The 54999-nt window shown below is 61.8% G+C and carries 55 protein-coding genes, 4 tRNA genes, 1 other RNA gene and 1 riboswitch (1 of these 61 only partly in view); of the genes, 25 read left to right on the top strand and 35 right to left on the bottom strand.

What is annotated here, in order from left to right; translation table 11 throughout:
• Window positions 1–138: 138 nt before the first annotated feature.
• The 4 genes from rpmA to ACFRJ9_RS05135 all read right to left on the bottom strand — a co-directional run bounded on the left by rpmA (window position 139) and on the right by ACFRJ9_RS05135 (window position 6063).
• Window positions 139–402, bottom strand: coding sequence for a 50S ribosomal protein L27 (gene rpmA, locus ACFRJ9_RS05120; protein ID WP_003803426.1), 264 nt, complete (start codon window positions 400–402; stop codon window positions 139–141).
• A 59-nt stretch (window positions 403–461) separates the two neighbouring features.
• Window positions 462–770, bottom strand: coding sequence for a 50S ribosomal protein L21 (gene rplU / locus ACFRJ9_RS05125; protein ID WP_377665246.1), 309 nt, complete (start codon window positions 768–770; stop codon window positions 462–464).
• A 377-nt stretch (window positions 771–1147) separates the two neighbouring features.
• On the bottom strand, window positions 1148–2677 hold the full coding sequence (gene thiD / locus ACFRJ9_RS05130) for a bifunctional hydroxymethylpyrimidine kinase/phosphomethylpyrimidine kinase (RefSeq protein ID WP_377665102.1): 1530 nt from the start codon (window positions 2675–2677) through the stop codon (window positions 1148–1150).
• Window positions 2660–2758, bottom strand: a riboswitch (TPP riboswitch). Its footprint overlaps the gene before it by 18 nt.
• Before the next feature lie 188 nt (window positions 2759–2946).
• Window positions 2947–6063 (bottom strand): Rne/Rng family ribonuclease, encoded by a 3117-nt coding sequence (locus tag ACFRJ9_RS05135; RefSeq protein ID WP_377665103.1) that lies wholly within the window; start codon window positions 6061–6063, stop codon window positions 2947–2949.
• A gap of 474 nt (window positions 6064–6537) precedes the next feature.
• Between ACFRJ9_RS05135 and ACFRJ9_RS05140 the strand changes: the two genes are divergently transcribed.
• Window positions 6538–7209: a vitamin K epoxide reductase family protein gene (locus ACFRJ9_RS05140; protein ID WP_377665105.1), complete on the top strand. Its 672-nt coding sequence runs from the start codon at window positions 6538–6540 to the stop codon at window positions 7207–7209.
• 75 nt (window positions 7210–7284) lie between these two features.
• Here ACFRJ9_RS05140 and ndk read toward each other — a convergent pair whose 3' ends face one another.
• From ndk to ileS, 4 genes are read right to left on the bottom strand one after another with little or no spacing between them, the layout of a single operon-like run.
• Complete coding sequence (gene ndk / locus ACFRJ9_RS05145) at window positions 7285–7704, bottom strand: nucleoside-diphosphate kinase (protein ID WP_377665106.1); 420 nt, start codon at window positions 7702–7704, stop codon at window positions 7285–7287.
• A gap of 41 nt (window positions 7705–7745) precedes the next feature.
• Complete coding sequence (locus ACFRJ9_RS05150) at window positions 7746–8198, bottom strand: DUF4233 domain-containing protein (RefSeq protein ID WP_377665108.1); 453 nt, start codon at window positions 8196–8198, stop codon at window positions 7746–7748.
• A gap of 2 nt (window positions 8199–8200) precedes the next feature.
• Entirely contained in the window at window positions 8201–9562 is a 1362-nt protein-coding gene (locus ACFRJ9_RS05155; protein WP_377665110.1) for a bifunctional folylpolyglutamate synthase/dihydrofolate synthase, read from the bottom strand.
• A 3-nt stretch (window positions 9563–9565) separates the two neighbouring features.
• Window positions 9566–12853, bottom strand: a complete 3288-nt coding sequence (ileS, locus tag ACFRJ9_RS05160; RefSeq protein WP_377665111.1) for an isoleucine--tRNA ligase — start codon at window positions 12851–12853, stop codon at window positions 9566–9568.
• A 328-nt stretch (window positions 12854–13181) separates the two neighbouring features.
• Between ileS and ACFRJ9_RS05165 the strand changes: the two genes are divergently transcribed.
• Window positions 13182–14237: an endonuclease/exonuclease/phosphatase family protein gene (locus tag ACFRJ9_RS05165; protein WP_377665112.1), complete on the top strand. Its 1056-nt coding sequence runs from the start codon at window positions 13182–13184 to the stop codon at window positions 14235–14237.
• Here ACFRJ9_RS05165 and ACFRJ9_RS05170 read toward each other — a convergent pair.
• Window positions 14234–15013, bottom strand: a complete 780-nt coding sequence (locus tag ACFRJ9_RS05170) for an SDR family oxidoreductase (protein ID WP_377665113.1) — start codon at window positions 15011–15013, stop codon at window positions 14234–14236. The two genes, ACFRJ9_RS05165 and ACFRJ9_RS05170, sit on opposite strands and share 4 nt — an antisense overlap.
• Before the next feature lie 73 nt (window positions 15014–15086).
• Here ACFRJ9_RS05170 and valS point away from each other — a divergent pair, with 73 nt between their 5' ends.
• Both valS and ACFRJ9_RS05180 read left to right on the top strand, forming a co-directional pair.
• Window positions 15087–17708, top strand: a complete 2622-nt coding sequence (valS, locus tag ACFRJ9_RS05175; protein WP_377665114.1) for a valine--tRNA ligase — start codon at window positions 15087–15089, stop codon at window positions 17706–17708.
• A 341-nt stretch (window positions 17709–18049) separates the two neighbouring features.
• On the top strand, window positions 18050–18925 hold the full coding sequence (locus ACFRJ9_RS05180) for a DNA-formamidopyrimidine glycosylase family protein (RefSeq protein WP_377665115.1): 876 nt from the start codon (window positions 18050–18052) through the stop codon (window positions 18923–18925).
• Between the two features lie 17 nt (window positions 18926–18942).
• Here the strand turns inward: ACFRJ9_RS05180 and ACFRJ9_RS05185 are convergent, their stop codons facing one another.
• From ACFRJ9_RS05185 to ACFRJ9_RS05210, 6 genes are all read right to left on the bottom strand, one after another.
• Window positions 18943–19605, bottom strand: coding sequence for a DsbA family protein (locus ACFRJ9_RS05185; RefSeq protein ID WP_377665116.1), 663 nt, complete (start codon window positions 19603–19605; stop codon window positions 18943–18945).
• Between the two features lie 47 nt (window positions 19606–19652).
• Window positions 19653–20942 carry an ATP-dependent Clp protease ATP-binding subunit ClpX gene (gene clpX / locus ACFRJ9_RS05190; protein WP_377665118.1) on the bottom strand — a complete coding sequence of 430 codons (1290 nt, stop codon included), beginning with the start codon at window positions 20940–20942 and terminating at the stop codon, window positions 19653–19655.
• A gap of 182 nt (window positions 20943–21124) precedes the next feature.
• Window positions 21125–21784, bottom strand: a complete 660-nt coding sequence (locus ACFRJ9_RS05195; RefSeq protein ID WP_018777832.1) for an ATP-dependent Clp protease proteolytic subunit — start codon at window positions 21782–21784, stop codon at window positions 21125–21127.
• A 39-nt stretch (window positions 21785–21823) separates the two neighbouring features.
• Window positions 21824–22435 carry an ATP-dependent Clp protease proteolytic subunit gene (locus ACFRJ9_RS05200; RefSeq protein ID WP_377665248.1) on the bottom strand — a complete coding sequence of 204 codons (612 nt, stop codon included), beginning with the start codon at window positions 22433–22435 and terminating at the stop codon, window positions 21824–21826.
• 209 nt (window positions 22436–22644) lie between these two features.
• Entirely contained in the window at window positions 22645–24018 is a 1374-nt protein-coding gene (gene tig / locus ACFRJ9_RS05205; protein WP_377665120.1) for a trigger factor, read from the bottom strand.
• Between the two features lie 69 nt (window positions 24019–24087).
• Window positions 24088–24162, bottom strand: a tRNA-Pro gene (locus ACFRJ9_RS05210).
• A 126-nt stretch (window positions 24163–24288) separates the two neighbouring features.
• On the opposite strand from ACFRJ9_RS05210, the gene ACFRJ9_RS05215 reads away from it, so the two are divergent.
• Window positions 24289–24359, top strand: a tRNA-Gly gene (locus tag ACFRJ9_RS05215).
• Between the two features lie 71 nt (window positions 24360–24430).
• On the opposite strand, the gene ACFRJ9_RS05220 is transcribed toward ACFRJ9_RS05215, so the two are convergent.
• The 3 genes from ACFRJ9_RS05220 to ACFRJ9_RS05230 all read right to left on the bottom strand — a co-directional run bounded on the left by ACFRJ9_RS05220 (window position 24431) and on the right by ACFRJ9_RS05230 (window position 26884).
• Window positions 24431–25318, bottom strand: coding sequence for an Fpg/Nei family DNA glycosylase (locus ACFRJ9_RS05220; RefSeq protein ID WP_377665122.1), 888 nt, complete (start codon window positions 25316–25318; stop codon window positions 24431–24433).
• A complete protein-coding gene (locus tag ACFRJ9_RS05225) occupies window positions 25318–25800 on the bottom strand; it encodes a ribose-5-phosphate isomerase (RefSeq protein ID WP_374955190.1) in 483 nt (160 codons plus the stop codon). The genes ACFRJ9_RS05220 and ACFRJ9_RS05225 overlap by 1 nt, the downstream gene beginning before the upstream one ends.
• 79 nt (window positions 25801–25879) lie before the next feature.
• Window positions 25880–26884: a hypothetical protein gene (locus tag ACFRJ9_RS05230; protein ID WP_377665124.1), complete on the bottom strand. Its 1005-nt coding sequence runs from the start codon at window positions 26882–26884 to the stop codon at window positions 25880–25882.
• 131 nt (window positions 26885–27015) lie between these two features.
• Here ACFRJ9_RS05230 and pepN point away from each other — a divergent pair, with 131 nt between their 5' ends.
• On the top strand, window positions 27016–29583 hold the full coding sequence (gene pepN / locus ACFRJ9_RS05235; RefSeq protein WP_377665126.1) for an aminopeptidase N: 2568 nt from the start codon (window positions 27016–27018) through the stop codon (window positions 29581–29583).
• A gap of 53 nt (window positions 29584–29636) precedes the next feature.
• Complete coding sequence (locus ACFRJ9_RS05240; protein WP_377665128.1) at window positions 29637–30116, top strand: OsmC family protein; 480 nt, start codon at window positions 29637–29639, stop codon at window positions 30114–30116.
• On the opposite strand, the gene ACFRJ9_RS05245 is transcribed toward ACFRJ9_RS05240, so the two are convergent.
• Window positions 30113–31114, bottom strand: coding sequence for an epimerase (locus ACFRJ9_RS05245; RefSeq protein ID WP_377665130.1), 1002 nt, complete (start codon window positions 31112–31114; stop codon window positions 30113–30115). The two genes, ACFRJ9_RS05240 and ACFRJ9_RS05245, sit on opposite strands and share 4 nt — an antisense overlap.
• Window positions 31115–31201: 87 nt before the next feature.
• Between ACFRJ9_RS05245 and ACFRJ9_RS05250 the strand changes: the two genes are divergently transcribed.
• Complete coding sequence (locus ACFRJ9_RS05250; RefSeq protein ID WP_377665132.1) at window positions 31202–31900, top strand: mechanosensitive ion channel family protein; 699 nt, start codon at window positions 31202–31204, stop codon at window positions 31898–31900.
• The gene (locus ACFRJ9_RS05255; protein WP_377665134.1) at window positions 31893–32375 is read left to right on the top strand and encodes a globin; all 483 of its coding nucleotides are present in this window, start codon (window positions 31893–31895) and stop codon (window positions 32373–32375) included. Before ACFRJ9_RS05250 ends, ACFRJ9_RS05255 begins: the two co-directional genes overlap by 8 nt.
• Window positions 32376–32378: 3 nt before the next feature.
• Here ACFRJ9_RS05255 and ACFRJ9_RS05260 read toward each other — a convergent pair whose 3' ends face one another.
• On the bottom strand, window positions 32379–33050 hold the full coding sequence (locus tag ACFRJ9_RS05260; protein ID WP_377665136.1) for a hypothetical protein: 672 nt from the start codon (window positions 33048–33050) through the stop codon (window positions 32379–32381).
• A gap of 63 nt (window positions 33051–33113) precedes the next feature.
• Between ACFRJ9_RS05260 and ACFRJ9_RS05265 the strand changes: the two genes are divergently transcribed.
• Window positions 33114–34019 carry an acyl-CoA thioesterase gene (locus ACFRJ9_RS05265; RefSeq protein WP_377665138.1) on the top strand — a complete coding sequence of 302 codons (906 nt, stop codon included), beginning with the start codon at window positions 33114–33116 and terminating at the stop codon, window positions 34017–34019.
• A gap of 76 nt (window positions 34020–34095) precedes the next feature.
• Here ACFRJ9_RS05265 and ettA read toward each other — a convergent pair whose 3' ends face one another.
• Window positions 34096–35778 carry an energy-dependent translational throttle protein EttA gene (gene ettA / locus ACFRJ9_RS05270; RefSeq protein WP_377665140.1) on the bottom strand — a complete coding sequence of 561 codons (1683 nt, stop codon included), beginning with the start codon at window positions 35776–35778 and terminating at the stop codon, window positions 34096–34098.
• Window positions 35779–35834: 56 nt separating this feature from the next.
• On the bottom strand, window positions 35835–36227 hold the full coding sequence (locus ACFRJ9_RS05275) for a DUF6993 domain-containing protein (RefSeq protein ID WP_377665250.1): 393 nt from the start codon (window positions 36225–36227) through the stop codon (window positions 35835–35837).
• A gap of 193 nt (window positions 36228–36420) precedes the next feature.
• Between ACFRJ9_RS05275 and ACFRJ9_RS05280 the strand changes: the two genes are divergently transcribed.
• From ACFRJ9_RS05280 to ACFRJ9_RS05295, 4 genes are read left to right on the top strand one after another with little or no spacing between them, the layout of a single operon-like run.
• Window positions 36421–36858 carry an SRPBCC domain-containing protein gene (locus ACFRJ9_RS05280; protein ID WP_377665142.1) on the top strand — a complete coding sequence of 146 codons (438 nt, stop codon included), beginning with the start codon at window positions 36421–36423 and terminating at the stop codon, window positions 36856–36858.
• A gap of 42 nt (window positions 36859–36900) precedes the next feature.
• Window positions 36901–37023, top strand: coding sequence for a hypothetical protein (locus ACFRJ9_RS05285; protein WP_377665144.1), 123 nt, complete (start codon window positions 36901–36903; stop codon window positions 37021–37023).
• Window positions 37024–37033: 10 nt separating this feature from the next.
• Complete coding sequence (locus tag ACFRJ9_RS05290; RefSeq protein ID WP_377665146.1) at window positions 37034–37192, top strand: hypothetical protein; 159 nt, start codon at window positions 37034–37036, stop codon at window positions 37190–37192.
• Between the two features lie 35 nt (window positions 37193–37227).
• Window positions 37228–37398: a hypothetical protein gene (locus ACFRJ9_RS05295; RefSeq protein WP_377665148.1), complete on the top strand. Its 171-nt coding sequence runs from the start codon at window positions 37228–37230 to the stop codon at window positions 37396–37398.
• A gap of 48 nt (window positions 37399–37446) precedes the next feature.
• On the opposite strand, the gene ACFRJ9_RS05300 is transcribed toward ACFRJ9_RS05295, so the two are convergent.
• From ACFRJ9_RS05300 to ACFRJ9_RS05310, 3 genes are all read right to left on the bottom strand, one after another.
• The gene (locus tag ACFRJ9_RS05300; protein ID WP_377665150.1) at window positions 37447–38631 is read right to left on the bottom strand and encodes a hypothetical protein; all 1185 of its coding nucleotides are present in this window, start codon (window positions 38629–38631) and stop codon (window positions 37447–37449) included.
• Window positions 38628–38825 (bottom strand): hypothetical protein, encoded by a 198-nt coding sequence (locus ACFRJ9_RS05305; protein WP_377665152.1) that lies wholly within the window; start codon window positions 38823–38825, stop codon window positions 38628–38630. The genes ACFRJ9_RS05300 and ACFRJ9_RS05305 overlap by 4 nt, the downstream gene beginning before the upstream one ends.
• A 65-nt stretch (window positions 38826–38890) precedes the next feature.
• Window positions 38891–39646 (bottom strand): hypothetical protein, encoded by a 756-nt coding sequence (locus ACFRJ9_RS05310; protein WP_377665154.1) that lies wholly within the window; start codon window positions 39644–39646, stop codon window positions 38891–38893.
• A gap of 77 nt (window positions 39647–39723) precedes the next feature.
• On the opposite strand from ACFRJ9_RS05310, the gene ACFRJ9_RS05315 reads away from it, so the two are divergent.
• Window positions 39724–40095, top strand: a complete 372-nt coding sequence (locus tag ACFRJ9_RS05315) for a hypothetical protein (RefSeq protein ID WP_377665156.1) — start codon at window positions 39724–39726, stop codon at window positions 40093–40095.
• 79 nt (window positions 40096–40174) lie between these two features.
• Here ACFRJ9_RS05315 and ACFRJ9_RS05320 read toward each other — a convergent pair.
• Window positions 40175–40247: transfer RNA gene (locus ACFRJ9_RS05320), tRNA-Arg, on the bottom strand.
• A 222-nt stretch (window positions 40248–40469) separates the two neighbouring features.
• Here ACFRJ9_RS05320 and ACFRJ9_RS05325 point away from each other — a divergent pair.
• A complete protein-coding gene (locus ACFRJ9_RS05325; protein WP_377665158.1) occupies window positions 40470–41027 on the top strand; it encodes a single-stranded DNA-binding protein in 558 nt (185 codons plus the stop codon).
• A gap of 81 nt (window positions 41028–41108) precedes the next feature.
• Window positions 41109–41735, top strand: a complete 627-nt coding sequence (locus tag ACFRJ9_RS05330) for a GNAT family N-acetyltransferase (protein WP_377665160.1) — start codon at window positions 41109–41111, stop codon at window positions 41733–41735.
• 13 nt (window positions 41736–41748) lie between these two features.
• Here ACFRJ9_RS05330 and map read toward each other — a convergent pair whose 3' ends face one another.
• Window positions 41749–42516 carry a type I methionyl aminopeptidase gene (gene map, locus ACFRJ9_RS05335; RefSeq protein WP_377665162.1) on the bottom strand — a complete coding sequence of 256 codons (768 nt, stop codon included), beginning with the start codon at window positions 42514–42516 and terminating at the stop codon, window positions 41749–41751.
• A gap of 160 nt (window positions 42517–42676) precedes the next feature.
• On the opposite strand from map, the gene ACFRJ9_RS05340 reads away from it, so the two are divergent.
• Complete coding sequence (locus ACFRJ9_RS05340) at window positions 42677–43354, top strand: DNA alkylation repair protein (protein WP_377665164.1); 678 nt, start codon at window positions 42677–42679, stop codon at window positions 43352–43354.
• A gap of 15 nt (window positions 43355–43369) precedes the next feature.
• Here the strand turns inward: ACFRJ9_RS05340 and mptB are convergent, their stop codons facing one another.
• Window positions 43370–44926, bottom strand: coding sequence for a polyprenol phosphomannose-dependent alpha 1,6 mannosyltransferase MptB (mptB, locus tag ACFRJ9_RS05345; protein ID WP_377665166.1), 1557 nt, complete (start codon window positions 44924–44926; stop codon window positions 43370–43372).
• 147 nt (window positions 44927–45073) lie between these two features.
• Here mptB and orn point away from each other — a divergent pair, with 147 nt between their 5' ends.
• From orn to ACFRJ9_RS05365, 4 genes are all read left to right on the top strand, one after another.
• Window positions 45074–45709 (top strand): oligoribonuclease, encoded by a 636-nt coding sequence (gene orn, locus ACFRJ9_RS05350; protein WP_377665168.1) that lies wholly within the window; start codon window positions 45074–45076, stop codon window positions 45707–45709.
• Window positions 45710–45841: 132 nt separating this feature from the next.
• Window positions 45842–45917 (top strand) — tRNA-His (locus ACFRJ9_RS05355).
• A gap of 131 nt (window positions 45918–46048) precedes the next feature.
• On the top strand, window positions 46049–46621 hold the full coding sequence (gene def, locus ACFRJ9_RS05360; protein ID WP_377665170.1) for a peptide deformylase: 573 nt from the start codon (window positions 46049–46051) through the stop codon (window positions 46619–46621).
• 4 nt (window positions 46622–46625) lie between these two features.
• Entirely contained in the window at window positions 46626–47465 is an 840-nt protein-coding gene (locus ACFRJ9_RS05365) for an acyltransferase domain-containing protein (protein ID WP_377665172.1), read from the top strand.
• Here the strand turns inward: ACFRJ9_RS05365 and ACFRJ9_RS05370 are convergent.
• From ACFRJ9_RS05370 to rnpB, 5 genes are all read right to left on the bottom strand, one after another.
• Window positions 47450–48250 (bottom strand): HNH endonuclease family protein, encoded by an 801-nt coding sequence (locus ACFRJ9_RS05370; protein ID WP_377665174.1) that lies wholly within the window; start codon window positions 48248–48250, stop codon window positions 47450–47452. The genes ACFRJ9_RS05365 and ACFRJ9_RS05370 overlap by 16 nt on opposite strands.
• 118 nt (window positions 48251–48368) lie before the next feature.
• Window positions 48369–48578 carry a hypothetical protein gene (locus ACFRJ9_RS05375; RefSeq protein WP_377665176.1) on the bottom strand — a complete coding sequence of 70 codons (210 nt, stop codon included), beginning with the start codon at window positions 48576–48578 and terminating at the stop codon, window positions 48369–48371.
• Between the two features lie 73 nt (window positions 48579–48651).
• Window positions 48652–50139, bottom strand: coding sequence for a glyceraldehyde-3-phosphate dehydrogenase (locus tag ACFRJ9_RS05380; RefSeq protein WP_377665178.1), 1488 nt, complete (start codon window positions 50137–50139; stop codon window positions 48652–48654).
• A gap of 409 nt (window positions 50140–50548) precedes the next feature.
• On the bottom strand, window positions 50549–50752 hold the full coding sequence (locus ACFRJ9_RS05385; RefSeq protein ID WP_377665180.1) for a hypothetical protein: 204 nt from the start codon (window positions 50750–50752) through the stop codon (window positions 50549–50551).
• A 140-nt stretch (window positions 50753–50892) separates the two neighbouring features.
• Window positions 50893–51284: RNase P RNA component class A (gene rnpB, locus ACFRJ9_RS05390), an RNA gene on the bottom strand.
• Between the two features lie 57 nt (window positions 51285–51341).
• On the opposite strand from rnpB, the gene ACFRJ9_RS05395 reads away from it, so the two are divergent.
• Complete coding sequence (locus ACFRJ9_RS05395; RefSeq protein ID WP_377665182.1) at window positions 51342–52106, top strand: YaaA family protein; 765 nt, start codon at window positions 51342–51344, stop codon at window positions 52104–52106.
• A gap of 1 nt (window position 52107) precedes the next feature.
• On the opposite strand, the gene ACFRJ9_RS05400 is transcribed toward ACFRJ9_RS05395, so the two are convergent.
• Complete coding sequence (locus ACFRJ9_RS05400) at window positions 52108–52845, bottom strand: zinc ribbon domain-containing protein (RefSeq protein ID WP_377665184.1); 738 nt, start codon at window positions 52843–52845, stop codon at window positions 52108–52110.
• A gap of 89 nt (window positions 52846–52934) precedes the next feature.
• Window positions 52935–53846 carry a Nif3-like dinuclear metal center hexameric protein gene (locus ACFRJ9_RS05405; protein ID WP_377665186.1) on the bottom strand — a complete coding sequence of 304 codons (912 nt, stop codon included), beginning with the start codon at window positions 53844–53846 and terminating at the stop codon, window positions 52935–52937.
• Window positions 53847–53970: 124 nt separating this feature from the next.
• On the opposite strand from ACFRJ9_RS05405, the gene msrA reads away from it, so the two are divergent.
• Both msrA and cysK read left to right on the top strand, forming a co-directional pair.
• Complete coding sequence (msrA, locus tag ACFRJ9_RS05410) at window positions 53971–54495, top strand: peptide-methionine (S)-S-oxide reductase MsrA (RefSeq protein WP_377665188.1); 525 nt, start codon at window positions 53971–53973, stop codon at window positions 54493–54495.
• Window positions 54496–54561: 66 nt separating this feature from the next.
• Window positions 54562–54999 carry the 5' portion of a cysteine synthase A gene (gene cysK, locus ACFRJ9_RS05415; protein WP_377665190.1) on the top strand. The gene runs 498 nt beyond the window's last position, so 438 of the gene's 936 nt are visible here — the first part of the coding sequence; its start codon is at window positions 54562–54564; its stop codon lies off the right edge, out of view.

Consider the following 54999-nt stretch of genomic DNA (forward strand, 5'->3'; position numbering starts at 1 on the left):
TTTTTAAATACATTTTTTTTTTAACCCCGCGGTTTAAAAAAACCCCCCCCCCCCCGGCCCGCCCTTTTTTTTTTTTGTGGTTAAAAAACCGGGGGGGGGGGGGCGTTTGGCCCCCCTCCACCGGTTCAGAACTTGTTGTTACTCTGCAGCTGCAGCAGCAACGATGTTCACTACGCGACGGCCGCGGCGAGTACCAAACTCAACCGCACCTGCCTGCAGAGCGAACAGGGTGTCGTCGCCACCGCGACCGACGCCTGCACCGGGGTGGAAGTGGGTTCCACGCTGGCGAACGATGATTTCGCCTGCGGAGACTACCTGACCACCGAAGCGCTTGACGCCCAGGTACTGTGCGTTGGAGTCACGACCGTTGCGAGTGGAGCTCGCGCCTTTTTTGTGTGCCATTTGAAATGCCTGCCTCTAAATTTCTGGGGAAACTGAAAACCTGAACAGAGTAACGAAAGTTACTTGATGCTCGTGATCTTGATCTTGGTCAGTTCCTGACGGTGACCCTGGCGCTTCTTGTAGCCGGTCTTGTTCTTGAACTTCTGGATGACGATCTTGGGACCACGGAGGTCTTCAAGGATCTCAGCCGTGACCGTAACCTTGGCCAGGTCTGCAGCTGCGGACGTGACCTTGTCGCCGTCAACCAGGAGCAAGGCGGGCAGCTCAAGCTTGCTGCCGGCTCCACCGGGGACGCGGTTCAGGGTTACGTAGTCTCCAACGGAAACTTTTTCTTGGCGGCCGCCTGCGCGGACAATCGCGTACACCACTTGGGTACTCACTTCTCTCGACGTTTATTACTAAATTTGCGTGCGGAACCTTGAACCGGAATCAGGCTTGGTTCGCGCTGTGCCTCAACGCCGTGGACTTCAATTCGAAGCCCGCGAGTCATCCCATGAACAATTCCAAGGGGCATAACCCAAGTGTTGGCGTAAGCACCGAAGATCAAGATTACGCTAGTTTGACCTTCAGCTGCAAATGAGGCCGGGTCCGGAGGCTACCACGTGACGTTCATCACCACTTGTAACGGACTCTCCCGGCACCGTGCCCATACAGCCTACATGGTTCCAGCCCGAATGACGCGATCGAGCCCGCGACGCGCCGTCGTGTCCCTGCAAGGAACGTGGGACTGACCGCATGTGCCTGGTCAGGCGAACAATCGCGGGGCGTCAAAGAACGCTGTTTCGTATCGGCAGGACTGCGCAAAGGCGTCCACCATGGCAGCCTGCTCGCGGGAAGAAGCAGCAACTGCGGCCGCATCCGTGAAGTCGACCGCCTTCCTGGTAGCCGCAGCAAAGTCTTCGTCAGCATAGGTCTTCAGCCAGTCAGCGTATGCGTGGTCCGATGGTGCGCCTGCATTCACGTACTGGGCGTGGAGCTGTTGCCCGACCTCCGCGTACAACCAGTAGCAGGGCAGGATCGCGGCAAGCACCACCGCATAGCTCCCGGACGCGGACGACGCCAGCAGGTGATCCACATAGGATCTGGTCACCGGCCCGGTGACCGGTGACGCCTGACGGGTGCTCAGCCAGTTCCGGTGCAGTTCCGATTCCACTTCAAGGCACTGTTGCGAGGCCTTGGCCCAGAACAACTGTTCCTCTTCCGTGGGGGCCAACGCTCCGGCGCGGGCCAAGACCCTGGAGTACCCGTTGAGGTAGATGGCGTCCTGGGCGAGGTAGTAGTTGAATTCGGATTCCGGGAGCTGTCCGGATTGCAGCCCTTGGATGAAGCTGAGGCCGTAGATGGCGTCGAGCTCCGGCACGGCTTCTTTCCACAGCGTCGCCGCAAATTCACCTGCCCGGGGCCCGCCGCGAAGGTGGTGGAAGTGATCAACGGGACCGCTTCCCTGTCCTACCTCAAGGGCGTCGGAGGCTGTCAGCGCCTGAATCAACCATGGCTTTACTTCCCGCAAGGAAGCTTCCCAGTCACCCTTGCGGGCCTGCACTGTTGCCAGCGCGGACGACAGGGAACAGCCCGTGCCGTGGCTGTTCATGGTCTCAACGCGCGGGCCGGCCACCTCGACCACGTCCTGGCGCAACAGCCCGCTGGTGTTGACCAGCGCGTCAGGGCACTCGGATCCGGCCAGGTGGCCGCCCTTCACCAGGACGGTATTTCCGCATTCAGCGACCAGCCGCTTGCCTTGGTCCAGAGCAGATGCCCAATCAGGCGCCTCAGGTTCTCCCAGCAGCATGGCAAGCTCGGGAAGGTTGGGAGTAACCAGGTCCGCCAACGGCAGGAGGGCACGCAAGGCTGTCTCTGCCGATTCACGCAAGAGACGGTCACCGCTGGTGGCTACCATCACCGGATCAAGGACCACGACGGCGGGGCGCACATCCTCGAGCCAGCTGCGGACCTCGTTGATGACGGCTGCGTCGCCGAGCATCCCGATCTTGACGGCATCTATGGTGATGTCGCCGCTGATGGCGTCCAACTGTTGGCGGAGAAACTCCACTGGAGGCACGTGCACCGCACGGACGCCCAGGGTGTTTTGCGCCGTGAGGGCCGTAATGGCAGCCATTCCGTATCCACCATGGGCAGCGATGCTCTTCAGATCCGCTTGGATTCCAGCGCCGCCCGAAGGATCGGACCCGGCGATGCTCAGCACCCTCGGGGTTGTCCGGCCGGAAGACGGCAACCGGTAGACGGGAGAATATGACAATACAGTCACTGGGGACATCCCTTCGCCGGTGCTAACCGGACAGGTTCAACGGGTCTGGATCTCAGCCTGGCCCAATGCCTGGCACCCCGTGTCAAATACCTAGCCTAGCCGGGAAGCACCGCCGCCCGGGAACTGCGCCGCCGAGCAGCGTGGATGTGACCGCACTGGTTCCTGCGGTGTCGGCAAGGAACCGGCAAGGAATCCGGATGGACCTGCGGGACAACAAAGGGCCCTGCAGCGTCCGTTGGAAACGGAGTTTGCAGGGCCCTTCTCATGGCTTTGAACCTCTAGAGTTCGGAAGCAGGCACTCCGACACCCAGGATGATGGGCTCATCCGCGGGCGCCTTCTTGGCTGGTTCCACGGGAGCCTTGGCCTCATGGGCCGTCCCACCCGCGGCTGGCGCCGATACTTCGTGGTGTTCCACGCTGGTCTCATTAGCTGCGCCCTGGGCCCGGCTGGCGCTGCGGTTCCGGCGGCCACGACGACCCCGTGCAGGAGCAGCGGCTTCGGGATCTTCGTCAACCGTTGCGGCTGCAACGGCCTCCGGCGCAGATCCCGCGCTGGCTGGCTGTTCCTCGAGCACCGGAGCTGCTCCCAGGTGGGAGAACGCTTCGGCCAGAAGGTCAAGGCTCATGGCGGGCTTGGTCGCCTGCGGTTCCTCATGGTGTTCAACGAACGGCAACGCCACCTCTTCCCCGCCAAACCTGAGGACAGGAGCAGACCTGGCTTCGCGGGCGGCTGCGTCCTCAGCGTCTTTGGCTGTGACATCTCCGGAAACCTGCTCACCGGCAGGCTGGTGCTGTCCCGCTGCCTGTGCGAGCTCCTCAGCACGGTGGACTTCGTCATCGTGCAGGTGCGCAGCGTGCGCGGCTGCGGCAATGGTAGCCAGCGCTGCCCTGGTTGCATCAGCCTTCGCCTGACGCACCGGATCCACGGTCTCAGGGGCCGTAGACGGTGCTGCCGGTGCCGACGCCGGGGTGTGAACCGGCGCGGGTGCTTCTGCTACGGCTTGCCCCCCGCCCTTGCCGCGACGGCGCTTGCGTTCCGTCCGGGCAGCCGGAGGCTGGGATTCGGTGTGGGGCCGGTGCTGCTCGGCGGCTACCACGTTGGCCCGCCGATGCTCCACGGGTTCATCGTGCGTCACGATGCCACGGCCGGCACAGTGCTCGCACTGCTCGCCGAAGACCTCAAGGAGGCCCGTTCCCATGCGCTTACGGGTCATCTGGACAAGGCCGAGTGACGTCACTTCGGCGACTTGGTGCTTGGTGCGGTCGCGGCCAAGGCACTCGACCATGCGGCGAAGGACCAGGTCACGGTTGGACTCGAGCACCATGTCGATGAAGTCGATGACGATGATGCCGCCGATGTCGCGCAGGCGAAGCTGGCGAACCACTTCTTCGGCCGCTTCAAGGTTGTTCTTGGTGACGGTTTCTTCAAGGTTTCCGCCGCTGCCGGTGAACTTGCCGGTGTTGACGTCCACCACTGTCATTGCTTCGGTACGGTCGATGACCAACGAACCACCCGAGGGCAGGAAGACCTTGCGGTCCAGTGCCTTGTGGATCTGTTCGTCGATGCGCCAGGCAGCAAAGATGTCCTGGTCCTTGGTCCACTTCTCGAGGCGGCCCACAAGGTCCGGGGCAACGTAGGTCACGTAGGCCTCGATCGTGTCCCAGGCGTCGTCGCCGGAGACGATCAACTTGGAGAAGTCCTCGTTGAAGACGTCGCGGACCACCTTGATGGTGAGGTCAGGTTCGCCGTAGAGCAGTTCCGGAGCCAAGACCTTCGTCGAGGAAGCCTGTCCTTCGATGCCTTCCCACTGGGCGCGCAGGCGGTTGATGTCATGCGTCAGCTCTTCTTCAGACGCGCCCTCGGCCGCCGTGCGGACAATGACGCCCGCGTTCTCCGGCAAGCGGTCTTTCAGGATGCGCTTGAGGCGGTTGCGCTCGACGTCGGGAAGCTTGCGCGAGATGCCGGTCATGGATCCACCGGGTACGTAGACCAAGTAACGGCCGGGCAGGGAGATCTGGCTGGTCAGGCGGGCGCCCTTGTGGCCCACGGGGTCCTTGGTGACCTGCACCAGAACGGAATCGCCGGATTTCAGGGCGTTCTCGATCCGGCGCGGCTGGCCTTCGAGGTTGACTGCGTCCCAGTTCACTTCACCGGCGTACAGCACGGCGTTGCGGCCACGTCCGATGTCAACGAAGGCAGCTTCCATGGACGGCAGCACATTCTGGACCTTGCCCAGGTAGACGTTGCCGATCAGGGAGTCCTGCTGGGTCTTGGACACGAAGTGCTCGGCAAGGACGCCGTCTTCCAGGACACCGATCTGGATTCTGTCGTCGCGCTGGCGGACGATCATCTGGCGGTCCACGGACTCGCGGCGTGCCAGGAACTCGGCTTCAGTGATCACCTGGCGGCGACGACCGGTCTCGCGGGACTCGCGGCGGCGCTGCTTCTTGGCTTCAAGCCTGGTGGAGCCCTTGACGCTCGCCACTCGGTTGGACGGCGCTGTTTCGGTCATCGGACGCGGCGCGCGAACACGGGTTACCGTGTTGGGCGGGTCGTCATCGGTGCCGCCGGTCAGTTCAAGGTCCTGGTCGCCACGACGACGACGACGCCGACGCCGGGACGTGACGCCCTCTTCCAGGGCCTCTGTTGCCGGGGCTTCTTCGTCTTCGGACTCAGCACCGTCCTCGGCATCGTTCTCTTCGCGCTCGGTTCCCCGACGGCCACGGCGGCCACGGCTGCGGCGCCGCCGGCGACTACCGGCGTCGTCCAGTTCATCGTCCGTAGTAGATTCAGTGGCCCCTTCGGGCTCCTCTTCCTTCTCTTCAACAGCGCCAACCCGCGGGACCGGGGTGAGGTCCGGTGCCTGGAAGATGATGGAAGTGATGGAGACAGGCTCCAGGAACAGGGACGCGGAAGCGCTCGAGGCAGCTTCTTCTGCCGCTGGTTCTTCGGATTCGGGTTCGTCAACCGGAGTTTCCGTGACCGGCTCCGCAGGCTCAGGCTGGGAGTCTGCCACCGGCGTCGAGGTTTCTTCAACTGCGGGCGCCTCTGCGACCTCAGCCTTGGGCTTGGCGGCACGACGACGGCGGACCGGCTTTTCCGGGGCAGGCTCGAGGACGGCCTCGGGCTGGCTTTCCGCTACGGCTTCTTCGCCCAGTCCGGGGAGGGGCTCAGCCGGCTCGGCCTTTTTACGTGAACGGGTGCGCCGCACCGGCGCCGCAGTGGCTTCCGGGGTTTCTTCGGCGGCGACGGATTCCGATGATCCGGCATCCGGAACTGCGGCTTCAGTTGCCTTCGGCGCGGCCTTGCGCCTGGTCCGGGTTGCTTTCTTGGGCGCTTCCGCAGGTTCCGCGGCAGCATCGTCATTAACGGCTACAACTTGGTCATTATCCATGTGTGGCAACACTCCTGCCCCAGCGACGCCGCCACATTCGGCGCCCAGTGGGGCAAATATTTGTCAAAACCCTCGGGCGTTGACAGAAGTCGGTAGTATGCCTTCCGGTTCGCACCATCATTGGGGTGCGGCAGCCCTGGAAGGCCGGCGACTTTGCTCTGGAAACCCGTTGTTCTGCTGCCACAACCAGGTGCCGTCCATTGCCATGGCGGGCCTTCCGAGGATCAGGTGATCCGGGCATGCCCTGCTCATGGGTGGCGGTCTTGGGAACAAGTCACCGGACCGGATTCCGAATGTGGATCGGCTTCCGGCCATGTTCATTGTCTCACACCCCTGCGGATTCCCACGGCAGGTCGCTGTGTCGTTCAGCCGGGAGGCATTGCTGGAGGCAGCGTCCAGCCTGCGGCGTTAGAATCCTCCCAAGAGCCGTCCCCGGCCTGTCCGGGCCACTTGTCGAAAAGGACTAAATCCGCGATGCCGAGCACCGCCAAGGGAAACCTGGCCCATCAAGCCTCCACCCCCGTGGAGGACAAGTCCTCCCAGCCCGGATCATTGCCAAAGGCGGTCCGGGACAAGCCGTTTGCGTGGCTCCTGCTGATCACTGGAGTGATCGGCTGGCTGGCCTCGGGCGCACTGGTCCTGGAGAAGCTGGAAGTCCTCAAGGACCCCAACCATGTGACCGTGTGCGATGTGAATCCGTGGGTCTCCTGCGGCGCCGTGATGCAGACACCCCAGAGCTCCGTTTTCGGCTTCCCCAACATGTTCATCGGCATCGTCGCCTTTGCCGTGATCATTACCACCGCCATGGGCCTTTTGGCAGGGGCCAAGTTCTCAAGGGTTTACTGGCTGGGGCTACAGGCCGGAGTAACCCTTGGGTTCGCTTTCGTGGTCTGGCTGTGGTCCCAGGCCTTGTACGTCATCAACGTGCTGTGCCCTTTCTGCATGGTGGTGTGGGCGGTCATGATCCCCATGTTTGTCTGGGTGACCATCCGGAATATTTCCCACGGGGTTATCAAGGCACCGCCGGCGCTGGCCAAGGTGCTGGGTGATTCCGGCTGGATCATCGTGGCGTTGTTGTACGTGGCTGTCATCGCAACCATCTTCTTCGCCTTCATCCACGTCTTCGCCGGGACGTCCGGCTACTAGAAGCTCGCGAGATGACAGAAAAGGCCAATGTTCTTGATGAACATTGGCCTTAACTGTTATCTCGGTGAGGCGTAACTAGCCCGCGAACCAGATCTTGATCTCGCGCTCGGCCGAATCAACGGAGTCGGAGCCGTGAACCAGGTTCTGCTGGACAGCCAGGCCCCAGTCGCGGCCGAAGTCACCGCGGATAGTGCCCGGCGCCGCCGTCGTCGGATCGGTGGTTCCAGCCAGCGAGCGGAAGCCCTCGATCACGCGGTGGCCTTCGAAGACCGCAGCGATGACCGGTCCGCTCAGCATGAACTCAACCAGGGGCTCGTAGAACGGCTTGCCCACGTGTTCCTCGTAGTGCTGCTCCAGCAGCTCACGGGTCGCGTTGACCTTCTTCAGCTCAGCCAGCGTGTAGCCCTTGGCTTCGATCCGGGCAAGGATGCTGCCGCTCAGGTTGCGGGCGACGCCGTCGGGCTTGACCAGGACGAGGGTCCGTTCAATGCTCACAGTTGCTCCAATGTGGTTGGTTGGTGGTTTTCCCAGCCAGTTTACGGGGTTTGAGGGCCGGCTTCGTCACCGTGGGCAGCGTTCCATTCCGCCTGCTCACGGTCGCGTTGGGCCACCTCCCGGTCGATCCTCATGCCGGTACGGATCCCGTACCACCAGCAGATCGCAAACAGGACGCCCACCACGAACATCATCGGCTCTGCCAAACCAGTAAGGATCAGCACCACTTGAAGGCCCCAACCCACTGCCATGCCCCAGGGCTTCGACAGCACTGCGCACGCCAGGACCAACACCACGCTCAAAGCAATGCCGACACCCAAAATGATTCCGGGGGCCACTTCGCCGCGCTTCAGGCCGAAGACCACCAATGTGGCAAAAAACGCCACAAATGCTTCGAGGAGGAGCACGGTGGAAGCGAACATCACCTTGGTGGAGCGGCGCTTCTTGGGCATGCCCGGCCGCCATTCACGCTGCGCCTTGGTAAGTTTTGCCATGCTCAAGCACTTGCCTTTCCGAGCAGGATCCGCGCCTCGGCCACCACGGTGATGGAGCCGGTGACCAGCACGCCTCCCGCGAGGTCGTCGTTGGACTCCGAACGCTCAACGGCCCATTCAAGGGCGTCGTCCAGCTTCTCAGCAATGTGGACGTTCTCTTCGCCAAAGCCGAGGTCGACGGCGAGTTCGGCCAGTTCAGCCGCCGGAACCGCTCGCGCGGAGCTGGATTGGGTGAAACAGATTTCTTCGGCAAGGCCGCCGAGCTTCTCCTTGAGCGTCTTCAGGATTTCCTCCGCATCCTTCTCCCTGAGGACCCCGACCACTACAACGAGCTTGCTGAAGCTGAAGGCCTCGTGGATCGCCTCGGCCGACACCCTGATCCCGTCCGGGTTATGGGCTGCGTCCACGATCACCGTGGGAGCTGTGCGCACTACTTCCAAACGGCCCGGAGAGGTGACGTTGCCGAATGCCTCCTTGAGGACCTCGGCGTCGAGTTCCTTCTCTCCCCCGCCGAAGAATGCCTCAAGGGCGGCAACGGCGACAGCGGCGTTCTCTGCCTGGTGGGCACCGTGCAGGGGTAGCAGGAGGTCTTCGTAGCGTCCGGCGAGACCTTGGATGGTCAGTACCTGTCCACCAACGGCCACGCTGCGGGACTCCACTCCAAATTCGACGCCTTCGAATCGGAACGGCACGTCCACTTCGCGGGCTTTCTCCAACAGGACCTGCGCTGCGTCCACCGGCTGAGCGGCACTCACCAGGAAACCGCCGGGTTTGATGATGCCGGCTTTCTCATAGGCGATGTCCTCGGTGGTGTCACCCAGCAAATCGGTGTGATCCAAGGAAATGGGCGTGACCACCGAGACTTGTCCGTCTCCAACATTGGTGGCGTCAGTAATGCCACCAAGGCCAACCTCCACCACCGCAACGTCCACGGGCTGGTCGGCAAAGATGGCGAAACCGAGGATCGTGACGCACTCGAAGTACGTGAGGCGGGGCTGGTTGTCGGCGACAAGTTCGTTGTCCACGATTTCCAGGTAAGGACGGATTTCGTCCCAGATCCGCACGAACGTCTCATCCGGTACGGGCTCACCGTCGATGCTGATGCGTTCGGTCACCTTGGACAGGTGCGGGCTGGTGTAGCGACCGGTGCTGAGCCCGTGGGCACGCAGCCCGGCCTCGATCATCCGGGCCGTTGAGGTTTTTCCGTTGGTTCCGGTGATGTGGATGATCGGGTACGCCTTGTTGGGCTCGCCCAACACATCCATGGCACGGAACAGCGGCGCAAGCCGGGGTTCCATCTTGTTCTCGGGTGCCCGGCCAAGGAGCTCGGCGTAGACGCTTTCTACAGAGAATTCGTCAGTCATGAATCAGGCCTCTACTTTTTCGACGGTGACCTGGGGTTCGCTGACACTTGCCACCAGGACTTCCAGTTCGAGGGTCAGGGTCTCGGTCTTGACGAGCTCCGCATTGGCACTGAGGGCGTCAATCACGTCCTGCTGCGCTTCGACCGACGTCCGGATGCGGTCGCTGACGTTGAGTCCAGCGTCCTTGCGTGCCTGCTGGATAGCACGGACCATGTCGCGCGCCAGGCCCTCAGCTGCGAGTTCCGGGGTCACTTCGGTGTTCAGGACCACGAAACCGCCGCCTGGAAGCACCGCAACCGCGGAACTTCCGCCGTCGCCCGTTTCTGCCACAACGGTTTCCAGCGTGTATTCCTGGGGCTCAAGCTCCAGACCGCCCGCGACGACCACACCAGCATCATTCACGGACCAGTCTCCGGACTTGGATCCCTTGATGGCTTGCTGCACGTTCTTGCCAAGGCGCGGGCCGGCTGCACGGGCGTTGACCACAAGCTTCTGCTCGATGCCGAATTCCTCCGGCGAGGCCGTGGCGGTATCCATCAGACGCACGGACCGCAGGTTCAGTTCATCAGCGACGACGGCGGCGAAGCCTTCCAGCGTGTCTGCACCGGGTGCAACCACAGTCAGTTCCTGCAGGGGCAACCGGACACGAAGGTTGGCAGCCTTGCGCAGGCTCGAGCCGGTGGAGCAGATCTGCTGGACGCGATCCATCGCTTCAACCAAGGCCGGGTTGGACGGGAACAGCGCGGCATCCGGCCAGTCAGCCAGGTGAACTGAACGGCCACCGGTGAGTCCACGCCAGATCTCTTCCGAGACCAGCGGCAGCAGCGACGCCGATACCCGGCACACCGCTTCGAGTGCCGTATAGAGGGCATCGAAGGCATCAACGTTCTCATCGAAGAAGCGCTGACGGCTGCGGCGGACATACCAGTTGGTGAGCATGTCCAGGTAGCTGCGCAGTTCATCACAAGCACCCGAGATGTCGTAAGTATCGAGGCTTTCGGTGACGTTGCGGACCAAGTCACCGGTGTTGGCCAGGAGGTACTGGTCCAGCGTGTCGGAATAGCCGTCATAGCGCAGCCGGGCGTCGTAACCCGCGCCACCATTGGCAGCGTTGGTGTACAGCGTGAAGAAGCTGTAGACGTTCCACAGCGGCAGGATGACCTGGCGGACGCCGTCGCGGATTCCTTGCTCGGTGACGATCAGGTTGCCGCCGCGGAGGATGGGGCTGGACATCAGGAACCACCGCATGGCGTCGGAACCGTCGCGGTCGAGGACCTCGGAGACGTCGGGGTAGTTCCGCAGGCTCTTGGACATCTTCTGTCCGTCGGAGCCCAGCACGATGCCATGGCTGATGACGTTGCGGAACGCCGGGCGGTCGAACAGCGCCGTGGAGAGGATGTGGAGCATGTAGAACCAACCACGGGTCTGGCCGATGTACTCCACGATGAAGTCCGCGGGGTTGTGGGTATCGAACCATTCCTGGTTTTGGAACGGGTAGTGCACCTGGCCGTACGGCATGGAACCGGAGTCGAACCAGACGTCCAACACGTCTTCGACCCGGCGCATGGTGGACTTGCCCGTGGGATCGTCCGGGTTCGGCCGGGTCAGGTCGTCGATGAACGGCCGGTGCAGGTCAACCTGGCCTTCGTTGTTCAGTGGCAGGCGACCGAAGTCAGCTTCCATCTCCGCCAGCGAGCCGTAGACGTCAGTGCGCGGGTACTCGGGATCATCCGACTGCCATACGGGGATCGGGGAACCCCAGTAGCGGTTACGGCTGATGGACCAGTCGCGGGCGTTGTCCAGCCATTTGCCGAACTGGCCGTCCTTGACGTTGCCAGGGATCCAGTTGATCTCCTGGTTCAACTCGGACATCCGGTCTTTGAACTTGGTGACCTGCACGTACCAGGAGGAAACGGCGCGGTAGATCAGCGGGTTCCGGCAGCGCCAGCAGTGCGGGTAGCTGTGCTCGTAGCTTGCCTGGCGGACAAGCCGGCCGTCGGCGCGGAGCACCTGGGTGATGGGCTTGTTGGCGTCGAAGACCTGCAGGCCAACGATGTCCGCCAGTGCGCCATGGGCAAACAGGGGCAGGAACTTGGCGCCCTCGTCCACGGAGAGGACCACCGGGATGCCTGCGTCTTCACAGACCTTCTGGTCATCCTCACCGTAGGCCGGAGCCTGGTGGACGATGCCCGTACCGTCGGTGGTGGTGACGTAGTCGGCTACCAGGAAACGCCAGGCGTTCTGCGTTCCGTACTTCTCAGCATCAGCGAAGTCGTTCCAGAGCGGTTCGTACTCGAGGCCAGCCAGCTCGGCGCCTGTGTGGGTGGACACAACAGCGGCAGCGGCGGCAGCGGCGTCGTCGTACCCCAGATCCTTGGCGTAAGCGCCCAGGAGGTCTGCCGCCAGCAGGAAGCTGCCGGTGACCGGCGCCTCAGCGGCAGCGGCCTTCACACCGTTCGGTCCGGCAGGCAGGACGGCATAGGAGATGTCAGGTCCGACGGCGAGCGCCAGGTTGGTGGGCAACGTCCAGGGCGTGGTGGTCCAGGCGAGCGCCTGGACGCCTTCGAGGCTCGTGGAGAGTTCGGTGTCCCCGGCCTTGATGGGGAACGTCACCGTGACCGTCTGGTCCTGGCGGTTCTTGTAGACGTCGTCGTCCATACGGAGTTCGTGGTTGGACAGAGGGGTCTCGTCCTTCCAGCAGTACGGGAGGACGCGGTAGCCGTTGTACGTCAGGCCCTTCTCGTGCAGCTGCTTGAAGGCCCAGAGGACCGACTCCATGTACTCGACGTTGAGCGTCTTGTAGTCGTTGTCGAAGTCCACCCAACGGGCCTGGCGCGTGACGTAGGCCTGCCATTCGTTGGCGTACTTCATCACGGAGGCGCGGCAGGCGTCGTTGAATTTGTCGATGCCCATGGCTTCGATCTGGGTCTTGTCCGTCATTCCCAGTTGCTTCATGGCTTCTAGCTCTGCCGGGAGGCCGTGTGTGTCCCAGCCGAAGCGACGCTCCACGCGCTTGCCGCGCTGGGTCTGGTAGCGGCCTACCAGGTCCTTGGCGTAGCCGGTCAGCAGGTGGCCGTAGTGGGGCAAGCCGTTGGCGAAGGGAGGGCCATCGTAGAAGACGAACTCGTTGCTGCCATCAGTGCCGGCGTCGCGCTGGTCGATGCTGGCCTGGAAGGTTCCGTCTTCGTCCCAGTATTTGAGGATGCGCTCTTCGATTTCCGGGAACTTCACGGAAGCGGACACGCCGGGCGTGCCGGAAGGCGCCGCTGAGGCCTTGGGGTAGTGGGTCATCTCATATCCTGTGATAGCTGGTTGACTGTCAGGATGCGAGGACGGCTTGGGTCTTGATCTGCATCAACACCTGTACCGCGGTACCACCTCACTTACCGGAACACGGGATCCCGGCCTCTCATTACTGCTGTGACGGGCTTACCCGTCCGGTTCTACTGGGCATCAGCGCCGCTAAGGGCGTTCAATACTGTTCTTCCGGAAGCTCACCGGTGATGGCCGGGTCAAAGCTGGTTTTCCAAGTCTAACGGCAGCTGAGCTTCCAGCTCCACTTGTCAGTTCATCCTTGAGGTGGAGCCTCTGGCCTTCTCCGGTGAATAGACTCACAACCATGACGACGCCCGCTCCCGCCCTCAGCGATGCCCGCCCAACACGACGCCGCGCATCCCTTGCCTGGTCCGTGCTGGCATTGGCGGCGGCAGTGCCAGTTGCGGGGATATCCCTGGTCCGCGCGATTCCCACGGAGTGGCCGCTACCAGTGGTGCAGTTGCTGTCCTTCACGCCATGGCTTGTGATTCCGGCGGCGCTGGCGTTTCTCCTCGCCTTGTTGGGTCGCAGGCTTTGGGTAGTAATCACGACGGCGGCGCTGCTGGCTGTGCAGCTGCTCTGGCTGTTTCCACTGGACTCCGGCCAGGCGGAGGCGCTGCCGGCGGGGACCGGAGTCGTTTCGCTGAAGGTGATGAGCCTGAACTCTGAATACGGCGAGGCTGACGCGGCCACCATTGTGAGGCTGGTCCGCGAGAATGGCGTCCAGCTTCTGGCAATCCAGGAACACACACAGGGGTTGGAGGACCGCCTTCAGTCCGAAGGCTTGGCGAAGGAGTTGCCGCACCGGATCAGTGAGCCCAATGACGACGCGTCGGGCGGCGCCGTGTACTCGGTCTTCCCTCTGGAAGCCGAAGGGATTCTCCCGGACACCCCGTTCCACATGGCCACCACGCGGGTTCTCATTAATGATTCCAGCGCCGAATCCAACGCGAAAGCGACCCTGATGCTCACCAACGTGCACGCCCTACCACCGGTTGATGAGCGCATCGACCAGTGGCGCAGCGACCTGCAGAAGATCGCACGACAGGCGGCCAGGCCCGGGAACCACTTGCTAATGGGCGACTACAACTCGACGTACGATCACTCCGAGTTCCGGGAATTGCTGGACTCCGCGCTGGCAGGGTCCGGCCAGGAAGGCAAGAAGCTCGTGGACGTGGGGACAGCCTCAGGCGGGCGGCTCTCCCCCACCTGGCCGATGGAGGGGCCGCCGTTGCCCGGAATCGTCATTGACCACATGGTGACCACTCCCCGGATCAGCGGCAATGACTATTCAGTCCACCAAGTTCCTGGTTCGGACCACGCCGCCATCATGGCCAGACTCAGTATTCCGGCCGGCTAATCCTGCTTGCGGACCAGCTTGTGGTTGGCAGCCTGGGCAACCGGTCGCACGGTGATGTGGTCCAAATTGATGTGGTGCGGCAGGGAAACGGCGTACTTCACGACGTCGGCCACGTCCTCGGCCGTCAGTGGCTTCTCGACTCCGGCGTAGACCTTTGCGGCTGCCTCCTTGTCACCGAGGCGGTTCAGGGCAAATTCCTCGGTGTGGACCAGGCCGGGAGCCACCTCGATGACACGGATGTTGTTTCCGACTTCTTCAAGGCGCAGCGCGCTCGTCATGGCGTGCTGGGCGAACTTGGCGGCGTTGTAGCCGGCCCCGCCCTCATAGGCGGACAGTCCGGCCGTTGAGGTCAGGTTGAGGACCGTTCCTTCACCGTTTTCCCGCAGCATCGGCAGGAAGGCTCGCGTGATTTTCATGGTGCCGAGCACATTGACCTGGTACATCCACTCCCAGTCGTCAGTGTCTGCGTTCGCGATGGTGTCAGCGCCCCGCGCACCTCCGGCAATGTTGACCAGCGTGTCAGCACCTCCGGCTTTGGTAACGGCCGCGAGCAAGGCCGCAACGTCGTCGTCGTTGGTGATGTCGGCCGGGAACGGGACGGCGCCGGTTTCGGCACCCAGGGCGCCGAGCCTGTCTGCCCTGCGTGCCACAGCGAAGACCTTCCATCCCGTGGAGACCAGGGCCCTCACAGTGGCCTCGCCGATGCCGGTGCTTGCCCCGGTCACTACGGCCGTCTTGTTCTGCGTTGCGGGGGTATTGTGTGCTGCCAAAGTCATGCCACCACCCTATCGGGGGTCGGAGGTCCTTCCGAAGGCAAGCTGTAACGCCAGGCCATGAAACAATTGGTCCATGGCTGAATCAACGCAGGGTACAGACACGCCCGCCACCGCCCCCATCAACGTTCCCGACAAGCCGGCCCTTGAAGGCCTTGAAGCTGCCTTGACGCAGCGCTGGCTGGCCGAAGGAACCTACAAGTTCAACCCGGACACCACCCGGGAGCAGGTCTATTCGATCGACACTCCCCCGCCGACGGCTTCCGGCTCGCTCCACGTGGGCCACATGTTCTCCTTCACCCAGACCGACGTCCAGGCACGCTACATGCGCATGACCGGCAAGAACGTCTTCTACCCCATGGGTTGGGATGACAACGGCCTGCCCACCGAGCGCCGGGTCCAGAACTACTACGGTGTGCGATGCGATCCCGCCATCCCCTATAACGCCGACTACCGTCCGCCCGCGCAGCCGGCCAAGAACCAGCGCGATTTCGACGTCGTTTCGCGCCAGAACTTCATCGAACTGTGCGAGGAACTCGCCGTTGAGGACGAGAAGGTCTTCGAGAACCTGTTCCAGACCCTTGGCTTGTCCGTGGACTGGGACCTGACCTACCGCACCATTGACGACACTTCACGTGCGGTTTCCCAGCGCGCCTTCCTGGCAAACCTCTCCGCTGGTGACGCCTACATGGCCGAGGCACCCACCCTGTGGGACGTGACCTTCCGTACCGCCGTGGCTCAGGCTGAGCTGGAGGACCGCGAGGTCGCCGGCGCCTACTACCGGTACCCGTTCTTCACTGAAGACGGCGAAAAGATCTTCATCGAGACGACGCGCCCGGAACTGCTGGCTGCCTGCGCGGCGCTGGTGGCCAACCCCGACGACGAGCGCTACCAGCCGCTGTTCGGCAAGACTGTGAAGTCTCCCCTGTTCGACGTTGAGCTTGAAGTCAAAGCCCACCCCCTTGCCAAGGCGGACAAGGGCTCAGGCATTGCGATGGTCTGTACCTTCGGTGACCTGACCGACGTCACCTGGTGGCGCGAACTGCAACTGCCTACCCGCGCCATCATGGGCCGCGACGGCCGCATCATCGCCGACATCCCGGAGTGGATCCCCACCGACGCCGGGAAGGAAGCCTATGCCGCAATCGCGGGCAAGACTGCTTTCTCGGCCAAGGAAGCCGTGGTCGAACTGCTCAAGGACGCGGACCTGCTGGACGGCGAACCGAAAAAGATCACCCACCCGGTGAACTTCTTCGAAAAAGGCGACAAGCCCCTGGAAGTTGTTACCTCCCGCCAGTGGTACATCCGCAACGGCGGCCGTGACGAGGAGCGCCGAGAACGCTTGATCGGCCGGGGCCAGGAAATCACTTTCCATCCGTCCTTCATGCGCTCCCGCTACGAGAACTGGATCGCGGGCCTGAACGGCGACTGGCTTGTATCGCGCCAGCGTTTCTTCGGCGTGCCCATCCCCGTCTGGTACCCCTTGGACGCCCAGGGCAACCCTGACTACGACAACCCTGTCCTGCCATCGGATGCCATGCTCCCCGTGGATCCAGCGGCTGACGCAGCACCCGGGTTCGACGAGTCGCAGCGAGATCAGCCCAACGGCTTCACGGGCGATGCCGATGTCCTTGATACCTGGGCGACGTCGTCGCTGACCCCGCAGATCGTGGGTGGCTGGAGCCGGGACGAAGAACTGTTCTCCAAGGTCTACCCCTTCGACCTTCGCCCCCAGGGCCACGACATCATCCGCACCTGGCTGTTCTCTTCCGCAGTCCGTGCCGATGCCTTGCAGAAGACCGCACCGTGGAAGCACGCTGCCATTTCCGGCTGGATCCTCGACCCGGACCGGAAGAAGATGTCCAAGTCCAAGGGCAACGTTGTTGTGCCTACCGAGGTGCTTAACGAATTTGGCTCCGACGCAGTACGGTACTGGGCAGCATCAGCCAAGCTTGGCGCGGACACGGCGTACGAAATCGCCCAGATGAAGATCGGCCGACGGCTGGCCATCAAGCTGCTGAACGCGTCCAAGTTCGTCCTGAACCTCGGCGCCACCGAAAACTCCGTGGTGGCCACTGACCTTTCGGTCCTGACCAACCCGCTGGACCGGGCGCTTCTCGCGCAACTGTCCGACGTCGTCGCCCAGTCCACCAAGGCGTTCGAGAACTACGACTACGCCCGTGCACTTCAGATCACCGAATCGTTCTTCTGGCAGTTCACCGACGACTACGTAGAGCTCATCAAGGACCGCGCCTACGGAGCCGCGGGCGAAACGGAACAAGCTTCGGTTCTGGCGGCCCTCGCCACCACCCTCGATTCCCTGCTCCGCCTCTTTGCGCCCTTCCTGCCCTTCGCCACCGAAGAGGTTTGGGGCTGGTGGCGCACAGGATCCGTCCACCGTGCCGAATGGCCGTCCGCACTGGAAATCACCGATGGCGATACCACCATGCTGGGCACCGTCGGAGTAGCACTTAGTGGTATCCGGAAAGCAAAGTCGGAGGCCAAGGTGAAGCAGCGGACAGAGGTGCTGTCAGCGTCCATCACGGCATCCGAGGTATTGGTAGCGCAGTTGAAGGCCGGCCTGGGCGACTTGAAGGCTGCCGCCAACGCACAGGAGATCACGCTCCAGTCCGGCGAAGGTGACCTGACGGTCAGCGATGTTGTCCTGGCACCTGCCGAGGAAACACCCGCGTCCTAGGAAGTCTTGGGCCCAGATGATTTTGGGCAAAGGGGAAGCCCCATCAGCGTTTTGCCGTTGGTGGGGCTTCGACTTTTCGGCTGTCTGGTGACGTCTTGACAGTCTGGCGGAATCCTTGGAATTTCAGGTCTTCCTACCTCGTCACTGGTAGCTTGCTTCCAACTTCGCCAAAGGCTGCGTTGGTTGCATATCACTGAATCTTTGGTTCCCGTGTCCCTCTTCTTTCGAAGTGGGTAAGAACCATTGTTGTCCCGCCACGGACGAAGCACAAGGCCTCCGAACGAACTACAAACCTGTAGTTCTCCTGCGGACAAAGAGCTTCCTGTGGCAGAGTAATGTCCATGCCGGAACTCCCCGAAGTGCACGGCCTGTGCATGTACTTGGACACCCAACTCCATGGAGCCGTGCTGACCGAGGTCCGCATCAACTCCTTTTCAGCGCTCAAGACAGCCGATCCGCCCTACACCGCCCTCGAGGGCCGGACCATACGTGGGGCCAAGCGCATGGGGAAGTTCGTTTGTGTCGACGTTGATGGCCTGTTCTTTGTGTTCCATCTGGCGAAGGCCGGGTGGGTCCGGTACACCGAACACCCGTCATCGGCCGGGTTGCGCATGGGCAAAAGCAACATCTCGGCCAGGCTCCTGCTTCACCGCCCCTCCGACGACGCCCATATCGGGGTGGACCTGACAGAGGCAGGAACCAAAAAGAGCCTGGCCATCTATGTGGTGAGGGATCCGATGGATGTCCCCGGCATAGCTACCTTGGGCCCTGAGCCCCTCAGCCCCGACTTTGACCTCGGCGCACTGGCGAAAATTCTCGGGTCCAGTTCCCAGCAGATCAAGGGACTCCTCAGAAGCCAGGGAGTAATTGCCGGCATCGGCAACGCCTATAGCGACGAAATCCTGCACGCAGCAAAAATCTCACCTTTCGCCAGCGCCAAATCCTTGGACCAAGCCACCGTGGCGCGTCTTTACGAGGCCATGCAGGAAGTCCTGGTGGGCGCCGTCAACGCAGCGGCCGGCAAACCATCCAGTGAGCTCAAGGACACCAAACGCAGCAACTTCCGTGTGCATGCCAGGACCGGCCTTGCCTGTCCGGTGTGTGGAGACACAGTGAGGGAGGTGTCCTTCGCGGACACCTCCCTGCAATACTGCGCCACCTGCCAGACAAACGGGAAGATTCTTGCCGACCGGCGAACTTCGCGGTTCCTGAAGTAGCGTTCCCCCGACGTGGGCTAGTTGAACTCGGGACGCTCGGTGCGGCTGCGCTTCAGCTCGAAGAAGTGCGGGTATCCGGCCAGGGTGACAGTTGCGTCCCAGATCTTTCCGGCTTCTTCACCACGCGGAATGCGGGTGAGGACCGGACCGAAGAACGCAGTACCATTGACGGCCACCACAGGAGTTCCAACGTCCTGGCCCACCAGGGAAATTCCGGCCTCATGGCTTGCCCGCAACTGGGCGTCGTACTCATCCGAGTCGGCAAAGCGGGCAAGGTCAGCGGGGAGACCGGTCTCCGCCAGGGCCTTCTGGATGACAGAAGCCCGGTCCTTGTTTCCTTCGTGATGGAGCTGCTCCCCCATGGCGTCATACAGCGGCTTGACGTAGCTGCTGCCGTGCAACTCCTGGGCCGCAATGATCACACGGACAGGACCCCAACTCTGATCCATCAAAGCCCGGTACTCGGCAGGAATGTCACGGCCCTCGTTCAGCACAGAAAGGCTCATGACGTGCCATTCGGTCTCGATGCCGCGGACTTGCTCTACCTCGCCGATCCAACGCGATGTAATCCACGCGAACGGGCAGGCGGGGTCGAACCAGAAATCGGCCTTGTTGACGGTCAGTTCTTGCGCGGTCTGTTCGGACACAAGGGACTCCTCGGAAAGGGGGAAAAAGGTCATGGGCAGGCGCTCAGAAGGGATACGCCGCTGATATGGCCAACAGAAGGCTAGGCCGACTTATTCCGCCGCTTCGCAACCACGTCATGGCCAATCATGGTGGGTTGAGCCTTCTTTGCCACCACGTCAACCGTTATCACCACAGTCGCGATGTCGTCACGGCTGGGGAGATCGAACATGACCGGCAGCAGGACCTCTTCCATGATGGCCCGGAGACCGCGGGCTCCCGTGCCACGCTCCAGCGCTTGGTCCGCAATGGCATCGAGGGCGTCGTCGTCAAACTGGAGCTCCACGCCATCCAACTGGAACATCTTCTGGTACTGCTTGACCAATGCGTTCTTGGGGGTGGAGAGGATCTGGATCAAGGCGGGCCGGTCCAGGTTGGAAACCGTGGTGATCACGGGGAGGCGCCCAATGAATTCCGGAATGAGACCGAACTTCAGCAGGTCCTCAGGCATGACCTCGCCGTAAGTGTCCACGTTGTCCCGGGCCTCGTTGAGGGGTGACCCAAATCCGATGCCCTTGCGTCCGGACCGGGAACCAATGATGTCCTCCAAGCCCGCGAAGGCGCCTGCCACGATGAACAGGACGTTGGTGGTGTCGATCTGGATGAATTCCTGGTGCGGGTGTTTCCGCCCACCCTGCGGCGGCACTGAGGCAACAGTCCCCTCAAGGATCTTCAGCAGGGCTTGTTGCACGCCCTCACCGGAAACGTCCCGGGTGATTGACGGGTTCTCGCTCTTGCGGGAGATTTTATCGATCTCGTCAATGTAGATGATGCCTTGTTCGGCCTTCTTGACGTCATAGTCAGCGGCCTGAATGAGCTTGAGCAGGATATTCTCTACGTCTTCTCCGACGTAGCCTGCTTCGGTCAGGGCGGTGGCGTCAGCTACGGCAAACGGAACATTCAGCCGCCGTGCGAGCGTTTGGGCCAGATAGGTCTTGCCGCAGCCGGTAGGACCAATCAGAAGGATGTTGGATTTGGCGATCTCCACGTCTTCGTGCTGCGGTCCCTCGCCGAGGCTGCCTGTCTTGGGTGCGTGGCCGGCCTGGATACGTTTGTAATGGTTGTACACAGCCACTGCGAGCGACCGTTTGGCAGGCTCCTGCCCGATGACGTATTCCTGAAGGAAGTCGAAAATTTCGCGGGGCTTCGGCAGTTCGAAACTTCCGAGATCGGAAACTTCCGCCAGTTCTTCTTCGATGATTTCGTTGCAAAGCTCGATGCACTCGTCGCAGATGTACACACCGGGCCCGGCAATCAGCTTTCGCACCTGCTTCTGGCTCTTTCCGCAGAAAGAACACTTCAGCAGATCCGTGCTCTCGCCAATCCGAGCCATGTGTGAATCCCTTCGTTGCATGCGGGTGATGCGGCTCCGCGCCGTACTCAAGTGTGCGGCCAAGCCGCGGTTGGCACCACCGTGACAACATCCACTCTAGGTCACAATGGGCTGCTTGGGTGGAAACAGAACGCCGGTGCGGTCCATATTTCGTGAACCGCACCGGCGCCCAATTCCGTGTACTACCTGGCGATTGCCTGTGGCTTGATCTTCCGGGAGTCAAGAACCTGGTCGATCAGACCGTAGTTCATGGCTTCGGCTGCCGTCAGGATCTTGTCCCGCTCAATGTCGTTGTTGACCTGCTCCGAGGTACGGCCGGAGTGGTGCGCCAGCGTATCTTCAAGCCAGGTGCGCATCCGCATTACTTCAGCTGCCTGGATTTCGAGGTCGGATGCTTGTCCGCCTTGACCACCGGACAATGCAGGCTGGTGGATCAACACGCGGGCGTTCGGCAACGCAAGCCGCTTGCCCGGGGTACCGGCCGCGAGCAGGACAGCAGCTGCACTGGCTGCCTGGCCGAGGCAGACCGTCTGGATTTCCGGACGGATGTATTGCATGGTGTCGTAGATCGCCGTCATGGCCGTGAAGGAGCCACCAGGCGAGTTGATGTAAAGGGTGATGTCGCGGTCAGGATCCGTTGACTCAAGAACCAGGAGCTGGGCCATGATGTCGTCGGCGGATGCGTCATCCACCTGTACGCCGAGGAAGATGATGCGGTCCTCGAACAGCTTGGTGTACGGGTCCTGGCGCTTGAAGCCGTAGGGCGTGCGCTCTTCGAACTGGGGCAGGACGTAACGGCTGGACGGGAGGTTACCGGCAGACCATCCGAAGTTGTAGTTCATGTTCTTTACTCCTGGGTTTCAGTGGTTCTTTGGTGCCGGTTAGTTGTCGGAGTTCGACTGGTTGGCCGTTCCGCCGCCGCCTGCAACGGACCCGGCGTGAGCCGAAATCTTGTCGAAGAAGCCGTACTCCAGGGCCTCGGGCGCCGTAAACCATTTGTCGCGGTCGTTGTCCTTGAGGATGGTCTCCACGCTCTGCCCGGTCTGCTCCGCAGTGAGCTCCGCCATGACCTTCTTCATGTGCAGGATCAGTTCCGCCTGGATCTTGATGTCCGAGGCCGTGCCGCCGATGCCGCCCGAAGGCTGGTGCATCAGGATACGGGCGTTAGGGGTTGCGTAGCGCTTGCCCTTGGTGCCTGAGGAAAGGAGGAACTGCCCCATGGAAGCGGCCAGCCCGGTGGCGACGGTGACGACGTCGTTCGGGATGAACTGCATGGTGTCGTAGATGGCCATGCCGGCGGTCACGGATCCACCGGGAGAGTTGATGTAAAGGTAGATGTCCTTCTCCGGGTCTTCGGCCGAGAGGAGGAGGAGCTGGGAGCAAATGGCGTTGGCGTTCTCGTCACGGACTTCAGAGCCGAGCCAGATGATGCGCTCTTTCAGCAGGCGGTTGTAGATGTAGTTGTCCTGGGCTGCGGGATCGACAGTTGCCATCCGGGGAGCCTCTGATTGCTGTGACATAAGTACTTACCTCTCGCTGGTGCCAGTGACCTCACTGAACTTCACTACTTGGACACTAACCGTTTTCAGGGGCGATTTGTTCGCCGGAATCGCGCTGTTCGCTGACGGCGCACGTGTCCGTTCAGGGCTTAAAGCAAACCGACCCCGGATCAAGAGATCCGGGGTCGGTTTGACGTTGCTTATTAGAACTTCACTGCTGCGGGGTCGTCGCTGGCAACAGCATCCGACTCTTCGCTTGCTTCGACAGCTGCGGCTTCTTCTTCGCCGGCAGGACGAACGAAGTCCGAAAGGTCAACCCTGTTGCCTTCGGCGTCTACGACCTCTGCCTGGCCCAGCACAACGGCCAGGGCCTTACGGCGGCGAACCTCGGAGACCATCATGGGAACCTGGCCGCTCTGATCAATGATCTGGGCGAACTGGTTCGGATCCATACCGTACTGGCTGGCCGTGGAAACGATGTAGTCGATCAGCTCGTTCTGGCTGACGTTGACTTCTTCCTTGTCCGCAATAGCGTCCAGGATGATTTCGTTCTGGAAGGCACGCTCGGTGTTGGCCTTGACCTCGGCGCGGTGCTCCTCGGTGTCGTGGTCACCTTCGCCGTGGGCGTTCTCCGGGTTGAAGTGTGCTTCGATCTGCTCTTCAACAACAGATGCCGGCACGGGAACCTCAACGAGCTCAACGAGCTTGTCCAGGACCTTGTCGCGGGCCTCAACGCCCTGCTCCACAACCTTCGAGTCTGCAGCCTGCTTGGCGAGGTCCTCGCGCAGTTCAGCCAGCGTGTCGAACTCGGAAGCGAGCTGTGCGAAGTCATCGTCAGCCTCGGGGAGCTCGCGCTCCTTGACTGCCTTGACGACAACCTTGACCTGGGCAGATTCTCCGGCGTGGTCGCCACCAACCAGCGTGGTGTCGAAGATTGCCTCTTCGTCAGCAGACAGGCCGGTCACGGCTTCGTCCAGGCCTTCAAGCATGGTGCCGGCACCAACCTGGTAGGACAGGCCAGAAGCGGAGTCGATCTCTTCGCCGTCGATCGTGGCGGTGATGTCGATGGTGAGGAAGTCATCGTTCTGCGCCGGGCGCTCAACGGACTTCAACGTGCCGAAGCGGCCGCGCAGTTCATCGAGGGACTTGTCGACATCAGCCTCGGAGGACTCTGCAGCAGCAACCTCAACCTTGATGCCCGCGTAGTCCGGCAGTTCGATCTCGGGGCGGATATCAATCTCAACCTGGAACTTGAGCTCGCCATCGGTTGCGGACGGGTCCGGAACTTCGGTGATTTCAACTTCGGGACGGCTCAGGGGGCGAACGCCGGTTTCCTGAACTGCAGCCTGGTACCAACCGTTGAGGCCATCGTTGATGGCCGTCTCCAGGACGTAGCCGCGGCCGACGCGCTGGTCGATGAGCTTGGAGGGAACTTTGCCCTTGCGGAATCCGGGAACCTGGATCTGCGAAGCAACGGTCTTGTACGCGGCATCGATGCTCGGCTTCAGTTCCTCAAAGGGAACCTCAACGTTGAGCTTGACCCGCGTTGCGGTGAGGTTCTCGACAGCGCTCTTCACAGTCTAAGTACTCCTGATTTTGTGGGTATGGGGTTCTGTCGTGTCCCTGAAGCGGACACAAACACAGAGTCGGGGTGACAGGATTTGAACCTGCGACTTCCTGCTCCCAAAGCAGGCGCTCTAGCCAAGCTGAGCTACACCCCGAACGCACAGGACAGTCTACGGGTAAGCGAGCCAGGAATGCACATTTGACACTGCGGCCGGAATTAGGTTTAGTAGTACCCGGCTTCAACAGCCACCGGGAAGATGTCCTGAACAGGAGATCCGTCCGGGGACGTAGCTTAATGGTAAAGCCTCAGTCTTCCAAACTGATTACGCGGGTTCGATTCCCGTCGTCCCCTCGAGAACAGGGAAACGCCCCAATCCAAGGATTGGGGCGTTTTTTGTGCCCCGTGGCGTTCCTCCTTGCCGCCTACACCTGGCAGCCGGAACACCAATACAACTTGCGGGCGCCGATTTCGGTCATGCCCACGAGCGTTCCGCAGGCCCGGCACGGCAGGCCGTTGCGCTTATACACAAAGTGGGCATCGGCGTCGGGCGCTACGGGACCGCCGGAAGTCCACAGTGCAGAAGGCGTCGTAACAATCCGTCCGTCGCGCACGCCATCGGACATGGTGTCCACCGTGTCATCCCAGAGTCGGCCGGCGGTCTCCGCGTCAATGCTGCTGCCCGGGGTCCAAGGATCCACTGCCTGCCGGAACAGCACTTCGGCACGGTAGATATTCCCGACGCCGGCCAGCACCGACTGGTCCATCAACAGCAGTGCCACGGCCGTTTTGCGGCGTCGCAGGCGGTTAATGAACTCCTCGCGGTCCCCGGTGCGGTTGTGCAACGGATCCGGCCCGAGGCGGTCCAGCACGGTTTGAGCCTCAGCCGAGCTGATGGCTGCGCAGGTGGTGGCACCGCGCAGATCGGCCCAGCCGTGCGGGGATATAAGGCGGACGCGTACAGCACCTACAGGGGCCGGCGGACCTGAGTACTCGGCCTCCTCGGCAGCGGAGCCCGTTTCACGCTCACCAATGCGGCGCGGCGCCCCGATACTGGAGGCCCCCGTGAAGGAACTGTCGCCGCCAAAGCTCCACGCGCCATAGAGACCCAAATGGACATGGAGGAACAGCCCGTGCTCGAACCTGAGAAAGAGCTGCTTTCCGTGGGCCATTGCCTCTACCAGGACATGGCCGGTCAACAGCTCCGCTCCGGCAGCAAACCGCCCCTGGGGGCTGGATACATCCAAGCGCCGGCCGCCAAAGACGTCCTGAAATTGGCGGGCCAGCCTGTGGACCGAATGCCCTTCAGGCACTACTCGACGATCTCGCCGGTGGTTTCGTAGACTGCGATTTTCCCGATACGGCGGACGTGGCGTTCGTCATTGCTGAACGGTTCCTGAAGGAAAGCTTCGATCAGTTCAGTGGCTTCCTCAACGCTGTGCTGGCGGCCGCCAACAGCCACAACATTGGCGTCATTGTGCTCACGCGCCAGTTTAGCGGTGGAGAGGTTCCACGCCAGCGCCGCGCGTACGCCCTTGACCTTGTTGGCCGCAATTTGCTCGCCGTTGCCCGAACCGCCCAAAACGATGCCGAGCGCGTGGACGCCTGCTTCCTGGTCCGCCACCACGGCCACTCCGGCATTGATGCAGAACGACGGGTAGTCGTCCAGGGCGTCATATTCTTTGGGGCCGTGATCCACTACTTCGTAGCCCTTCGCCGTCAGGTGGCTGACCAAGTGGGCGCTCAGTTCCATGCCGGCGTGGTCCGTTGCGATGTGGACGCGGGGTGTAGTCACAGGAAGTCCGTTCTTTATGGCGCGCCTGTACGGCACCTGGCCGGGCGCGGCGATGAGGGATGCGCTACCTAGGTTACCGCTACCCGGGTTGCTGGGGTTGCCCGTCGGTGTGGGCTCTACGCGCTGCCCTGTTCAGAATTTCCGCGAGTTTGTCGGCGGAGTCCTGCGTACCGGCACTGAGCGCGATGCGGCGTCCGTTAAGTTTCCTTACGACGACGGCCGGTCCGCTGCTGACCAGCATGGCTGTGGCGTCGTCGTGGTGCCGCCAGCCCCACCCGCCGAAGTCCGCCGCCTTAACCTGCGCGGGCGCCGCCGTCGCGATGTCGACGGCGGGAACGGCCAGGACGCGCAGGATGCCGCCGGCAAAGACCTGCAGCCCGCCCCTGTCTGCACGGACCCTCGCGAACAGGAACCCGGCTCCTACCACTGCGGCCACCGCAACCAAGGCTCCCAGCCATGGCACCACGACGGCGATCAAGGCAGCGGGGAACAGGGCGGACACGATGATCATGACGAAGACGGAGCTGCGGGCATGGACCCACAGCCTGAGTGAGTCACGGGCCAGATCCGGGTCTTCGAGGAGGCGCAGCTCCGATTGGAGTGCAGCATCATCCTCCGGGGTCCAGCGAGGATCCGGTTTGAAAGCGAACATCATGACGATTCCAAGGGCCAGAGCTGCGCCGCTTCCCATGGCCAGAATTATCGGGTCGACATGTGACAGGCGTGCGTCCGACACTCCTGATTGGCCGACCAGGCCGGCCGCCAGCACTGTGGTCATGAACAGGCTTGTCATGAGTCCGACGCCCATCATGATGCGACGCATGACTACGGGCCGCGAAAGCGGCACCGCTTGGATGAATGTCACCCAGCCAGAGAGGGCGATGAGGGCCGCGCCGCCAGCCGCATAGGCGCCGAACGGCGCGAATGAGCTGCCGCCGTCGGCGTTCCACATGACAGCGACGGGGTTGGGGAGGTCGTTGCGCAGCATTAGGGCGCACACCACGAAGCCGGCGGCCAGCAGCACTGGAAAAGCCACTGCAAACCGCAGTGCGCGGAAGTCGAGAGTGTCCCGGAAGGATCCCATGATCCAACGCTACTCCGTGGGCGCGACACTATGGTGATTGCTCCTTGCCTTCCCCGGTGAAAGTGAAAGAATGGCTTCACACCAGCGGCCGACCCTCACGGCCGGTCATTCCAACCATCCGGAGGCACCACTTGCCAGGCCTGAACCTCACGCGCGACGAAGCCGCGAACCGCGCCGAACTGCTCAATGTCGAGTCTTACAACGTCACCTTGGACCTGACCAAGGGCCCGGACGTTTTCAGTTCCACCACAGTGGTGAAGTTCTCCGCAGTGCCGGGATCGTCCAGCTTCATCGACGCCATAACGGACACAGTCCACAGCGTGACCTTGAACGGGATCGACTTGGATGCCGCCGAGGTTTCCGATGGTGTGCGCATCCAATTGCCGGAGCTGGCGGCCGAGAATGAGCTGACGGTCGTGGCTGACGCGCCTTTCATGAACACTGGCGAAGGCCTCCACCGCTTCGTTGACCCCGTGGATGGCGAGGTCTACCTCTACACGCAGTTCGAGGTACCGGACTCGCGGCGCATGTTCGCCGTTTTCGAGCAGCCCGATCTGAAGGCCACCTTCACGTTCACGGTCACGGCGCCGTCGCACTGGGACGTCATCTCCAACTCCCCCACCCCCGTCCCTGCCGAAACAGCGCCCGGTGAAGACGGCAGCGCCCGCTCCGTCTGGGAATTCGCACCGACGCCGCGACTGTCTTCCTACGTCACGGCGTTGATTGCAGGACCGTACCAGTCCGTCCGGTCCGAGGTCACCAGTTCCGACGGCCGGGTCATCCCGCTGGGCGTGTTCGCCCGCAAATCGCTCATGCAGTACCTCGACGCGGACAACATCTTCGAATTGACCCGTCAGGGCTTCGAATTCTTCGAGGCCCAGTTCGGGTGCCCATACCCCTTCGAGAAATACGATCAGCTCTTCGTCCCGGAATTCAACGCCGGCGCCATGGAAAACGCGGGCGCGGTGACCATCCTGGAAGGCTACGTCTTCCGAGGCAAGGTCACCGGGGCCCAGATTGAACGCCGTGCCATCACCGTCCTGCACGAACTCGCCCACATGTGGTTTGGTGACCTGGTGACCATGCGCTGGTGGAACGACCTTTGGCTCAACGAATCCTTCGCCGAATACATGTCCCACCTGGCCGCCGTGGAAAACACCGAGTTCGACCGTGCCTGGACCACCTTCGCTTCAGTGGAAAAGTCCTGGGCCTACCGCCAGGACCAGCTCCCCACCACGCACCCGATCTTCGCCGAGATCAACAATCTCGAAGACGTGGAGGTCAACTTCGACGGCATTACCTACGCCAAGGGCGCTTCCGTGCTGCGCCAGTTGGTGGCCTGGGTGGGCCCTGAGCAGTTCATGGCCGGTGTCCGTACGTACTTCGCCAAGCACGCCTGGAAGAACACCGAACTCGCTGACCTCATGGTGGAGCTCGAAGCCGCGTCCGGCCGTGACCTGGACGTGTGGGGCAAGCTCTGGCTCGAAACCGCCGGTGTGAACACCCTCGCCCCCGAACTGACGGTTGACGCCGACGGCACCATCACCGATTTCGCGATCCTGCAGACCGCGATCGAGGAACAGCCAACACTCCGGCCGCACCGCCTGGCCGTCGGCTTCTACACGCTCTCCGGTGAAGGGAAGCTGGAACGCACCCACCGCGAGGAACTCGACGTCGACGGACCCCGCACGGAAGTCCCCGCTTTGCTCGGCCGTGCACGTCCTGACCTGATCCTGCTCAACGACGACGACCTCGCTTACGCCAAGGTCCGCCTCGATGAACACTCCCTCGCCACTGCCAAAGCGCACCTGAAGGACTTCGCCGCCAGCCTGCCCCGCACCCTGGTGTGGGGTTCGGCCTGGGACGCGGCCCGCGACGGCGAAACCCCGGCCCGCGGCTACGTGGACCTGATCCTGGCGAACATCGCAGACGAAACTGACTCCTCCGTCATCTTGGTCCAGCTGCGCCAGCTCGCCACCACATTGAGCTACTTCGTTGCCGCTGATCACAAGCTCGACACCACCATCGCGGCCGCGGACAAGCTGTGGGAACTCGCTTCGTCCGTTGACGCCGGCTCCGATGCCCAGCTCCAGTTCGCCAAGTCCTACGCGCAGCTTTCCCGCAGCGGCGGCCAGTTGGACCGCATCCAGGCCCTCCTGGACGGGGCAGAAACCCTCGAAGGCCTCACCGTGGACCAGGACATGCGCTGGGAGCTCCTGACCGCGCTGGTGGCCGGCGGACGCCAAGGCCAGGACCGCATCGATGAGGAACTCGCCCGCGACAACACCTCCAACGGCCAGAACGCTGCGGCCCAAGCGAAAGCCGCCATCCCTACACCCGAGGCCAAGGCGGCCGCCTGGGAGGCAATCGTGGTCAAGGGCGAGCTTTCCAACGCCCTTCAGTCCTCGGCCGTGGCAGGATTCATGCGGGTCCAGGACACCTCCTTGCTGGAGCCGTTCGCGGAGAAGTACTTCGAGGCCGTGCCCGGAATCGTGAAGGAACGTACCCATGCCCTCGCCCAGCAGATCGTGGTGGGCCTCTACCCGGCACAGTTGACCACGCAAGCCACGGTGGACCGCACGGATGAGTTCCTGGCGGGGCTCCCCGAAGAAAGCGCGGCCCTGCGCCGCATGATGCTGGAAAACCGCGACGCCGTAGCCCGCGCCCTGCGCGCACGGGCAGCAGACGTCAACGAGTAACACCCCTGAGAAGCTCGTGCGGACAGTCGATTGCGCTTGGCTAGACTGTCCGCATGGGCCTCAACGAACACCATTACGCGCTGACCGTCCGCTGGACCGGGAACCTCGGCGAAGGCACAGCAAGCTACCGCGGATATTCACGCGACCACGACGTTGAGATCAGCGGGTTGCCTACATTGAAGGGCTCCTCGGATCCGACGTTCCATGGGGACCGGACACGCTACAACCCTGAGCAGCTGCTGCTTGCCGCGCTCTCGCAGTGCCATATGCTGTCTTTCCTGCATGTGGCCGTGAAGCACGGAGTAGTTGTCACTGACTATGTGGACAACGCGGAGGGCATCATGGTGCTCAACCGCGACGGCAGCGGACAGTTCGAGAGCGTGACGCTTAAACCGAACGTCGCCATCGCCGATCCCGCCCACGCCGCCCTAATGCCACAGCTTCACCATGAAGCCAACCAGGTCTGCTTCATCGCGCGCAGCGTCAACTTCCCGGTCCTGCACGAGCCAATCACGACGGCGGCAGCAGACTAGCGCTGGTGTTCCCGCCAGAGTGCCACGAGCGTCCGCTCGGTTTCCCGGCTGAGTCCCGCTTTGCGTTCCCTCCCCAAACCCCGCTGCTTCTCGTATTCAAGCGTTGCCGCGAGCGTCTCCTGCCACGGCTGTAGAACCATCCCGCGCTCACGTGCCGCTTGATTGGTGCGAGCCTGGAAGCCGTCATGGCCTTCCGGCAACCACAAGGGAAGTGAATCCGTGCCGGCCCAGTAATCCACGCCCTGCTCCACGAGCCAGTCTTTCCCTGGCCGGACGACGACGTCCTCCTCCACAGGTCCAGCCAGTTGCTGGGCTGCGGCGATGTAGTCGCCAAACCTCACCACATCTCCCAGGGCGTTGTAGGTCCCTGTCAGCCCTTGCGCGGCGGATCGCAGGATCCAGGCGGCGAGATCCCGGACGTCAATGATTTGGGTCGCTGCGTCAGGAATGTCCGGGACCAAGACCGTGTCAGTGTTCGCAGCGAATCGAGCGGGCCAATAGCCGTATCTGTCAGTGCCGTCTCCCGGTCCGCCGATGAGCCCGGCGCGAACGATGTGCGCCTTCTCCCCCACCAAGGACAGCGTCATATTCTCGATCGCCGACTTGGACTCGCCGTACGTTTCAGGGGTAGCTGGCTGCCCCTCGGGCAAAGGCTCCAAAAGAGCAGCACTTTCATCCGCGCCGGGAATCGAATGGTCCGCGTAGACAGAACAGCTTGAGACGAAGGTCCAATGTCCGGCTAGGGGGCCCAGCACCTCCAACGCCTGCCTGGCTTGGATGGGATCCCTGGACACGTCAATGACAGAATCCCAGCGGCCGTCGAGGTCCGCCAAGACCTTCGCACCCAAGGAGCGGTCCCCCCGCACCCAAGTAACGCCGTCGGGCGGGCTCGCTGAAGTACCCCGGGCAAAACACGTGACGTCGTGCCCCAAAGCAACGGCCTGACGGGCGATTTCTGCTGACAGGAAGGCGGTACCGCCGAGGACCAGGATGCGCATACCGTCACGCTACGGCGCTAGGGTTGGATGTGGACAGAGTGTTCCGCGCCCGGCGAACACGGGCCGACGACAGGGAGTTATTCCACCTTGACCTCCATCCCCCTTGCAGAAACCATCACCATCGAACCTGAAAAAATCGACCTCGTTTCGATCCTCATCACGCTCGGCATTGGCTTGGTGGTTTGGATCGTGGCACGTTTCATCATCCTGCGCATCACCCGGCGTGTGTCCGCTGGCAGCTCCTTCTTCAAGAAGCCGCATTTCAAATGGGTACAGCCCGCCATCCGCGCACTCGACCACGAGCGACGTTCACAGCGCGCCGAGACCATCGGCACCCTGCTGACCAGCCTGGTCAGCGTCGTGGTGGTAGTGATCGTCATCATCTACGTCCTCAAATACATGAATGTGGACGTTGCACCGCTCCTGACCAGCGTCGGCATTTTGGGTGTCGCCATTGGTTTCGGCGCCCAGCAATTGATCCGCGACTTCCTCGCGGGAATCTTCATTACCATCGAAGACCAGTACGGGATCGGCGACGTTATCGTGACCAGCGAAGTGGTTGGTACCGTTGAATCAGTAGGTCTGCGCATCACGCGCGTCCGCGCGGAAGACGGCGCCATTTGGTACCTTCGCAACGGCGAAATCCTCCGGGTGGGCAACCGCTCGCAAGGTGACTACGTGCCGTTGGAGACACCGGACAACGGCGAGCCCGGCGCTGCGGCAGCGGCGCCCGTTACAGCAGGCGCACCGCGCGTCACCAAAGCCGAGGAGAAGGCAAATGAGTAACACAGCCGATGGGCTATCACCGGCGCCGCCGGCAGGCCCCCGACGCCAGCTGATGCAGAACGATCCTTTCAGCCAACCGGCCTACACGGACAGCTTCTATGCTGCTGTGGGTGGCCACGACACATTCGTCAAGCTCATCGATGTCTTCTACGACGGCGTGGCAACAGATCCGCTGCTGCGCCCCATGTATCCCGAAGAGGACCTCGGGCCGGCCAAGCGCCGTTTCCTCATGTTCTTGGAACAGTACTGGGGCGGCCCCACAACCTACGGTGAAGAACGCGGCCACCCGCGCCTTCGCATGCGCCACATGCCGTTCCGGGTCACGCCGGAGGCCAAGGACCGCTGGCTGTTCCACATGCGGACGGCCGTGGACTCGTTGGAGCTTTCGCCTTTGCATGAAGGAACACTGTGGGACTATATGGAACGGGCCGCGCTGACTATGGTCAACAGCCCATCAGCCGGACCTGAAGCCTAGGACTTAGAAGCCGAGACCCAGCCCCGCGCCGGTGCGGACAAGCACGTGGCCCCGGGGGCCGCTCAGGCGGAACCAGCGGCCGTTGCGGAAGACCTGCTGCTCTCCGTCGCCGAGGAAGCCCAAAGCAAAGGCCGCGAACGCCGCTCCCGCGGGCAGTTCGCTCACACCGGCAAGCTCACGGCCCCAGACAGCGGCCCTGGCGCTATTGACGACGGCGGCACCCGCCAGCGTGGGGATCACACCAGCCACCTCGGCAATGCCGGCCTCGGCCGCCGACTTGAGGTCGGCGTCGAGCACTGTGGCGTGGGCTTCCCAGCCGCTCCGCGGCGCACCGACGCCGGCCCAGGACTCAGAAACGGTCGACGGCGGGATGGGCAGTTCCACATCTCCGGCACCGGAACGGGCCAATCGGTCCATAACGGACGCGAGAGTCACTGTGACGTCTGCCTGTGCAGGCTCTGCGAGGGCCATGGTCCGCAGGCCAAGAATCGTAGGCGTGGATTCGCCCAGGATGCGCGGCCTCAGGACGCACACATACGCGGCCAGGACACTGCCCGAAGCCTGAAGGCGGATGGCGCCGTCGTCGATGCTCTTTGCCCGCGTAACAAAGGTCCGCAAATCATCGAGATCGCGGGGATCGGAGAAGCGGAAGGACTGGGTCAAGACGTCTGTCACATCATCGACTCTACCGGCATGTCCGCGGTTGAGAGGGGTCCGGGCGCCGTCTAGAGTCGAACCATGACTGAGACGAACGCTGGCTTCGAGGTGGACGCACCCACAGAAGATCCCATGGAAGTGTTGATTGACCTGTTGGACCTGGGAGACTTCGACGGAGCCAGGACCAATGAGGACATCTTCCTGGGTCCGTCCCAGAAACAACCCCGGCATCGTGTTTTTGGCGGCCAGGTGTTGGCACAGTCAATGATGGCCGGTATGCGGACAGTTGAGCCGGACCGAGTTGCGCATTCCATGCACGGCTACTTCCTGCGTCCAGGGGATGCAAACAAGCCGATCACGTTCGGTGTGGAAAGGCTGCGGGACGGCCGTTCCTTCTCGGCCCGCCGGGTGCATGCCTACCAGGACGGGGTCCCCATTCTGTCGATGATCGCCTCGTTCCAGGTGGAAGACAGCGGCCTGGACCACCAGGCAACCATGCCTGAAGGCATCCCCGATCCCGAGTCCCTGCCGAGCACGGCGGAACTGTTGTCGCACTTTGACCATCCAATGGCACGGCACATGTCCTCGGAGCGGCCCTTTGATGTCCGCCACATAGATCCGGCCCTCTATGTTTCTCCGCCCAAGGAGCATGTGGCCACCAACGCCGTCTGGATGAAGACCATGGGGCCCTTGCCTGATGATCCCAACCTCCACCGGGCAGCCCTGGCCTACGCGAGCGACTACACGCTGCTGGAACCCATTCTCCGCAAGCACGGCCTCGCCTGGATGACGCCCGGCATGAGCGTGGCCAGCCTGGACCACGCTATGTGGTGGCACCGCCCGGTCCGCGTGGACGAATGGATGCTCTATGTCCAGGAGTCCCCCAGCGCCCAAGGCGCACGTGGACTCGCCACCGGCCGGATCTTCAACCGCGACGGACTTCACGTGGCCACAGTGGCGCAGGAAGGCATGGTCCGGGTTCCGTAGCGTGCAGCCGTAGATGCCGAAAGGCCGGTCCCTGACGGGACCGGCCTTTCGTCGTTTGCACCTGCTGGCGACGTTGTTAGTCGCGGGTCAGGCGGCGGTGCGTTACGCGGTGCGGCTTGGCAGCATCGGGGCCGAGGCGCTCCACCTTGTTCTCCTCGTAGGAGTCGAAGTTACCCTCGAACCAGTACCACTTGGACGGGTTCTCGTCGTCCCCTTCGTAGGCGAGGATGTGGGTTGCCACCCGGTCCAGGAACCAACGATCGTGCGAAACCACTACAGCGCAGCCCGGGAATTCCAGAAGGGCGTTTTCAAGGCTGCCCAGGGTTTCGACGTCGAGGTCGTTAGTAGGTTCGTCAAGGAGCAAGAGGTTGCCACCCTGCTTGAGCGTCAGTGCCAGGTTGAGTCGGTTACGCTCACCACCGGAAAGGACACCAGCCTTCTTCTGCTGGTCCGGGCCCTTGAAGCCAAACGCCGAAACGTAAGCCCGGGACGGCATTTCGACCTGGCCGACCTGGAGGAAGTCATGGCCTTCCGAGACAACTTCCCAGAGGGACTTGTTGGGATCAATTCCGCCTCGGGACTGATCCACGTAGGAGATCTTCACGGACTCGCCGATTTTGAGCTCACCGTCATCCAAGGGTTCCATGCCGACGATCGTCTTGAACAGCGTGGACTTACCCACACCATTGGGGCCGATAACGCCAACGATTCCGTTGCGGGGCAGCGAGAAGGAGAGACCATCGATCAGAACGCGATCGTCGAAGCCCTTCTTCAGGTTCTTGGCCTCGATGACGAGGGAACCAAGGCGCGGTCCCGGCGGGATCTGGATCTCTTCAAAGTCCAGCTTGCGGGTGCGATCGGCCTCTGCAGCCATTTCCTCGTAGCGGGCAAGACGGGCTTTGGACTTGGTCTGGCGGCCCTTGGCGTTGGAGCGGACCCACTCAAGTTCCTCGGTGAGGCGCTTGGAAAGCTTGGCGTCCTTCTTGCCCTGGACTTCGAGGCGGGCCTTCTTCTTCTCCAGGTACGTGGAGTAGTTGCCTTCGTATGGGTAGAGGTGACCGCGGTCAACTTCGGCGATCCACTCAGCAACGTGGTCCAGGAAGTACCGGTCGTGGGTCACGGCAAGGACAGCGCCGGGGTACTGGGACAGGTGCTGCTCCAGCCAAAGCACGCTTTCGGCGTCCAAGTGGTTGGTGGGCTCATCGAGGAGCAGGAGATCCGGCTTCTGGAGGAGGAGCTTGCACAGTGCTACGCGGCGGCGCTCACCACCGGAGAGGACGGTGACGTCGGAATCGGCCGGCGGGCAGCGCAAAGCGTCCATCGCCTGCTCAAGCTGGGAATCGATATCCCACGCATCAGCGGCGTCAATGGCTTCCTGCAGCTTGCCCATTTCGTCCAGGAGCGTGTCGTAGTCCGCGTCCGGGTTAGCCATTTCTTCGGAGATCTCGTTAAAGCGCTGGATCTTGCCGTAGATCTCGCCTACGCCCTCCTGGACGTTGCCCAGGACCGTCTTCTCCTCGTTCAGCGGCGGTTCCTGCAGGAGGATGCCCACGGTGTAGCCGGGGCTCAGGCGGGCTTCGCCGTTGGACGGGGTGTCCAGTCCGGCCATGATCTTCAGGATGGTGGACTTACCAGCACCGTTCGGGCCCACGACGCCAATCTTCGCGCCAGGGAAGAACGACATGCTGACATCGTCCAGAATAAGTTTGTCGCCAACGGCCTTGCGAGCCTTGGTCATCGTGTAAATGAATTCCGCCATGCCCTTAAATCTAATGGGTAGGCGTACTTAACTCACATTCGGGCACCGCGGTGCCGCTAGCGGGCGTCTCCTACGAAGCACTTTCCTGATGACAGAACAGGCAGTACCGAGACAACGACCCCACCGTCACGGATCTGCCCCATGACACAACTTTGCCCTGTCAGCGCGGCTGCCTCCATGGCGTCAACATCGAGGCCGGTCGGTGTACGGCTAGCGGAAACCTCTACGTTGGACTTCGGTATCCCTGCCGAGACCAAGGCTGCCCGCACTGCCTCCCGGTCAGGCTTGGGATTACCGGCAACCAGGTTCTTCAGCGTGGATTCGACCGCGCTGGTTGTCGCCGCTACTGCAGGATCCGCACTGATTGAGGGCTCGATACTGGGGGATGCTGTCGGCGAGACGGCCGGCGCAACGGCGGCCGGGGTATTCGGCGCGCAGGCTGTTGTCATGGACGCTGCAGCCAGAATCACAGCGACGCCGGCCAAGCGGATTCTCGTCCCTGACTCCCCTGCCGGCCGGCTCTTGGCCGCCTTGGTTCCCGTCTTAATCACCTAGCTATTGTGCCATTCACGTCAGGTGGTGACGGGCGTAGGGTTTGCGACGAAGAGGTTTGCCGATCCGGATCAGCTTGGAGTGCGTCAAATGAGTGGACAATTCCGTGATGCCGTGGCATCAGTCACAGTTGCCGCCACAGCCGAGGAGGTTTGGGAGGCCCTGACAGAGCCTGACCTCATCCGGCAGTATTTTCTCGGAACCAACGTCGTCACCACTTGGCGGGTTGGCGATCCAATCACGTACTCCGGCGAATACAACGGCAAGGCGTATGAGGACAAGGGAACGATCCTTGTCTTCGACCCTCCAGCGAAGCTCAAAACAACGCACTTCAGTCCAGCCTCGGGACTTGCGGATGCTCCAGAGAACTACCACACCGTTGAATACATCGTCTCCGAGGAATCCAACCAGACAACGGTGACGATCCGTCAGGGCAACAATTTCACGGAGGACGAAGTCGAGCAGTCCACGGCAACCTGGCAGCTGGTGCTAGGGAATCTCAAGGGATTCCTTGATTCGAGGCCATAAAGGAGCATCCCCCTTGGACGCTGTTCCAAGAGGGATGCTGTCGTGCCCCAGAAGGGCGGCAGCTTGAACTTCCGGTCATCGCCTTCCTTGGTTTCGGGCTGCAGCACCATCCCCACACCCTTGGCCCTATATACGGTGTTGTTGATCTCCACCGTCCTGCGCTGAGGTCCACGTCTTGCCGGCACACTCCGAGGGCCTCGCCCGGGCGGACGCCGGTGCCGATGGGGAAGTCCAGCACATCAACCGGAGTGGACGGGCGTTGGCGGCCCACATCTTTTTTAGTGGTGATGGTCTTGACGAAGTGGTCCCGGAACCCGGTGAACTCCTCCGCTGACATGGCTCGGACTTCGGCCACCTTCTCTGTGAAGGGTGAGAGGCTCTGTCGCAGTGCCGACGTTCGGCGGCATCTACTTCGGCGCCAGTACTGCGGCACAGGCGTCGTATGTTCGTGAGCTGATGTACTGGCCCACGCAGTTGAATCTCGCTGACCGGGACAAAGTCCGCGCGCATATGAAATCGCGCTACCCGGAACTGCTTTAAAACAATGGGCCCCCTCTCGCAATGAGAGGGGGCCTATCGTCGTTTAAGTCAGGCGGTTGCAACAACTGGGTGGTAGGGCGCGAGTAGTTCGCGGACTTTGGCGAACTCGATCCAGTCTTTTTCGGTGTAGAACGGCATGCCTGCGGCGGCCAGCCGTGATGCCAGGCCGCCGAAGAGCGGCGCGGGGAACTTACTGAAGAGAGTGCTATTGGCCCGCTCAAAGAACGTAAGATCGAGCTTGGTGGCCGCACTCATGACCTCGGACGGGATGTCGCGCAGCAGGTCATCGGCAATCGACTCTCCGCCGTACTTGCCCACGTAGAGCGCGAGGAAGTCCAGTGCGAAGTTCTCCCCGAATGCGAAGTGAGGCTTCGGTGGCTTCGGGGTGAGGTCCAGATCAACGGAGATTCCTAGCCGCTCGGCGACGACCTGCGTGAGTACCTGCTTGCGGTACAGCTTTTCCTCACCTGGGCTTGCAACAGATGTGAGTGATTCCCGGATGTGGTCGCGGTGGTAGTTCATAAGCACGATGAGCGTGCCAATCTCGGTGAGCCCAGCAACGTAGGGGGCAGTCGAGAAACCTGAAGCCGCGAACGGCGGGAAGGTGATGTTGTCCGCCACGGCAGGCGTCAGCCGCATGTTGTCAGGCCCAGCTTCGAGGATGCTCCCGAAGGTCTGGTACTTGGCCCGGTGGTGGGCGCCAGTCAGGACCGCGCCCACACCCATGAAAGCCCAGGAGTTCCGGTGGAGCTGAGTTTCCAGCAGATTTGTCTCGACCGTGATGGTGTCGAACTTCTCGAAGAACACGCGCTCACGACCGAAGCGGCCGCCGAAGTCCATGGAAACTAGCTTGGTGTCTTCGGGCATCAGCGATAGAGCGGCGAGGGAGTCGAACCCGCCGCTGAAATTCAGGACGTTCCCTTGGCGCGGCACGTCTGGAGCGTACCTTGTGCCATCGGTGGTGACAGTGGCCGATGCGAACTGGCTGATGTGCTGGACAGTATCCGGCGACGGCTTCAGATCCAGGTGGATGCTCGAGTAGCTCTTGCCGCAAAGGGTCGCCAGTGCAATCGCTATTGCGTCGTCGGTGAGGACGACGGGCTGACTGAACTCGAACCACAGCTCGTGATAGGTCTGGGCGCCCTCGTCCGTCTTGGCGATGACGTCAAGGTCAATGCGCTGGGCGTCAGTGATGCGGATGTTGTCGAAGCGGATCCGTGCGTTATCGCTCATGCCTGATCGAATCTCTTGTACGCAGTGCCGCCAGCGAGGCGGAATGCTTCACGGTAGGCGGCCTCGTCGGTGGTCTGCTTCCCGGCTTCGAGTGCGATATTCCAAGCGTCGTCTAGGGACGCTCCAACCGAGAGAGCGACGGCGGCGAGGGCAGCAGTGGGCTGCCTGTTTTCAGTGTGTTCGGTGGAACCCATGCCGCCAAAATACTAGTGCCTACAACGTTTCGAGTAATTTGACTCGTGAGATGACAGATTCCGTCTTACGCAAGTAGGCTGCCTTTCGGCGTTCGGCCGAAACCTTCCTCGAAGTGCTGCGGACCGAGGACCAGCACTGAACTGCCGCGCTGCTCAGAAGTCTCTTCCTCATCCTGGCGAAGTACGGGCGCGACGTCGAGGAGCCTCGCGGCAATTGCCGCGCACTCCTCAGACAGCTTGTCGAGCCGGATCTCTTTGCCACAATTGATGAAGGTACGTTCTTCTGCAAGGTACACGCGGAGTGGGTAGGTCTTGAAACCCTCCAGCTTGCCAAACGCAATCGCATTCAGCGTATCGGCGCGCCCCAGCACGAAATCAATGGGAAAGAATGATGGTAGAGGGATCTGGCCTCGACTGCTCTTGAGCGCCGTCTCATCGATGTATTCATCAAAGTGCTCAAGGGAGTGGCGCACCTTGGCGTGTCCGATTTCTGCAATGGCGATGCCGTCGAGAACCGACCGTATCCAGCGCACTCGCCGCGACTGAATTTCGTATTGACCTGCGCTCTGACCGGCGCGCCTGTCTCGATCCTTCATCAATGCAGACAACCGTGCTGCGTTATTAAGAATTCGGTAGATCTTTCGGTGTATGCCGTGATCCACTCGCAAGTAGCTTTCCCCTGGCGGAGGTGTGACTGCTGATGTGAACACCTCTTCGCACAACTCCAGATTTTCGACCGCGAGCCAGTAGATCTCCGAAAGGTACACAGTCTTCCACCCTGTGCGGGCGATTCTCTCCCAATGGTTCTCTGTGTTTTTCACGACTACTCCCCTGACCGCTCGACCTTCCAACGCCCAAGTGTATTTCGGCTGTCACCCCCCATGCGTAAGCTCCCCTCATGGACCAATACGAAACGAGAGCATTGAATGGTGACTGGAAGGCTGCCTGCACGGTCCTCTCCCGGACGAGTGTGCGCCCGGAGGTGTTGGAGGCCCCGATGACGCCTGACGCGCATCTGGAGGTGGTTCTGGGCGTGCTGGGACGACCAGGCGTGACTCCCGAGCATCTAGCATGGGCGGCCACGTTCGATAACGCGCAGATCCTAGGGCGCGTGGTGTCCAATCCAAAGACGCCGATGTCTCTCGTGCGGGACTTCCGGGAACGATCAGACGGCAGACCAGAGGACATTTGGGTTCACCTCACCACGTACTGTGGGCGGGTACTGGCCAGGTCGGCATCCGAATCCGGTCTGCATGGCGGCCTGATTTGAAAACGTTGAGTAAATGTTGAGTCAGGCCCTTTGGCAAAACAATGGCCCCCGGAACTCCTTGAAGTTCCGGGGGCTTTTGTGCCCCAGGAGGGAATCGAACCCCCGACCGGCGGATTAGAAGGCCGCTGCTCTATCCCCTGAGCTACTGGGGCGCACTGGCACCAAGTCCGGCCTCAGCCGCTGGCGCCACAAAGAGTTTACAGTGCCTTCGGGCCATACCCCGCCATCCCACGGCCATCGGCCACTTCTCCTCCCCAAGCATCCCTTTGCCGTGGTTATTCACATAGCCGGATATGGCACTCCCGTGCCGACCTTCCTTCGATGAAGCTGAAAGGGCCGGACAGGCATTTCCTACACACCGAGAAGGACCACCAATGAATGACATCATCACCGTTCGGGGCTTCGTGGCCTCGGAGGTCAAGAGTTCCACCACCACCCGGGGTACCGCTACAGCTTCGTTCAGGCTTGGAACCACCGAACGCCGCTACGACCGCACCAGCAATACATGGGTGGACGGCAACACCAACTGGTACACAGTGCAGTCCTTCCGCTATCTCGCCGGGCACGTGGGATGCAGTGTGAAAAAGGGGCAGCGGGTCATTGTTGTGGGCAGACTCCGGCTCCGGCAGTGGGAACACGAGGGCCGCATCTATCACGTGGCCGAAATCGACGCTGAATCCGTGGGGCACGACCTCATGTGGGGTTCAGCGAACTTCACCCGAATGAACGGCACCGCAGCTGCCACAGAATCGAACGCGCCCGGCGACGCCGCCAACAACGCTGGAACCATTAACCCTGAGTGGGGAGCGGGCGATGACGAGCAGGTTCCGCCAGAGGACGACGCCATGGAGGCCGGGTCAGATGACGCGGACGGGGATGCCGGACTGATGGTGAACACAACCACGGGTGAGCTGGTTGGTGCCTCTGCCTGACTCGGGTGGCGGACAAGACGTGGGTTATGACCTGGCGGCCCCCGCGAGACCAGCGCTGCGGGTGCGGCCTATTCTGGGTCAATGGCACACTTCGACGCACCTTCCCCGCTGGAGACTGCCCCCGCTTCATGGGCAGCTGTTGAGGAATTGTTCGGAACCAAGGGCGAGCCTTCCCGGTGCTGGTGCCGGTGGTTCGCCCTTACCGGCAAGGACTGGACGGGCACCTCTTCGGACTCCCGCAAGGATCAGTTGAAATCAGCCTTCGAAGCCGGGCCCGCACCAGGTGTTCTGGCTTTCAGGGATGGGCGCCCCGTGGGTTGGTGCGCAGTGGAACCACGCGGAAATTATCCTCGGCTGCAACGATCCCCGGTTATTCGGACAGCCGAGCTGCCGCCAGTAGACGCCGCCAATCTCTGGTCTGTCACCTGTTTCGTGGTGGCCCCAGGCCACAGACGCACGGGAGTCTCTGGCGCGCTGCTTGCTGCAGCGGTAGACCACGCTTTCAACAACGGCGCAGACGTCGTTGAGGCCTACCCCGTAGACACGGAACTCAGACCTAAAGCCACTTCGGCAGACCTTTATCATGGGACGGTTTCCCAATTCGCTGCTGCGGGATTTGCTGTGATGGCCCGGGCTGTTCCGGGGCGCGCTGTGATGCGCTTGGAGAGGAAAGCCGCAGAGGAGAACAACACTGCCGCCCACCGATAGGCGGGACCGGGAGTTAAGGCAGCGTCAGGATCATTGGCCCTTCGGCCGTGATAGCCACAGTATGTTCACTGTGCGCGGCTCGGAGCCCGTTTGAGGAACGAAGGGTCCACTCGTCATCGTCGTGGTAGTAGTCGTCCTTGCCGCCCAGGAGCAACATGGGCTCGATGGCTATCACCAGCCCCTCCTCCAATTTCATGCCACGGCCGGGCCGACCATTATTGGGCACCGGTGGTTCTGCGTGCATGGTCCGGCCAATACCGTGACCGCCATGATCAGCCAGCAGACCATAGCCGGCGCGCTTGGCCTCACCGCCGATTGCATAGGCAAGGTCCCCCATCTTGTTCCCGACGCGGGCGGCCTCGATCCCACGCGCTAGGGCAGCTTCCGTTGCTGCGATCAATTCCAGATCAACAGGGTTGGCCTCCCCCACGATGAAGCTGATGGCCGAGTCCCCACACCAGCCCTCCAGGAAGGCGCCACAGTCAACACTGAGCAGGTCGCCGTCTTGGAGTGCGTACCCGTCCGGGATTCCGTGCACCACGGCGTCGTTCACGCTGGCACAGATGACCCCCGGGAAGGGAACAGCAGCCCAACGGGGGTGATAGTCGAGGAACGCCGGCCTCGCACCGGCGTCGGCGATGACCGCGGCCGCAACATCGTCGAGCTCTTTCAAGGCGACACCCACCGCAGCATGTTCCCGCACTGCCCCCAAGGCATTGGCCACCACTCGGCCGGCCTCGCGCATCAACGCAATCTGATCCGGTGATTTCAGCATTGACATCGGGATTCCTCCGTTGATGGACGTGCATCCGAGGCATGGTTGGGCCTGGAACAACTGCCGCTACGAACATGCCCACTCTACGATGGCCATGCACTGGGTGCGAGGGCGCTTCGACAATTGATCGAGCTCCAGGGGCAACGTCCAGCCCTAAAGTTGAGGCATGACCAACCATGACCTCGTTCAGTCGATCCGATCTACGCTCCGTTCCGCGGGAGACGTTGATCGGTCGCGGGGAGCTCAGGCCTACATGAAATCGGATATGCCTTCTTGGGGCGTCAGGGTTCCCGACGTGCGCAGAATTGTGAAGGCGGCAGCGAAGGACTTCCCCGTATCCTCCCCTGATGACCTGAGGTTGGCCGTCCTTCAGTTGTGGCGCGAAGCGGAGGCTCGCGAAGAAAGGTATGCAGCTATCGACCTAACGGGGTTGCGGATGGTCAAGGAAGATCTGGACATGCTCCCCGTGTACGAGGAAATCATTCGCACGGGCGCGTGGTGGGACCTCGTCGACGGAGTATCGCATCGGATCTGCGCGCTTTTGCTTGCCCACAGGTCCACCATGACGGCACTTCTTCTTCAATGGGCCACGGACCAGGACATGTGGATCCGCAGGGCTTCCATCACGGCCCAGCTGGGGGCGAAGTCCATGACCGACACCGGGCTGCTCTCTGACGTCATCAAGCCCAACTTGCCCGACAAGGAATTCTTCATCCGCAAGGCCATCGGCTGGGCCTTGCGGGAGTACAGCAAGACTGATCCTGAATGGGTCAGGGCCTTCGCTGCTGACAACGCAACCGCCCTCAGCACGTTGTCCACCCGTGAAGCGACGCGGCTCCTGTAGCCCTGTGGATCCGACTCAGATAATGGGGCGCAGGCCGGGTTCGTCGCGTTTGCGGAACAGGCTCTTGGTTTTTGGGTCCACAAAGATCAGATAAACAGCGAACAGGAGCGCGATGATCGCAGCCGCGTTCCTAGCCAGGGTCAGAGCCAAGCCGAGGTCTTCACTTTGAAGGTACGGGAAGACGTCCAACTGGTCCGAGATGGCATAGACCATGAAGAACGAGACTATGAAGTACACGGCTTTGACCTGCCAGTCGTTCCGGATACCAGTGACGGCGAAGAGCGGAATAAGCCACACCACGTACCAAGACTGAATCATTGGCGCAAGCAGGACGATGGCCGCGAAAGCGAGCGTCAGGCGGCGCATCAGGCGGTCGTAGTCTCCGCGGAAGACTTGCCAGGCGACGGCTCCGAGCATCAGTACCTTACCGGCGTCGTATACCCACTTGGCCATGCCCCAACCATCCAGGCCGAAGACGTTTAAGATGGAGGCCACGATCAAGCCGATCAAGCCAATGGGTGCGTACCAGATCCAGACGCTGCCCGGCGCCGACAGTCCGTTGATCCAGCCGAATCCGAAGCCGTTGACCAGGCTCATTGCGTACAGAAGCGCGAAACTGAGGGCGGCCGTAAGGAACCAGTAGAGGAACTTGCGTGGCCACGACGCCCCTTTGCCGGCCCATAGAAGTCCAATGAACGGGAGAAACACCAGGGTGATGGGCTTGACCGAAATAGAGAGCGTGACCAGCGCAATGCCCAGGATGACCCGCCGAGTGGCGCAGTAATAGAGGCCGGCCAGCGCCAGGCCGATCATCAGGGCGTCGTTGTGGACGCTGGCGATGAAGTTGGTGAGGAAGAGCGGATTTGCCGCCGTCAGCCACAATGCGCGGTGCGGATTGACACCGTGGAGCTCTGCCAGCTTTGGCACGTAGATGATGCAAAGGATGACCCCAACTACCGCTACGAGGCGGAAGAGCATGATGCTGGCTTCCGGCTGCACATTGGTCGCCCAAACGACGAACTGCTCGATCCAAAGGAAAAGCTGCCCGTAGGGCACCGGGGCCTCGGTCCACATCTTGTCGGCGCCCAATTGGAAGTAGTTGGGCAGGGCCGATATCCCGTTCTGATAGGGATTCATGCCCTCGACCATCAAACGGCCTTGACCGATGTACGCATAGACGTCCCTGCTGAACAACGGAACCGTGAACATCATGGGCAACCCCCAGGCCACTACGGCCTGCAGTGTTGCCTTGCGGGCCTCAAGTCCCCAGACCCGGACCCGCTGCCCCAATCGCAGCCATGCCCGGACAAGAAGCATGCCTCCGATGGCAAGCAGAACAATGGAAAGGCCGACGCCTACGCCCTCGGTCCGCATCCAGATGAAGAGCGGAAGCCGACGAAGTTCCGATACCGGCGCGAGCCAGCCAACGCCCAACGAACCAAACACCATGAACATCGACCCGATGAACCCGGCGATTAGTGGCGAACGTGCGTTGTCTACCTCGCTGGCAGCAGCATCCGCCGACGGCTCTGCTTTCCCTGCCTTCTCGGCGGCGGATAGTGGCACCGTCATGTGGTCGTCATCCAATCGTTCACCCTGTGTGTTGGGTCAAAATTCAGCGTCTTCTGGGCTTTCGACGACAGGAAGAAACGACACTGCCGCGCTCAAAAAATCGTACCATCGGAGCACTTGGAACCAGCTGAAGGATAGGCTAGGCGGGTGCCTATTACTAATGAACGCATCGTCTGGATCGACTGCGAAATGACCGGCCTGGATCTCAAGAACGACGCCCTGATCGAGGTTGCAGCGCTGGTAACGGATTCCGAACTCAACATCCTGGGCGACGGAGTAGACGTCGTGATCAAGCCGGACGACGCCGCGCTGGAGCAGATGAACGATTTCGTGCGCGACATGCACACGCGTTCAAAGCTCCTGGACGAACTCCCCTATGGCAAGACCATGGCCGAGGCCGAGGCGCAGGTGCTCGAATACATCGAAAAATGGGTTCCCGACCCCCGAAAGGCTCCATTGGGTGGCAACTCAGTGGGAACGGACAGGATGTTCCTGGCCCGCGACATGCCAAACATCGTGGAACACCTGCACTATCGCGTGATCGACGTCAGCACCATCAAGGAACTCTCCCGTCGTTGGTTCCCGCGGGCTTACTTCCAGTCCCCGCCCAAACATGGCGGCCACCGCGCCCTGGGCGATATCAAAGACTCCATCGACGAACTCCGCTACTACCGCGAAGCCGTCTTCGTGGCCGCCCCCGGACCGGATACAGCAACGGCCCAGCGCATTTCGAAGGACGTCATCGCCACCGCAGAGACCTTGGGCTCCAGCGAAACGGTGTGATCTGCACCATTTTTTGGGTTTTTTTCGCGGAAAAGGGCAAAAGTGGACTTTGCACCCCAAAACAGCAGGTAAGCTATTTGTCGTTGCCTTCACGGAAAGCCGGTCACACGGACTAACCAAAAAGGGCACATGGTGGGCTTAGCTCAGTTGGCAGAGCGCCTGGTTGTGGTCCAGGAGGTCGCGGGTTCAACCCCCGTAGCTCACCCCACCGAGATTGGCTTTACGGCCGGTTTCCGCAAAGGCCGCACTGGTTACCCGGTGCGGCCTTTGTTTTGTTTCGACCCGCTTGCGGACGAGGGCCGCTTCCGGACCACCGCGATCGACAAAGGAAGAACTGACATGACCGTCCTGCCAGTCACCATTTGGGGCGACCCGGTCTTGCACCGCCGGGCGAGCGAAGTCGAGGTCTTCGACGACGAACTTCGAACCTTGATCGCGGACATGGTGGAGACCAACGAAGCCGCGAACGGAGTCGGCCTCGCAGCGCCACAGATCGGCGTAGGCAAGCGCATCTTCATCTACAAATATGCCAATGACGACGACGTTCCGGAGCAAGGCGTGGTGGTCAACCCTGTGTTGACGCTCTCAAAAGTTTCCGGCGCCCTCCCCGATCCTGACGAAGACGTTGAGGGCTGTTTGTCATTCCCGGGCGAGTACTACCCGTTGCAACGCGCCGCATGGACACGGGTCCAAGGTTTCGATGGACACGGTAACCCGGTGGACTTCGAAGCAACCGGCTGGTTCGCGCGAATCCTGCAACACGAGTTCGACCACCTGGACGGCAAGCTCTATGTCAACCGCCTCATGGACCGGTATGCCAAAAAAGCCCTCAAGCAAGCCAAGAAGCATGGCTGGGGTGTTCCTGGCCTGACATGGATGCCCGGCGTCGATCCCGACCCCTTCGGCCACTGAGCCTATGACAACCGCTCAGCACTCGGAGCTCTTCACACTCCTGGATATCAGTGCCGACGATGCCGCTGAGTGCCGGAAGCTACTGGCAACGCCCCCCAGTGAGCCGGTTCTGCGCGCGATCGCCGCAATGACGGAACGGCTTGGAACGTTTCCGCTGGAGAGCATCCACGCTGGCGTGGACGACGAAACGGCCTGGATCGAAGCGCTGCTGCGATTCGCTCCTTCGGTCCACGCCTATCACCTGACGCTCGGAATCAGCCCTGCGGTCTCAGCCGCTTCCTTGGCGGATCTGGGCCTTCAGCTCCGTATCAACCGGCGGGTCCACGGTCGCTTTGGGCTGGATACGTGGCGCTGGCTCACCTTGCACATGGCCGGCAACCTGTTCCGTCTGGGCCGGTTGCAATTCCACTTGGTCCGGGAAACGAACGCCAACTCCGATTCGCACACGCCCAGCCAGCGGCCCGGTTGGGTTCTGGGAGTACACATCCCGGAAGACGGAGGCCTGTCCCCTGCCGCCGTTGACGCCAGCTTCGCCGAGGCACGGTCCTTCTTCCCCCGGTATTTTCCGGACAAGCCAGCCGCGGTGGCCACATGCGACTCCTGGATGCTGGATCCTTACCTTGCTCAGAGGATCCCCAACAGCAACATCGCTTCCTTTGCCAGCCGCTTCACGCTGGACCGCTGCTCCGATGCCCCGACAGATGCCGTGTACTTCACTTTCCGGCAGCGGGGTCTGCAGGATTTGGACAGGCTCCCACGGGAGACATCACTCCAGCGCGCGGTCCTGGAAAGGATCGACGACGGCGGTACGTGGCAGCTCGGGCACGGTCACCTGGCGCTGTAGATGGTCTGTTGCCCGGGACAGGACGACAAGACACGCTTCATGGCTTCCTTCTCAGCTTGGCTGACCCAGAGCTTGTAGGCCTCTTTGACCGAGATCTGCCGAGCTATGTAATGGCACCGGAAGCTCTTGTTCGCAGGCAGCCATGTCGCAGCATCACCGGCCCCCTTTTTCACGTTTGCAGGGCCGTCTGCCGCAATCAGGTTCAGCGGATCATTGGCGAGGGTCTGCCGTTGCTGGGCCGTCAGCTGTTGGGCGCCCTTCTGCCAAGCATCGGCCAGGGCCACCACATGGTCGATCTGCACGGCAGCGCTAGTGTCCTGGCCCCTCCGGAAGGCTACGCTTGCCCCGGTGTAGGGTTCCTGGAAGTCTCCCCCAGCTACCTTGCAGGAGGATCCTTCCGTGAACTCAACGGAGGACAGGTCCCTCCTTAGGATGTCATTCCTTGTGTCGCATCCATTGTGATCGACATCCGACCACGCCTGCCCGAAGGCAGCTCTGTCGTATCCAGCTTTCGGCGCCTTGCCCTTGACCGGGAGGCGCTCCAAAGCATCACTTGCGTTTTCGGCGGCAACCGGGGCAGCACCGGGAACGGGTTTCATCCATGTGGGGTCGAACACAGGGGCCTCGCTGGGGCCTGCCGTCCAGGGTTCGGCCGCACTGAACTGGCCAATGGCAAAAAACCACGACAATGCCGCCACGATGCAAGCGGCAGCCAGCCCGAGAATGGCCCATGCCCGACGAGACCGGCGGCGTGCGCGTTTATAGGCTGACCAAGTAATACTCAAGGGACTCCATCCGGAGGGCGGTTAGTGTCCTTCGAGCGTATGCCAAGGCTCTGACAGTCAGAGCCGGTATCCACAGTGTGGAGGAGGAGTCACTCTGTGGCGGTATGAAAAGTGGTGGCTACTGCTCGCGCATGACGCGTTGCAGGTCCTCCGTAGCTACTGCGAGAAGCCCACGCAATTGTTCGACGCGCTGGTCCGTAACGTCTCCTGTTGCGTTGGCCGCAACGGCCTGGTCCAGGAGCTTCTGCGCCTGCTTGTGGTTGGCGCGGGCTACATCGAGCGCGTGTTCCAAGGTTGTTTCATGTTCCAATGTCGATTCATTTTCCATGCACCCATCATGGGCAGGTTTCCCGGCTGATGCCAGTAAGACAGCCGGGAAACCTGTGAATTCTTCGTCGTGCCTAGGCGTCAGCCGGCTCAAGCACCGCGATAGGAGCCACGACATCGCGGGCGGGGAACGACGGCGGGTTGACGCCGGCCATTTCCTCCATGACGCGGACAACCTGGCAGGAGTAGCCGAACTCGTTGTCGTACCAGACGTACAGCACGAGGTTCTTGTCATTGGAGATGGTCGCGAGGCCATCCACGATGCCTGCACGGCGTGAGCCGACGAAGTCAGTGGAAACAACATCCGGAGAGTCGATGTAGTCGATCTGCTTGCGCAACTCGGAGTGCAGCGACATTTCACGGAGGAAGTCGTTGACTTCGTCGCGCGTGGTGCCGTTCTCAAGGTTGAGGTTCAAGATGGCCATTGAGACATCCGGGGTGGGTACGCGGATGGCGTTGCCCGTGAGCTTGCCCTGCAGTTCAGGCAGTGCCTTGGCCACTGCCTTGGCCGCGCCGGTCTCTGTGATGACCATGTTCAGCGCTGCGGAGCGCCCGCGACGATCGCCCTTGTGGAAGTTGTCGATCAGGTTCTGGTCGTTGGTGAACGAGTGCACTGTTTCCACGTGTCCGTGAATGATGCCGAACTTGTCGTTGATGGCCTTCAACACGGGGGTGATGGCGTTGGTGGTGCAGGACGCCGCGGTGACGATCTTGTCGTCGTCCGAGATGTCCCTGTGGTTGATGCCGTGGACGATGTTCTTGAGGTCGCCCTTGCCCGGCGCGGTGAGCAGCACGCGGGCAACACCCTTGCTCTGCAGGTGCTGGGAAAGGCCATCGGCATCGCGCCAGCGGCCCGTGTTGTCCACTACCAAGGCGTCCTTGATGCCGTAGGCCGTGTAGTCCACAGTTGCAGGGTTGTCCGAGTAGATGACCTGTACCTGCACACCGTTGGCGGTGATGGTGTTCGCTTCCTCGTCCACGCGGATGGTGCCCTCGAATGAACCGTGCACTGAATCGCGGCGCAGCAAGCTGGCGCGCTTCACGAGGTCGTTGTCTGCACCCTTGCGAACCACGATGGCGCGGAGACGAAGGCCGTGTCCGCCACCGGCCTTTTCAATCAGGATGCGGGCCAGGAGGCGGCCGATACGGCCAAAGCCGTAGAGCACGACGTCGGTGCTGGTGCGGTTGTCAGCCCCACGCTTTCCAACGATCTCAGCCAACTCATCGCGCAGGAAGTCATCCAGCGAGGCGCCATTGCCTTCGGCCCGGAACTTCTCCGTCAAACGTGCGATGTCGATCGCTGCCGCGCCGAGTTCCAGCTCGGAAAGGGCATTCAGCAGGGGGGCGGTTTCTTCGAGCAGGAGCTCGGTGTTGCTCATCCGGCGGGCAAAACGGTGCGCCTTGAGGATGTTCATGGTGGACTTGTTGATCAGGCTGCGGCCGTGGATGCTGGTGACCACATTGTTTTCCCGGTACAACCGGCCGATCACCGGAATCATGGCCTCGGCGAGAGCCTCCCGGCCCATCCACTTATCAAGACAAGAATCTGACGTCTGGCTCACAGAACTACCTTCCTTGGGTCAACCACATACGTCCTCGTATGCAGATGGCAGCGGCCGCCCGGAGTAATCCTGCGGCACATGCGCCGGCGGGCTTCGGTCCACCCACAGCGCCTTGAACGAGAGCAAAGAAAATCCGCCGGCTGCGAACGCAGTCCCGGCGGCAGAACATCTACGTTCAGTAACCATTCTAGGGCGGAAGGAAGGCGTGCAGGTTGCCCAGGGGCGTGAAATCACTCACACGCCGGAAGTCCGGCGGTCATAAATGGGTGGGTGACCGATACACCGTCCTGGTGTTCGCCGGCGACAGTCTCAACCAATGGGGACCCACGGTTGTCACGTGGCGGGCGAACAGATATCACCGTGGAGCGCGTGGCCCCCACTATCTCGCGAGGGGGCTATCCGGCGTTTGCTAGACGACTTGGCCAAACTTCCGATAGGCGACATCGCCTGCGAGCCGGAGGGCTTCGCGGTAGGCGGATTCCTCGGTCGGCTTGGTAGCTGCTTCCTGGGCGGTGCCCCAGTCGTCGTCAACCGAAGTTCCTACGGAGAGGGCGACGGCGGCGAGTCCAGCAAGTGAATGCCGGGTTTCTGGTGTGTGTTCGGTGGACCCCATTTGGTCAAACTACTGGAAGGTTCAACGATTCAAGTAATTTGACTTTCAAGGTGACAAATTTGTCGTTAGTCAGTTTGCTTGCTGTCAGACAGAGTTACCAACGATTCCCGCGAGCTCACGGGAGTTTCGGCCCCTTGGGGTGGATGGGTTGACCGATACGCCGGGTTCTGTCATCCCCTGCCGTTGCCGGAAAGGGAGTAGCGGCCATCCATCTACGAACGCCGTTGCCGACGCCCTCCAGCAGCCTACCCGGACACTCGGGCGAGCAGCCCTCGAACGTGTCCTGTCTGGCCTTGCTCCGGGTGGGGTTTACCTAGCCTCCCCGGTCACCCAGGGAGCTGGTGGTCTCTTACACCACCGTTTCACCCTTACCTGCTGCCTGGTGATGCAAACATCACCAAACGCAGGCGGTCTGTTCTCTGTGGCACTGGCCTGCGGGTTACCCCGAGTGGGCGTTACCCACCACCCTGCTCTGCGGAGCCCGGACGTTCCTCGAGCCACTTTCGTGACGCGCGGCCGCCTGGTCAACCCATCCGCCGTACAGTCTACCGGCGTCGGAAGCCGCCCAAGTCACCGGTAATATCGACTGGTGCTGATTCTGCTGCCGCCTTCAGAAGGCAAGACCCCCGCTGTCAAAGGCCCCGCCGTCGAATGGGAGTCACTCAGCTTTCCGGAGCTGAACCCCTACCGGGCAAGGGTGCTGGAGTCGCTGGGGACGGTGAGCGCGCACGAGGATGCACTCGCGTTGCTGGGCGTCGGCGCCTCGTTGCGGGACGACGTCGCGCGCAATACGCGGCTGCACGCCGAACCGGCGGCCCCGGCCCATCAGGTGTACTCCGGGGTCCTGTACGACGCCTTGGGTTACAACAGCATGACGCCAACACAGCGCCGCAAGGCGACCGAATCCATCCTGGTGGTCTCCGCCCTGTGGGGCGCCATCGGCTTTGGTGACCACGTACCCGCCTATCGCCTGTCCATGGGAACCGCGCTGCCCGACGTCGGACGCCTCGCCTCCTACTGGAAGCCTCAGCTGACGGCCGCCCTCACCCGGCGCGCCGAAGGCGAGCTGCTGGTGGATTGCCGTTCCAGCACCTATGCCGCCGCATGGGCTCCCCCTGCCGCGCAGACCGTGAACGTCAATGTGTTCAACGAGGCGAACGGCAAGCGCACGGTAGTCAGCCACTTCGCCAAGCACACCCGAGGTGAGCTGGCCCGGCATCTACTAACGCGGCGCGGAAAGGCACCGGCAACCCCGGCTCAGCTCTTGAAGGCGGCCAGTGAAATCTGGACCACGGAACTTGTTGAAGGCACAGCCCGCAAGCCGCACGCACTGAACATCATCCTGGCCGGCTAGCTCAGTTCCACTCCGCCGAACGCACAAGAATGCAGCCGGAGTCCGGGCAGAAAACGATGTCGTCATCGGCTGCGGTTTTGACTTCCGCGAGGTCGCCAGGGCTGAGCATCATGCCCGACCCCTCGGACTTGCCGTGGAACAGCCGGGCAGCTCCGACGCCCCTCTTGGCAATGGTTTTCTCATACACGGCCAGCATTCCAGCGTCCAAGGAGTCAGCAAAAGTGGCTCGTTGGCCACGAACTACTGTCTCTTCGGCGGCGATTTCAGCAATCGCCTCGTCGAGCTCGGCGCGGATGCTTCCGAAGGACCCCTGAATATCGTCAACGATTGCCTGCTGCGCGGCCTGGCGTTCGCGGAGGGTATCCAAACGTTCCAGGATCTCAAGCTCAACGTCCTCCAGATCGGAACGGCGCTTGTTGAGGGAAGCGATATCACTCTGCAGGGCGACGAGGTCCTTGGAGAGTCCAGTGCCGCTGTTCAGCCTGGCTTCGTCCCGCTCGATGCGGCTGGCCACCTGCTCAACGTCGGCCTCTGAACGGCGCAGTTCAGTCTCCGCATCATGGACAGCGATCTTGGCCGCACCCAATTCGCCGTTGGCCACGCTGAGGGCGTCGGTGAGGTCGGCAATGCGGGGGTCGGTTTCGAGCACCTTCCGGCGTCCGGCCAACGATTTGAGCTTGGCGTCCAGCCCCTGCAGTTCAAGCAATTTCAACTGTTCTGCCGGTGCTGCTTTCGCCACGCTTACCTCCGTTTGTCGCCGCCGGATCCGAGTGTCGGTTCCGGCCTGACGGCCCCTTTCTGTTGGGGCTGTCCGTATCTGTCTAGACTCTAGTCCCCGCCGGGAGTGAGTATGAAGTCCCAGGGATCGCTGTTGGTGCTGCTGACGCGGATTTCGACGTCGTAGCCTTGGTCAGCGAGCACGTTGCCCAACGCCTCCGCGGCGGCGGGCAACCAAAGCCACTCGCTGGCGAAATGCGAAACGTCAATCAGGTACGGCCGCCCGTTGATGGCACCTTCCCGGGCTTCCGACGCCGGGTGGTGGCGCATGTCGGCAGTAACGTAGACGTCGGCGTGGCTGGCCCGGACGGCGTCGAACAGGCTGTCGCCCGCGCCGCCACAGACGGCAATTCGACGCACCAGCCCGTCCTTGTCCCCGGCCACCCGGACGCCACCGGCCACAGCTGGCAGCATTTCAAAGACGCGCGCAGCGAAATCACCAAGGGTTATGAGTTCCGGAAGGTCACCTACCCTGCCAATGCCCTCTTCCGGCAACCCGTTGGCCGCAGGCGTCAGAGGCATGACGTTTTCCAACCCGAAGGCATCGGCCAGAACGTCCGACACCCCGCCGACGGCAGAGTCGCCGTTGGTGTGCACGGTCAGCAGGCCTGTGCCCGCCTCAATCAGGCGATGGACAGCAAGGCCCTTTGCAGAGGTGGCCGCCACGGAATTCACGCCTTTGAGGAGCAAGGGGTGGTGCGTAATGAGCAGCTCTGCCCCCCACTCAACGGCTTCGTCAATCGCGGCCAACGTGGGATCCACAGCAAAAAGGACTTTGGTAACGGGAACGTTCGGGCGTCCTACGACGAGACCTACTTCATCCCAATCTTCAGCCAGCGACTCCGGCCAGAGCTCCTCAACAGCCAGCAACACCTGACCCAGCGTAGGATCACCGCCGGCTTCAACTGTTTCGTCGTCTTCGACGGAATCCGCATCAGAAATGTCAGTGTTTACTGCTTCCATACTCTTATTCTTCCCTACCGGGCCGGATCAGGCGTTTCCGGCCCCTGCCTTGGCTGCCGGGTGCCGTAATTCTCCCGTAAGGTGAAGCGGGAATCATCAGGCCCTCCGATCCATTGAAGAGAACATGAAAACTTTCGTACTTGGCGGCGGCTGCTTCTGGTGCCTGGATGCCGTTTACCAGAAAACCCGCGGCGTCAGCGCCGTGGTATCCGGCTACACCGGCGGCCACGTCCGCAACCCCGACTACTACCAAGTGTGCTCCGGAACCACGGGACATGCGGAGGTTGTGGCAGTGACTTTCGACGAGGACGTTGTTCCGGAGGAGGTCATCCTGGACATGTTCTTCGCTCTTCACGATCCCACCACGCTGAACCGGCAGGGGTACGACGTCGGAACCCAGTACCGTTCGTCGATGTTCTACACGACGACGGAAGAAAAGGTTCTCTTCGAGGAAGCCATTGAACGTGCACAGTCGCTCTGGTCCGACCCAATTGTGACCGAAGTGAGCCGCCTTCCCGAGTTCCACGAAGCCGAAGAAGTCCACCAGAATTACTATGCCAAGTTCCCTTATCAGGGTTACTGCCAGGTGATCATTAACCCCAAGCTGGCGAAGGCCCGGAAATATTACTCTGCATGGCTTACTGCTTAGCAAGGTTTCGATCCGGCTGGTTAGGCTGACCCCAGTATTCCCTCTTCAGAGATAGGCATAATTTTCATGGCAAGGATCTACGACGACGTCACGCAGCTGGTTGGCCGCACTCCGCTGGTCCGCTTGAACCGGCTTACCGAAGGCCTTGATGCCACCGTTGCGGTCAAGCTCGAGTTCTACAACCCGGCAAACAGCGTCAAGGACCGCATTGGCGTTGCCATCGTTGACGCTGCTGAAAAGTCCGGTGCCTTGAAGCCCGGTGGAACGATCGTCGAGGGCACCTCCGGCAACACCGGTATTGCCTTGGCCCTGGTTGGAGCCGCACGCGGCTACAAGGTCATCCTGACCATGCCTGAAACAATGTCCACGGAGCGCCGTGTCATGCTGCGCGCCTACGGTGCGGAAATCGTCCTGACTCCCGGCTCTGAAGGTATGCGCGGCGCCGTCGAGAAGGCACAGGAGATCGTCGCCAACACGGAGAACTCCATTTGGGCCCAGCAGTTC

Source organism: Paenarthrobacter sp. NPDC056912 (assembly GCF_042786555.1).
In the GTDB taxonomy this organism is placed as follows: Bacteria; Actinomycetota; Actinomycetes; order Actinomycetales; family Micrococcaceae; genus Arthrobacter.

Excerpts from the sequence above, each read along its gene's own strand:
- rpmA (WP_003803426.1), bottom strand. The coding sequence starts at position 402 with ATGGCACACAAAAAAGGCGCGAGCTCCACTCGCAACGGTCGTGACTCC.
- thiD (WP_377665102.1), bottom strand. The coding sequence starts at position 2,677 with ATGTCCCCAGTGACTGTATTGTCATATTCTCCCGTCTACCGGTTGCCG.
- ACFRJ9_RS05135 (WP_377665103.1), bottom strand. The coding sequence starts at position 6,063 with ATGGATAATGACCAAGTTGTAGCCGTTAATGACGATGCTGCCGCGGAA.
- ACFRJ9_RS05140 (WP_377665105.1), top strand. The coding sequence starts at position 6,538 with ATGCCGAGCACCGCCAAGGGAAACCTGGCCCATCAAGCCTCCACCCCC.
- ACFRJ9_RS05150 (WP_377665108.1), bottom strand. The coding sequence starts at position 8,198 with ATGGCAAAACTTACCAAGGCGCAGCGTGAATGGCGGCCGGGCATGCCC.
- ACFRJ9_RS05155 (WP_377665110.1), bottom strand. The coding sequence starts at position 9,562 with ATGACTGACGAATTCTCTGTAGAAAGCGTCTACGCCGAGCTCCTTGGC.
- ileS (WP_377665111.1), bottom strand. The coding sequence starts at position 12,853 with ATGACCCACTACCCCAAGGCCTCAGCGGCGCCTTCCGGCACGCCCGGC.
- ACFRJ9_RS05165 (WP_377665112.1), top strand. The coding sequence starts at position 13,182 with ATGACGACGCCCGCTCCCGCCCTCAGCGATGCCCGCCCAACACGACGC.
- ACFRJ9_RS05170 (WP_377665113.1), bottom strand. The coding sequence starts at position 15,013 with ATGACTTTGGCAGCACACAATACCCCCGCAACGCAGAACAAGACGGCC.
- valS (WP_377665114.1), top strand. The coding sequence starts at position 15,087 with ATGGCTGAATCAACGCAGGGTACAGACACGCCCGCCACCGCCCCCATC.
- ACFRJ9_RS05180 (WP_377665115.1), top strand. The coding sequence starts at position 18,050 with ATGCCGGAACTCCCCGAAGTGCACGGCCTGTGCATGTACTTGGACACC.
- ACFRJ9_RS05185 (WP_377665116.1), bottom strand. The coding sequence starts at position 19,605 with ATGACCTTTTTCCCCCTTTCCGAGGAGTCCCTTGTGTCCGAACAGACC.
- clpX (WP_377665118.1), bottom strand. The coding sequence starts at position 20,942 with ATGGCTCGGATTGGCGAGAGCACGGATCTGCTGAAGTGTTCTTTCTGC.
- ACFRJ9_RS05195 (WP_018777832.1), bottom strand. The coding sequence starts at position 21,784 with ATGAACTACAACTTCGGATGGTCTGCCGGTAACCTCCCGTCCAGCCGT.
- ACFRJ9_RS05200 (WP_377665248.1), bottom strand. The coding sequence starts at position 22,435 with ATGGCAACTGTCGATCCCGCAGCCCAGGACAACTACATCTACAACCGC.
- ACFRJ9_RS05230 (WP_377665124.1), bottom strand. The coding sequence starts at position 26,884 with ATGGGATCCTTCCGGGACACTCTCGACTTCCGCGCACTGCGGTTTGCA.
- ACFRJ9_RS05240 (WP_377665128.1), top strand. The coding sequence starts at position 29,637 with ATGGGCCTCAACGAACACCATTACGCGCTGACCGTCCGCTGGACCGGG.
- ACFRJ9_RS05245 (WP_377665130.1), bottom strand. The coding sequence starts at position 31,114 with ATGCGCATCCTGGTCCTCGGCGGTACCGCCTTCCTGTCAGCAGAAATC.
- ACFRJ9_RS05255 (WP_377665134.1), top strand. The coding sequence starts at position 31,893 with ATGAGTAACACAGCCGATGGGCTATCACCGGCGCCGCCGGCAGGCCCC.
- ACFRJ9_RS05265 (WP_377665138.1), top strand. The coding sequence starts at position 33,114 with ATGACTGAGACGAACGCTGGCTTCGAGGTGGACGCACCCACAGAAGAT.
- ettA (WP_377665140.1), bottom strand. The coding sequence starts at position 35,778 with ATGGCGGAATTCATTTACACGATGACCAAGGCTCGCAAGGCCGTTGGC.
- ACFRJ9_RS05275 (WP_377665250.1), bottom strand. The coding sequence starts at position 36,227 with ATGACAACAGCCTGCGCGCCGAATACCCCGGCCGCCGTTGCGCCGGCC.
- ACFRJ9_RS05280 (WP_377665142.1), top strand. The coding sequence starts at position 36,421 with ATGAGTGGACAATTCCGTGATGCCGTGGCATCAGTCACAGTTGCCGCC.
- ACFRJ9_RS05300 (WP_377665150.1), bottom strand. The coding sequence starts at position 38,631 with ATGAGCGATAACGCACGGATCCGCTTCGACAACATCCGCATCACTGAC.
- ACFRJ9_RS05305 (WP_377665152.1), bottom strand. The coding sequence starts at position 38,825 with ATGGGTTCCACCGAACACACTGAAAACAGGCAGCCCACTGCTGCCCTC.
- ACFRJ9_RS05315 (WP_377665156.1), top strand. The coding sequence starts at position 39,724 with ATGGACCAATACGAAACGAGAGCATTGAATGGTGACTGGAAGGCTGCC.
- ACFRJ9_RS05325 (WP_377665158.1), top strand. The coding sequence starts at position 40,470 with ATGAATGACATCATCACCGTTCGGGGCTTCGTGGCCTCGGAGGTCAAG.
- ACFRJ9_RS05330 (WP_377665160.1), top strand. The coding sequence starts at position 41,109 with ATGGCACACTTCGACGCACCTTCCCCGCTGGAGACTGCCCCCGCTTCA.
- map (WP_377665162.1), bottom strand. The coding sequence starts at position 42,516 with ATGTCAATGCTGAAATCACCGGATCAGATTGCGTTGATGCGCGAGGCC.
- ACFRJ9_RS05340 (WP_377665164.1), top strand. The coding sequence starts at position 42,677 with ATGACCAACCATGACCTCGTTCAGTCGATCCGATCTACGCTCCGTTCC.
- mptB (WP_377665166.1), bottom strand. The coding sequence starts at position 44,926 with ATGACGGTGCCACTATCCGCCGCCGAGAAGGCAGGGAAAGCAGAGCCG.
- def (WP_377665170.1), top strand. The coding sequence starts at position 46,049 with ATGACCGTCCTGCCAGTCACCATTTGGGGCGACCCGGTCTTGCACCGC.
- ACFRJ9_RS05365 (WP_377665172.1), top strand. The coding sequence starts at position 46,626 with ATGACAACCGCTCAGCACTCGGAGCTCTTCACACTCCTGGATATCAGT.
- ACFRJ9_RS05375 (WP_377665176.1), bottom strand. The coding sequence starts at position 48,578 with ATGGAAAATGAATCGACATTGGAACATGAAACAACCTTGGAACACGCG.
- ACFRJ9_RS05385 (WP_377665180.1), bottom strand. The coding sequence starts at position 50,752 with ATGGGGTCCACCGAACACACACCAGAAACCCGGCATTCACTTGCTGGA.
- ACFRJ9_RS05405 (WP_377665186.1), bottom strand. The coding sequence starts at position 53,846 with ATGGAAGCAGTAAACACTGACATTTCTGATGCGGATTCCGTCGAAGAC.
- msrA (WP_377665188.1), top strand. The coding sequence starts at position 53,971 with ATGAAAACTTTCGTACTTGGCGGCGGCTGCTTCTGGTGCCTGGATGCC.